The sequence below is a fragment of the Streptomyces sp. NBC_00207 genome, assembly GCF_045160965.1.
In the GTDB taxonomy this organism is placed as follows: domain Bacteria; phylum Actinomycetota; class Actinomycetes; order Streptomycetales; family Streptomycetaceae; genus Streptomyces.
The window spans coordinates 839557-895800 of the sequence record NZ_CP130715.1; the positions used below are offsets into that span (position 1 = coordinate 839557).

A 56244-nucleotide genomic window follows, 5' to 3' on the forward strand; every position below is an offset into this window, starting at 1 on the left:
GCCGGCGTGGTGCTGGACTGTTCCGCCCGGACGCTCGAATCGCTCCTGGAGTGGGCGCTCACCCGGGCTCGGCTCGGCGCGCCGAGGCTGAACCGCAACGGCAAGGAAGCCGATCCGCTGCTCGTGCTCACCGCTGGCGCAGCCGTTCGGTTCGGTCTCCCGGCGCGCCCGGAGGGCGAGTGGTCCTCCGGCTCCCTGCGCCTGCCGGACGACCACGAGGTCCTCAAGCAGCTGCGGCAGGCAGACTGGCAGCCGACCGGACACGGCTTCGGCCCGTGGGCCAGGCTTTACCGCCCCATCCGCGACGGCCGGCGCCAGTGCGTGCAGCTGTGCCTCCTGCCCTGGGGTGCGTTGGACCCCCATCACTGGGGCCCGACCGCGCAGTTGCCGCCGGCCGAGGTCGTCCGGCTGCTCGGTACGTACGCGGAGCGCATCATCACCCCGCACGGCTCCGCCGCCGCCACGGGGCTGTCGCTGATGACCGCGCTGAGGCCGCCGACCCGCGCCGTCAGGGACGAGCGGACCGGGGGCTGGGTGTCCGCGCCGAATCCCGGGGCCCTCACGGGGGCGGTGGACTGTGCGCCCTGTGAGGCCCCGGACGGGCACCCGATGCTCGCCGGCCTGCACCCCCCGTCGCACCGGCGCACCCCGGACCAGGTCCTGCGGGAGGACGCACACCGCTGGTCGCGTCCGCTGACCGGTGCCGAACGCCTCAAGGCGTACGTGGTCGCCATCAGGGTAACCCTGCCGCTCACCGCGGCGGCGAGCCGGCTCCGGGTGGGCCTGGACGCGCCCGTGCACGTCGCGCGGCCCGCCTTCGACAAGTCGCTGCCCGGCAGTTGGCTGGTGGACCTGTCTGCCGTCGCCCTCGACGAGCGCCTGCCCTCCCCGTTCACACCCGACGGCCGGCCGCCGACCGGCGCGGCCTGGTACACGACCCCGACCCTCGCCTACGCCCTGGAACTGGGCTTCCCCGTTCGGCCCGTCGAGGCGTACGTCCGGGCCGCGGGCGGCGCCTACCTGGAGCCCTGGCACAAGCGGATACGAGACGGCTACCTGGCCACCATGGCCGAGCTGGGCGTCAGCGCCGGTCTCGGCGGCCGGGAGCTCCTGGACGCCCTGGCCGTCCACCGGCAGGGCGATCCCGGGCTGGCCGGCGTGCTCGACGCGATCGCGGCCACCGCCGAGGGCGGCGTGGCCAAGCTCGGTGAGGGCCCGCCCGAGGCGGGCCGCGGGCCCCGGCGGCCCTGGTCGGCCCCGCAGCGCGCGACCTGGCGGCCCGACATCCGCGCCGCCGTCACCGCGGCCGCCCGGGTCAACGCGCACCGCAAGATGGTCAGGCTGGCGCAGGAGACGGGCCTGTTCCCGGTGGCGGTCTCGGCCGACCGCGTCGTGTACGCCTCCGACGGCCCCTCGCCGTTGGACCTCCTCCCCCACACGGCCGAGGGCAAGCCGCTCCCGGGGACCTTCCGGCTGGGCATCTCGCCGGGGTTGGCCACCCACGCAGGTACGCGGACGGTGGCGTGGGCCGAGCGGATGCGCGAGGAACACGGACCGGACGTCAACATCGCGGACCACATCGGAGGCGACACACCCACCGCCGACGCCCACGCCGACGCCGACGGTGACGGCGGCTAGGCCGGGCCGGGGGCCGCGCTGCGGAACGAGCGGCGGTAGCTGTCGGGCGGGACCCCGACGATCCGTTTGAACTGGCGCCGCAGTGTCGTGGCGGTCCCCATGCCGGTGGCGAGGGCCACCGCCTCGATGGTCTCGTCGGTGGCCTCCAGCAGTTCCTGGGCGCGGCGTACGCGCTGGGTCAGGAGCCACTGGAGCGGCGTCTGGCCGATCACCGACCGGAACTGCCTTCCGAGGTTGCGCGGGCTCGTGTTCGCCTTCCGGGCCAGGTCGGTCACCGTCAGCGGCTGGTCCAGCCGCTGTTGGACCCAGGCGAGCAGGTGGGCGAGTGCGTGGTCGCCCCCGGCCTGCACCGGCGTGGCCACGAACTGGGCCTGGCCGCCCGGCCGGTGGGGCGGCATGACCAGGCGCCGGGCGACGGAGTTGGCGATGGTGGCGCCGTGGTCGAGGTGGATCAGGTGGAGGCAGAGGTCCACCGCGGCGGCCTTGCCCGCAGCCGTGAGGACGCTTCCGTTGTCCGTGTAGAGGACGTCCGGGTCGACGACGGCCAGCGGATGACGCGCGCTCAACTCCGCGGCATGAGCCCAGTGGGTGGTGGCCCGCCGGCCGTCCAGCAGGCCGGCGGCGCCGAGTACGAACGCTCCGGTGCACAGGGAGGCGACCCGGGCCCCCGCCGCGTGGGCCGCGCGCACGGCTTCGATCAGCTCCGCCGGCGGCGGATCGTCGATGTCGGCGCACGCGGGCACGATCACCGTGTCGGCGCCGGCCACGCGCTCCAGCCCGTGGTCGGGCTCGACCATGAACGGGCCGACCCGGACCGGACCGGGCCCGCAGAGCAGTACGTCGTACCAGCCCTTCGCGGCCTCGCGCGGAGGATTGCCGAAGATCTCGTAGGCCACCGCCAGTTCGAAGTGCAGCAGGTGACCGGCGGCCAGCAGTGCGACAGTGGGCATGTCCGAAAGTGTACGCATGATGTCGTTCCAGACCATCACCGCCGGACGCCGCCCGCACCGAGACTGAATCCACCAGGACATCGAGAGCGGGGAACGATGAGCACGAAAGCTGCAGTGGTGGTGTACGGGGCGACCGGGCACACGGGTCGGTTCGTCGTCGCCGAACTGCGAAGGCGTGGTTTCGCCACCGTCATCTCCGGCCGCGACGCGGACCGGTTGGCGGCGCTGGCCGCCGAGTGGGGAGACGTGGAGGTACAGCCGGCCGCCGTGGACGACGCGGGCTCGCTGGACCGGGCCCTCGCCGGCGCGGCGGCTGTCGTCAACTGCGCGGGACCCTTCGCGCTGACGGCGGGCCCGGTCGTGGAAGCGGCCCTGCGCGCGGGGATCCCGTACGTCGACGTCGCGGCGGAGATCGAGGCGAACGTCTCGATGTTCGCCGACCATGCGGAAGCAGCCCGGAAGGCGGACACGCCCGTGGTGCCTGCGATGGCGTTCTACGGCGGACTGGGCGACCTGTTGGTGACCGCGGCGATGGGGGAATGGACCGCCGCGGACGCGGTGCACGTCGCGTACGGGCTGAACGGCTGGCACCCCACGCCCGGCACCCGGGTGGCGGGCCGGGTGTCCCACGAGCGCCGCGCCGGCCGTCGGGTGCGATTCGCGGAGGGCGCGCTGCAGTACCACGACGACAAGCCGTGGGAACAGGACTGGATCTTCCCCGAGCCGGTGGGCCGTCGGGCGGTGATCGCGGAGTTCACGATGGCCGATGTCGTCACCGTTCCCAGCCACGTGACGGTGCCCGAGGTGCGCACGTACATGACGGTCGAGGCCGCGAAGGACCTCACCGAGGAGGACACGCCCGCGCCGGAGCCGGTCGACGCCCTCGGGCGGTCGAACCAGACCTTCGTCGTCGACGTCGTGGTGAGTGCGGGCGGCGTCGAACGTCGCGCCTCGGCCCGCGGCCAGGACATCTACGCGGTCACCGCACCGCTGGCGGTGGAGGCCGTCGAGCGCATCCTGGCCGGGCACACGCGGACGACGGGCGTGGCCTCGGCCGGCGCGATGTTCGACGCGGCGGAGTTCCTCCGGGCACTGTCCCCGTACGTGTCGGTCGAGCTGCCGCACTGACCGGCGGGCGCGGCGTCACGCCGGCGCCCCGGGTGGGTCCCGGCCCTCCAGGCGGAGGATGACGAGGGCCGCGTCGTCGGTGACGCCGACGGACGGAATGAGGTCGGCCAGCAGGGCGTCGGCGAGGGCGTCGGGGTCGGCGGTGCGGTGCCGGGCGAGCGCGTCGGCGAGCCGTCGGAGACCGACGTCGATGTCCTCGCGGCGGCGTTCGATGAGGCCGTCGGTGTAGAGGGCGAGGACGGAGCCGTCGGTGAAGGCGGTCCGGGCCTGCGGGCGGCGGGTGTGTTCGGGCCGGGCGCCGAGCGGGGGGTCGGTCGCCTCGTCGAGGAAACTGACGGTGCCGTCGGGATGGCAGAGTGCGGGCGGGGGGTGACCGGCGCTGCTGTAGGTGAGGGTGCGGTCGTTCCAGTCGATGAAGACCGACACCACGGTGGTGGATTCGGCGCCCTCGATGGCGCGGGCGTACAGCCCGAGGACTTCGAGGGCCTGGGCGGGGCCGACGACGACGCGGGAGGCGGCCGACAGGGCGCTGCGGAGCTGGCCCATGACGCCGGCCGCCCGGAGTCCGTGGCCGACGACGTCCCCGACGGCGACCGCGGTGCGCTCGGGCATGTCGACGAGGTCGTACCAGTCGCCGCACACGTTCAGGGCGGCGGTGGCGGGCCGGTAGCGGACGGCTGCCTCGTGGTGGTCCAGGGGGCGGGGCGCTGGCAGCATCGCCTCCTGGAGGTGGAGGGCCACCTCGCGTTCACGGGCATGGGCCTGTCGCAGGCGTGCGTTGACCTCCTGCAGTTCCCGGCCGCGGAGGTAGAGGTCGGACGCGAGCTCCCGGGCACGGACCGTATCGGTACGGGTGCCACCGCGGGCCCGGATGAGTTCGGTGACCTCTTCCACGCGGTGGAGGAGCAGCGCCACGCTGCCGTCGGAGGCGAGGACGGGGACGTTGACGGGGCTCCAGTACCGCTCTTCCCACACCCCCGGCCGACTGGCGTGCTCCACGTCGTAGCGCTGCAGGGCCATGGTGTCGCGCTCCCCGGTGGCGGCGACCCGCTCCAGGGAGTCGCGCAGGTTCCGCATGCCGGTGGCTTCCGGATCGCCGGGGTTGTCGGGGAAGACGTCGAAGAGGTAGCGGCCGATGAGCTGCTCGCGGGTGCGGCCGGAGGTGACCAGGAAGGCCTCGTTGGCGTCCACGTACACCAGGTCGGGGGTCAGCAGCGCGACGGCGCCCGGCAGGGCTTGGAAGACCGCCTCGTAGTCGATCCCGGATCCGTTCACGATCCACCTGTCCGCGCGCGTCCCTACCGTCATGGGTCTGCTCCCACGATAGGTGCGACCGGGGAGGTCGGGCCTGTCGCGGACCTCCGCCCTTGGGCCGTTCGGCCCCCGGGCGGGAGGTGGCCCGGCAGGCGGCGGCCGGGTGCTGCGCCCACCTGACGGTCTCGCCCGGAAGTGTCGTCCGGCAGCCGGGCGGCGAGGACCGCCTGCCACCGGTTTCCGGGTGGAATCCCGGGCGCCGCTAAGGCGTCCGGGCGACCTCCGCGGCCTGCGCGGGCCGCAGGGCGGGAAGGTGCTGGGCGGCCTCGGCGGCGGTGTAGGCGGAGGCGAAGGTGAACGCGCGGGGGGACGCCCCGTGCGCCCGCAGATCCGCCAGCCGCTCCAGGGCCTCGCCGACGGTCGGGACGTGTCCGACGGGGACCCACCAGAGCACCAGGTGCGCCTCGACGTGCCGTTGGAACCATTCGCGGCGGCGCCGCATCGCCTCCAGGTGCCCGCTGCGGTAGGCGAAGTCCCACAGGGCCTCGCGGGTCTCCCACACCGACAGGTTGACGATGACGTCCTCGCCCGCCGGGCGGAGGCCGGTGGCGTCGGCCTCCCCGTCCTCCACGAGCCGCCACACGAAGCCGGGCGAGCCGTCGGCGGCGGCGTTGACCGGATCGAGCATCTCGACGAACGGAGCCATCCGCGGGTCGTCGAAGGGGTGGCTGAGCGTGGCGACGTTGAGCTGGGCGAGGTGGGCGGCATGCGTGGATGCGGTCATGGCCTCATCCCAGCACGACCTCTGTTTCTATGTCAATCATGATTGTTTTTAGAAGCCTCGACCACCACGCAGCACTCCCCCGGCCGGGCGTCCATCCGGGCGCGGACGGGGCCTTCGGCCCCCAGCAGGCCCTCCAGCAGGGCGAGGTTCATGCCGCAGACGAGCGGAGGGAAGCGTTCGGCGACTGCGTGGAAGGGGCAGTTGCGCATACGGACGACGCGCGCGGCCGCCCCGGCCACCCCCTGGGCGCCCTCCTCACCCTGGGCGCCCTCGGCGCTCTCGGCACTCTCGGCGGCTTCCAGGTGCGGTTCGTAGCCGCGGGCAGCGAGCATCTCCACGGCCTCTTCGAGGCCGCCACAGGGCCCCGCCGAGCCGCGCAGGGCCTCTCCCCTGCGGCGCGCGGCCGCGCACAGCCCGGCGTCCAGTCCGGCCTGCTCGGCGGCCTCGGCAAGCAGCTCGGCGGCGGTGCGGTAGTCACGCGCGGGCAGCGACACCGACCGCTCGACCCGCGCCCGCGTGTAGACCTTGGCGGGACGGCCCGCCCCCGGCCCCGAGCGTCCCGTCAGGCGGCGGCTGCCGCTCTCCAGCAGCCCGGCCTCGGTCAGCCGGTCCAGATGGTGCGCAGCGAGCGTGCGCGCCACCCCGACCGCCTCCGCGGCCTCGTTGCGGCCGACCTCGCGGCCCTGCGCCACCACGTATTCGTACAGGCGGCGGCGCACCGGATCCTGCAGCACGGCAATCGCGTCGATGTCCTTCATCCGGACATTCTAGAAACAACAAGGATTGGAGATAGAAAAGCGCGGGTGGGACGGGTGTGACAGGTGGGACAGATGGGACGCGTCACGGGAACCGGAAGCGAACCGGAACCGGAACGGTGGTCACGTCCCCCTGACCGCGCCGGACGGAGGCAGGGCCGTGAAGGGGTCCTCGGCGAGGTGGGCGACGCGCGTAAGCGCTTCCTCGTAGGCGGGGCGCGGGAAGACGTAGGGCCCCATCGCGAGCTCGCCCCAGGCCGGGCGGTGGGGTTGGTGGAAGGCGGACCAGGTGACGGTCTCGGGGGTGGCGGTGATGGCGGTGAACAGCGGCCAGCAATCCCAGATGCTGCAGGAGCAGCCCAGCACCGCCGTCGCGCCCGTCGGCGCATGCCGGAGGTCGTCATCGGCTTCGCCGAGGAAGTGGCGTACGGGGTCGCGAAGGTCGGACTCCGTCAATCCGGCGTACTGACGGAACAGGAAGTTCTCCGTGTCTTCCGGCGTCCTCTCGTAGGAGCGCTTCTCCAGCAGCCACAGAGGACGCGTGGCCTCTGCGGCATGGACACGCAGGTCGGACCCGTCGAGGCGGATACCCCACAGGCGGGCCGACGAGTAGGTGAAGAACTCGATGTGCATGGGGATCATCCTGCGGGGTCCTGCCGGCAGCCTGCGCCCGGGGTGGGCCGCGGGGAGCGCCCCAGCACGCCCCGAGAGGCCCGAGAGGCCCGAGAGGCCCGATGGTAATTTGCGCGAAATTCGTGGAGGGGTGGGCAACCAGGTGGACAGTGCCCTGCGGCATGCATCGGTACGAGCGCTCACCGAGCTCGGGCGGAGCGACGACTACCGCGACCGGGCGGACGCAGGTCGCGGCCTGGCGGGCTTCGCAGAGATGCCGGAGGCCGCCGGCCCGCTGCTGGAACTCGTGCTCGACAAGGGTGACACCTACGTCACACGCGTGACCGCGCAAGCCCTGCTCCGGCGAAAGGACAGGGCCGGACTGGCGATCGTCGCCTCCGCACTGGCAGCCGCCGACCCGAACCGTCACGACTGGATCTGCACCGCAATCATCGATGCACTCAGCATCTTCTCCTCCGACCGGGACGAAGCGGCAGAGGTCTCGGAAGAGTTGGCGCGGGACACCGATGAGCACGTTTCCCTGGGAGCTGGCCAACTGCTCCAGATCCTCGGTGAGATCGACCCTGTCCTCCGTCCCGTAGAGCGCGGGGCGGCTCCCGGTCCGGCGTGATTCCCACGGTTCGCGAGAAGGGGAACACCACGGGCGGGGCCGGCACGCACTGACGGACTGGGTTCCGGAGGGAGCCGAGGTCCGCGGCAGCGCGCCCGCTCGTCCTACGGGGGCTCGGCCCCGAGTGATCGGCTTCGGCAGGCATTGACGACGGGTACCCGGCGCGCTCTGGACCTGGAGGAGGCCTGGCTCGAGATAGGGGACGACCGCGGCAAGCCTCTCACCGGCCGACTGCTGCGGCCCACGGTCCGCACGCGGCGCCCGCCCTCCCGCGGAACGGATCTGATCGATCCGGAACTCGACGGAGACCTCGTGCCCGTACCGGGATACGCCCGGCCCGGCCGGGGGCAGTGGCTCGCCGGACCGCCGGCCGGCCCCGGCGCCTGGGCCGGCCTCGACGCCCGCCGGCGCGATGCCCGGCTCGAGCTCGTCCGCGACCGGGGCTGCCGGCTCGAGCACGAGGACCGAGCGGCCGGCCACGCGTACGAGCTCGACGGGCGGCACATCACTGACGAACCGGGGCTCCATCTGGCACTCGGCGAGGCCGTCAACGGGCCGGCGGCTATTTCGGCATCTGCCTGGACGACCTGGCGGACTGCCTGCGCGGCACCTTCGGATACACCGCCCCTGCCACCCTGCTCTGGCGGGATGCCGCGACCGCCCGCGAGCACCTGTCCGGGGTGCTGGCGTCGGACGGCGAGTCGTACGACCTGGTCGCCACCGCGCTCGGAGTCCTCACCGAGGGCGGCATGCACGTCACCTTCACGTGAGCCGGCCCGCCGCGCCGCCGCCCACCGCGCCCGCACTGCCGCTCGGTTCGAGCAAGGCGACCAGGACTCCAGTGACCCAGGTCACATCACCCGGAGCGATGACTTCGCCGGTTGCCGCCGGTCATATCAGCGACAACACCGATGCGAGGAAGGCCCGGTCATGCCCCACACACTCAGCACACCCCATCGCGTCACCCCTGCCGCGCCGGCATCACGCCTTGGGGCAACGGCTCTGGTCGGCGCCATGGCGGCGGGCCCGCTGTTCCTCGGCGCCGCCGTCGTCCAGGGCCTCGCGCGGGACGGCTTCGACTTCACCCGCAACGCGTTCAGCCAGCTGGCCCTCGGGGAGTCCGGCTGGGTCCAGACGGTGAACTTCCTTCTCGCCGGCGCCCTGTTGACCGCGGGGGCGGCCGGTCTGCGCCGGATGCTGGGTGGTGACGCGGGCGGTACGTGGGGCCCGGTCCTGATCGGGGTCTTCGGCGTCTCCTTCTGGGCCGCCGCAGCCTTCCCGGCCGACGTCGGGGCAGGTTTTCCCGCCGGAGCCCCGGACTCGACCGTGCTGAGCGGGCACGGTGCCGCCCACATGGCCGCCGGGATGATCGGGTACCTCGCACTGTGTGCCGCGTTCGTCGTCCTGTCCCGCCCGCTCGCCGCCCGCGGGCACCGCGGCTGGGCCATGGCCTCCCGCCTCGTACCGGTCGCGGTCCTCGCCGGATTCATGGCCTCGGCCGCATCCGTCCTCGCCTTCACCGCGGGCGCGGGACTCGGCCTCCTCTCGCTGACCGCGGTGACGGCCCGCCTGACGATGACACCGACGCCCCCACACACCACCTGAGGGCGGCGGCAAGGCCCTGGGTGGCGCAATCAACGGGTGGGGAACGGCCAACTGCCCCCGGCAGTCGTCACCGTGCCGCCGACGACCAGCCAGTTGTCGTCGTAGCGGGCGGTTACCCCGGACCGAGGCGAACCGACAGCGCAGCGGACGAAGCTCGACACTCCTTGCGTCGTCACTCAAGAACATGCCGCAGGATCCACGCCGCCGTCGCCACGAGCGCAGGGCCGGGCCCCCCCGGCGCCGGTTCCTTCGCCGTGTTGTTCGCGGTGATGGGCACGGTGGGTATGAACTGGGCCTGCCGGTACGGGTGGCCAACGCCGACGGAACGATCATCCGCCAGGCCTTCGACGAACGCGGCAACCGCACCTCGCTCACCACCTCGACGGGTGCCGTCACCACCTTCGGCTACGCCGAACGCGGCCACGTCGTCACAGTGACCAACCCGCTGGGCGCCGTCACCCGCTTCACCACCAACGCGGCCGGCCTGCCGGTCACGATCACGGACCCACTCGGCGCTACATCCCGGTTTGAACGCGATGCCTTCGGGCGCCCAGTGCGCGTGACCGACCCGCTCGGCGGGGTGACGACCGTGGAGTGGACCCCGGAGAGCCGTCCCGCCCGCCGGGTGGACCCGGACGGCGCCGAGTCGGTGTGGACGTACGACGGCGAGGGCAACTGCACCGCCTTCACCGATCCGGCAGGCGGGGTGACCCGCTTCGAGTACACCCATTTCGACCTGCTCGCGGCCCGGACCGGGCCCGACGGCGTACGGTACGAGTACACCTACGACGCGTTGCTGCGGGTGACGGGCGTACGCAACCCACAGGGCCTGACCTGGGAGTACGTGTATGACGCGGCGGGGCGGCTGACCTCGGAGACCGACTTCGACGGCCTGACGCTGACCTACTCCTACGACCCGGCCGGGCGCCTGCGCTCGCGCGTGAACGGGCTGGGCGAGGAGATCGCGTACGAGCGGGACGTGCTCGGCCGGATCGTCCGCAAGACCTCCCCCACCGGTACGGCGACGTTCGAGTTCGACGTCTTCGACCTGCCGGCGGCGGCGGTCTCCTCCGATGGCACTCAGCTGCTCCGTATCCGTGACCGGCACGGGCGCCTGGTCGAGGAGCAGGTCGACGGCCGTACGGTCCGCTACGCGTACGACGGGCTGAGCCAGCCGGTCGGCATGACCACCCCCACCGGGGCGGAGACCCGCTGGACGTACGACGCGGGCGGCCACTGCAGCGAGCTCACCGCCTCGGGCCGGACCCTGACCTTCGAGCGGGACACGGCCGGGCGTGAACTGACTCGCCGCATCGGCGACAGCCCGGCGCTGCACCACACCTTCGACGTGGTGGGCCGACTCACCACCCGGCACGTCACCGGCTCGGACCAGCGCACCCTGCTGCGCCGCCGCTACAGCTACCGTGCCGACGGCAATCTGCTGGCGATCGACGACGAGGCGACGGGGCCGCGGACCTTCACTCTGGACTCGGCCTCCCGGGTCACGGCCGTGGACGCCGCCTCTTGGTCGGAGCGTTACGCCTACGACGAGGCGGGCAACCAGACCTCGGCCGCCCGGCCGGAGCAGCTGGGCGCGGAGGCCACCGGTGAACGCGCCCACACCGGGACGCGGATCACCCGCGCAGGCCGTGTCCGCTACGAGCACGACGCCCAAGGCCGCGTGATCCTGCGGCAGAAGACCCGGCTCTCCCGTAAGCCGGACACATGGCACTACACATGGGACGCGGACGATCGGCTCACGGAGGTGACCACCCCGAACGGGACGCGTTGGCGCAATCGCTACGACGCGCTGGGCTGCCGTGCCGCGAAGCAGCGGCTCGCGTCGACGGACGCTTCACGTGAAACGTCGGCGAAGCCGGACGAGGTCGTGGAGGAAACCGTCTTCACGTGGGACGGCCCCACCCTCATCGAGCAAACAACGCGCTCTGCGGGCAACCCGCACGAGGTCACACTCAGCTGGACGCACTCCGGCCTGCACCCGCTCACCCAGGTGGAGTCCATACGCGGGGCTTCACAGGCCTCGCAGGAGGAGATCGACAGCCGGTTCTTCGCCATCGTCACCGACCTGGTCGGCACGCCGACCGAGCTGATCGACGAGCAGGGCGAGGAATTCAACATGGTGATCCCGCAAGGCCAGACCCGGCCGGGCGGGTTCGGTGACGTCTCGCTCCTGCAGCGCTTCCGCATCTCGGGCGGTGACCCGATTCTCGTCCAGGAGAGCATCATCGGACCCCAGATGGACCCGAAGCCGGGCCATCTGCCCGGCGGCGGGACTCAAATGGAGATCATGGAATTCGGAGACCGAGCCCGGCTGATCCCAGTCGGCCCACCCACGGAGATCCCCAAGTGACAGAAGCAGATCCCGACGTCGTGGTCGCCTGGCCCCGAGGTGCCACCACCGTTCGGTGGAGCGGCCCCGCGGGGAACGTCGAGAAGCAGTACGAGCTGCCACCACAGGACGTCCTGGCGTGGCGGGAGTACGGCGAGACGCTGGTGCTGGTGGTGGAAGCCATCAACAGCGCACCCTTTACCCCGTCGGACAACGCAGTGGTCTACCGTTGCCGACGGCTCGGAACGGTTCCGGCTGCACCCGCCGCGCGGCCTGCTGCCGAACCCGGACGATGTTCATGGCTTCTACACCGCCTTCCCGCAGGACGGTCGGCCGCTCGTGATCATGGTCACGCGCAACGCGGGCGATTTCCAGGGCCGTATCGACCTGGAGACCGGCGAGATCGCGGACACCAACACCTGGCGCTGAACCGGAGGAAAACGGGCGGAGATCGTGCGGGACGGCACGGACCAGAAGGGAAAGCCCCTGTACAGCGGCACGTATGAGCGGCCCCTCTGACCGCCCGGCCAGGCCCTGGTCGGCGGTCCACGACAACGGCCGCATCCCGGTCGGCTTCCGGCTGCACCTGACGGCCACGCCCCGAATCCTGGCCGCGGCCTGGCCGCAGAAGTGCAAGGACGGACGCGAGCTGGAGATCGCCTCCATGCCGTCCGACCCGGCCTGCCCGCCCTGCGAGTGGATCTACCACCTCGAGCCGCAGCCCAAGCCGTGGGTCGTCTCCGCGGTCTTCCGCAACGACTCCGGCACCTGGCACGAAATCCTGCACCGCACAACCAGCACGCGAAGCCGGCGGACAGGAACTCCTGACCGCCCGCCGCCCTATCGCGCGGGCAGGTGCAACGCAGGCCGGTCACGCCAGCGTCAGGCGCAGGCCTCCTGACCCCGATCGAAACCTGTCCATCGCGCGCGCCTCGCCGAGCACGGCCAGGGGCGGCTTCCCGGGCGCGGCCAGGTGCTTGACGGTGAGTCCGAACGTGCCCGCGGACAGGGCCGCGAGAGTGTCAGCCTCCGCATCGGTGGACTGGTGCGGTCCGGCCGAACGCGCCGTCAGGCCCACTGCCGCGTTTTGGCCAGCTGTCCGGATATCGCATGATACGTGAGTTGTACAAGGAGTCGCCCTTACGGGGGATTCGCCCCGCCCGCCGATGCAACACGGTGGGCAGGCACGCACTCTCCGAAAAGAATTGGGGACACCGCACGTATGAAGCGCCTCGCACCGCTGTTAGCGACCGCCGGACTCATCGCAACCACCCTGTCCCAGCTGGCCGTTCCCCAGGCATCCGCTGCCCAGTCCACCCCCGAGTACATGAACCAGAAGCCCGCCTGGCACCGCTGCAGCGCAGACAAACCGGCGACCTACGAGTGCGCCACCCTCAAGGTGCCGCTCGACTACCAGCGTCCCGAAGGGCGCACCCTGAACCTCGCCATATCCCGGATGAAGAGCGAGAACCCCGCCAAGCGGCGTGGCGTCCTCCTCCTCAACCCCGGCGGCCCCGGGACGCCGGGTCTCTACCGGCCGATACGGACGAATGCCGATATGCCCAAGGACGTCCGCGACCGCTACGACCTCGTCGGCTTCGACCCGCGCGGCCTCGGCATGAGCAGCCCGATCAGCTGTGGTGATCTGAGCGAAGCGGAGGTGGGCGCCGGCGGGGCGTACCGGCCCGAGACCTTCGCCTCGGACGTGTCCTGGGCGCGCGGAATCGCCGACAAGTGCCGTGAGAAGTCGGGCGATGTGATTCCTTACATCACCACCCGCAACACGGCGCGCGACATGGACGTCATCCGCGCCGCACTGGGCGAGCGGACGATCTCGTACCTGGGCTACTCGTACGGGACGTACCTCGGCGCGGTGTACTCCCAGATGTTCCCGGAGCGCACCGACCGTTTCGTCCTGGACAGCGGCGTGGACCCGGGGCGCGTCTGGCGCGGCATGATCCAGGCGTGGGGGACCGAAGTCGAGCCCGCGTTCGAACGGTGGACGCGGTGGGCGGCGGAGCGCTCGGACACCTATGGGCTCGGCGCCACGCCCGAGGCGGTCTCGGCCACCTTCTGGGCGCTGGTGGCACGGGCCGACCGGGAGCCGTTCATCCACTACGGGGAGAAGGTGACGGGTGACTACATCAGGGCCGAACCGTCGCTCTTCTTCGATCCCCACGCTGCCTCGGTCGTCATCAAGTCCATCAAGGCATCGGCCGACAAGGTGCCCCAGCCGCCGGGTGCCACCGATCCGGGCGGCACGGTTCCGGGCGCGGGCGGGAAGGGCGCCGACAGGAAGGGGCCCGGCGCGCAGTCACCGCTCGGCGGCGTCCGGGCCGCCGGCCCGGACGTCGACGCGGGAGCGGCGTCGGAAGATCCGGACGCCACTCCCGCCGGCAACGCCACCGCCGTGTACTGGTCCGTGGTGTGCGGGGACACGGACAGCTGGCCCCGCGATCCGGAGCAGTACGCGCGGGACGCGGCGCGGGACAAGGTGAAGCACCCGTTGTACGGGGACTTCGCGTCGAACATCAAACCGTGCGCCTTCTGGCAGCGGCCGCTGGAGCCCGCCACGCCCATGAAGACCCGGGCCCATGTCCTTACCGTGCAGAACGAGTGGGATCCGATGACCCCGCTCGGCACCGGCCAGGGGCTGCACCAAGCGCTCAAGGGGTCGCGGATGGTGCTGGCGCTGGGGGGTCAGGGGCATGGCGTGTATCTCTCCAACCCCACGGCCTGCGCCAACATACCCGTCAACACGTACCTGTCGACGGGACGGCTGCCCGCGAAGGACGTGACCTGCCACAACCCGCCGCCCACCCCGGATCCGGAGGGTGCCGGAACCCGCTGACGACAGGGCCCGGCCGCCCGGCCCCGCTGCAATCGGCTGAACCCGGTCAAGCGGTCAGCCGCGAACCCTGTCCACAAGATGCCCTCCACGCCCGACACGTCCGTCCAGGGCTCCGGCCACTCCCGTGCCTTGGCCAGGTCCGTCATCATCGGGCAGAGGCAGAGCATCTACGGCGCGGTCAGGGCCTGCTCGGAGAACAGGTTCTCCAGCAATGCGCGCCGCTCGGCGTACGGGCGCGTGGAGGGCTCCTGGCCGTCCTGCTGCAAGAGGTCGAAGGCGACGAAGCAGGCCGGCCACCGGGCGGCCAGGGCCAGGGCGCTACGGGCACGGGTGGCGGCCCGGCGCTACAACGCTTCAAAGGACAACCGGCCGGCCTCGGCGTCCCAGACGACCAGTTCACCGTCGAGGACCAGGCCGGGCGGCAACTACGCCTCGGCGGCCGCCGCCAGGTCCGGCCATCGGTCCTTTACCAGCGCCCCGCGACGGGTCTGCACCAGGACCGTGCCGCCGGGGCCGGCCGCGGTGAACAGCAGCGCCCGGTGACCGTCCAGCTTCTGCTCGTACGCCGCCCCCGCGCAGCTGCTGCTCCGCGACGGACGGGGCCCAGGGGCGGGCGTGCCATGCGTGCCGCAGGTAGGCCCGGAGAGCCCGGCTCGGCCGATCTTGCTCGTCGTCGGCGGGCTGGCCGAGGTAGGCGCTGATCACCTGGTCCAGCTCGCCGTAGCGGCGGTCGAAGTCGATGGGCTTCATGGACATCGGGGACGGTCTCTACAGGCAGATCGGGACGGTGGCGTGCACGACGAAACCGTGGGGCGCGGCGGGCTCGCGCCGGAGCACGACCCGTGCGGCCCGTACGTCCACCGCCCGCGCCCGGCGAAGGCCATGGCCTGGAGCAGGACGCGGCCGACCGGATCGGGGTGGGAGGGCCAGGGGTGAGCATGGGTTCCCCGGTTCGGTGGGTCTGATCAGGTGGGGTCGAAGTGCCAGATCATCGCGACTTCGGTGTCGTTGACCGCAATCAGACCGGCGTCCCAGCCGTAGCGGCTGAACGGATCCGTCAGGCGGACGGGCTGCTCGTAGAAGTCCGGGTTCGCGCCCTTCCAGCCGACATTGGAGTAGAAGCGCGTGCCTTCGGGGAAGCGCGAAAGGATCAGGCGAGCCCGGCGTTCCATCTCCGGCCGATGGTGGTCGAACTCTGCGGCATTGGCCACGTCCAGGCCGGGAATGCCGAGCAGGACCAACAATGACCGGACCGACTCCCGGGGCAGCTCGGTCACTCGCGGTCGGAAGCGCACCGCGTCTGCCGGCGTCGTAGGGGCTTCCACGAAGGGGAACAGTGGGTCGTCCAGACGTTCGAACTCGTCCTCGTCCGGATCGAGCGACAGCCATCCGCGAGGGTCGGACGTCTGACCGTGCATGATCGCGGCAACGTCCATCCACCACTCCTCGTGCTCACGCCGGGCGACCGAGACGGCGGTATAGCTGTACTGGTACAGCTCAAGAACGTCCGACCATGCCTCCGCAGTGAGTTCAGTCATTGGCGGTTTCCCGGTGGGTAGGCGGCGGTTCGGGTGAGCAAGGACTTCCCCCGTCAGGTCGGAAGGTCAGAAGGATTCGAAAGTCCAGATCAGAGCGACTTCGGTGTCGTTGACCGCGATCAGCCCTGCGTCCCAACGGCTTCGACTGAACGGACTGGTCCCGTTGACCGGCTGTTCGTAGAAGTTCGGATGCTCGCCCTTCCAATCGACGTTGGAGTAGAAGCAGGTGCCATCGGGGAAGCGCGAAAGCAACACCCGGGCACGGCGCTCCATTTCCGGCCGGCGATCCTCGAAGTCACGGGATTTCGACACATTCATGCCTACGACTGCGAGAAGGACCATGAGTGATTGAACCGAGGACCGGGGAAGTTCTTCGACGGAGGAATTGAAGCGTTGCACGTCCGCTGTACTGGTGGGAGGCTCGATCCAGGCGAACGCCTCGACCTCGCGGTCGACATCCTCCTCGTACGGGTCGAGTGAAGCCCACCCTCGCGGATCGGCGGTCTCACCGCGCATGACCGCCGCGACGTCGAACCACCACTCCACGTGGTCACGTGGGGCCACAGCCGTGAATGCCCAGCGGTCCTCGTACAGTGCCAGTCCGTCTGCCCAGGCGTCCGCCGTGAGATCGTCCATTGTTCGCTCCCCTATTCAGGCATCGACGTGAGGACGACGAAGGGCGGGTTGAGGTTCGGATCGTACTTGAGGCGAGTGCTCACCCCATGGGCGTCATGGACAGGTCCGGCCTGGGACGGGCCCACTTTCTCCGAGGTCCGGCCTGTCAGGATGAACGCTGCCGCCGGATCCGGTGAATCGGGACTCCGGCGCTGTATTCGCTGCATGCTCCACCCCGAAGAGCCCGAACCGTGGGACGGCCCCTGGGCCTTCTCGCTTTGAGCGACCGGCCTTGGCCCCGTTCGTGCATCGAAGTTGTCCACTGGGGCCAAGTACGGTGCTCGGTCAACGTTGTAGTTGGCCCGCGGCGTGACGACGCCGGCCGCTGATCTGCTGTCGCTCAGTGCCGGCGGGCGCCCCGGATTCGACCGACGATGGCCGAGGCCTGCTCCGGGTGCACCTCCAGCCACGTTCCGAGGTGTTGCTGGACGGCTTGTCCCACGCAGGTCCGTACTGGTGGGTTGCCCAGCACGCCGTGGGTGGAGCCTTCGAACTCGGGATGGTCCAGCTTCACCGACACGACGGCGGTCAGGCCCTCGCCGATCCGATCGACCGCAAGCCCGGGGTCCGCTTCTGTCAGCAGCAGCCGCGCCCGCGCGTACTTATTGACCGCGGCCGTCACCCCGTCGCGGAAGCCCAGCTCGTGCGTGCCTCCGATGGTGGGCCGGCTGTTGGCGAAGCTACGGACCCGCTCCTCATGGGAACCAGACCAACGGAAAGCCACCTCCACCGTTCCCGCCATCCGCGGGTCCTCAAGCTCGAAGGCGATGGCCTCCGTGAGGACGGGCGCCGCCGTCTCGGCGTCGAGGAAGGCGACGAAGTCCCGGGCCCCGGCCGGGAACCGGAACCGAGCCGACCGGGACTCGCCCGGCTGACGCCGGTCGATGAGCGAGATGTCCAAGGCCCGGTTCAGAAAGGCCAGCTCCCTGAAGCGCTCCGCCAGTGCGTCGAATGAGAACTCTGCAGTTCCGAAGATGTCTGCGTCGGGCCAGAAGGCGATGGTTGTCCCGCTGCCGGTCGCTGTTCCCGCCGCACTCAGCGGGGTGACGGCCACGCCGCGCGCGTACTCCTGGACCCAGCGGATTCCATCGCGCCGCACCTCGGCCGTCATCCGGCGCGACAAGGCGTTGACGACGAAGGGCCCGACACCGCAGAAGCCGAGCGTCACGTCGTGGCGGCCGCCGGGTCCCGCTCCTGCTTGCATGCTGGTGAGCAGGGCTTCGAGCCCTCGACCACCAGTGCCGCCCGCCTCATCGATGGGCACTCCCGGCCCGTCGTCAGTGACACGCACGCCGCCGTCGGGCGTAAGAGCAACCTCGACGGAGCCGGCTCGGCCCGCCAGCAGCTCGTTCACCGCCCGGTCGGCGACCTCAAACACCATAGTGTGCAGCCCGCGCTCACCTGACGAGCCGATGTACATCCCGGGCCGCTTCCGGACGGCCCTCCACCCCTCCAGCACCTGGATGTGGCTGGCGTCGTATCCGGTGGTTTCCTCGCTCACGATGTCCCCTCCCACTGGTGCCCCGCAGAACCTCCCAGCCTAGGCGAATCCCAGGAAAGTGCCAGGTCAGAGCCATTCTGTCGAGAGGTCAGCCGGACGACTGAGCGTCTGCCCGGGAGTGGCTGGCCCACGGGGTGCGGACTGTGGCCAGAGCCCCGCCGACAGGTCGCCGGGGCCGCATACGCCCCCATCCTCGTCGGCCGCCAAGCACCCAGTTCCACTACAGCTCGCGCCACGCGCAACGCCCATCCGCCTCCTTGATCCGGCCCGTGTGGCGGCCACCCCGCCGTGCGCACGCTCGTTGTGAGTTTGGCCTGCTTAGAGGTCCTAACAAAGACGTTGGGCGTGGCGGTGGGTGATGAGGCAGGTGGCGAGGCCGAGGATGGCTTCGTGGATGTCGTCGCGTCGTTCCCACCAAACTCGGAGCCGGCGGAAGCCGTGGAGCCGAGCGATGTTCCGTTCCACGACCCACCGGTAGACGAGACCCCGAGGCCGGAGCCGTGTGGGACGCGCGGCGGGCGATCCCGGGGTTGACCCCGGTCGCCCAGACCAGCCGACGGTACTTGTCGTGGCCCGAGACCAGTCCAGCGACGTGACGTCCCTGGCGCAGGGGGTCCCGGGCCCGGTCGCGTTGAAGTCGAAAGTGTCGATTGTGAGCCCCTGGGGCAGGGATCGGTGAACGCCATCCCGGCGAAGGTCGTCGCGTCACCGTCATTCCTGCACGGGTCGGTCGTGGTGTTCGCCCCGAACGCCTACCTGATGGACCGCGAGGCTCCCAGCTCATGCGGCCGAACTTGCCGTTCGGCCGCACGATTTGGGGGCTACTTGTCGCAGGCGATGCCGTCGCCGTCCTTGTCGAGGGCGGACCGGTAGCCTGGCTGGCCCTTGCGGATGGGCGCCGCACCGGCCGCCTTGGCGGCGTCGCAGTTCTTGTAGTAAGCGCTCCCGCCCCCGCCGGTACCGGAGGTCCCGTCAGCGTCCTTCTGGGTTGGGGCCGGGCTCTGCGTCACCTCGGCGTGGAGCCGGGTACCGGTGGCTGCCGGGCACGTTCTGCCGGGCGCGATGAGGTGGAGGGTGGCGTCGGCGGGCGCCGCTCCGGCTTCGGGGCTCTGGAAGCAGACGACCCAGTTGGGGTGATACGAGGCGAGGGGCACATCGGTGTAGACGCTCTGGGCCGTGACCTTGGCCACCCCGGCGCCCTTGAGGGCCTTCTCGGCCTGATCGAACGGCATCGAGACCACGTTGGGCAGCGCAGGAGCCGCGCTCGGGGACGCGGCCTTGCCCGGAGCAGCGGCGGAGGAACCAGGCGAAGCTGTCGCAGCGGCGGCCGCCCCAGCCTTGGCGTCGTCCGCGGCCTTGTCGTTGCCGCCGGAGAACAGCACGATCAGGAACCAGAGGCCCGAGAGCACGGTGGCAACGATCTTCTTGCCCTGCGTCCACCCCGTCATCCAAGCCAGCGCTATCCCGAGCGGGGGCAGCAGCACAAGCGCGGTGATGATCACAGCCGGGCGCTGCCACCAGCGCTGGGCGGGCTGCTGGGGATAGGGGGCGTGCTGAGCAGGCGGCGAGTACGCGGTTCTCCTGGTGACGGTGTGACAGATGTTCATACCGCAACCATTTTTGATCAAGATGTCTACACATGCCACAGAAATGACCCATTCCGGATCTAAGGGCGCCTGTGGGTCGGACTTGTCCTCAGGAACGACGTCATGGGCGCGGTGACGGGATCCGTGCCTCTCTGTCCCATCGCGGACCTACTACGACAAGAAGATCGCCCAGGGCGAGCACCACACGCAGGCCCTGCTCTGCCTCGCCAGACGCCGGGCCGACGCCCTCTTCGCGATGCTCCGGGACGGAACCTCCTACGAACCGCAGCCTGTTCGAGCGGCCGCTCCGCAGACCTAGACCATGGTCAGGAGGTGATCCGTGGGGCCGTAGCGGATCTCCCAGTCGATATAGACACCGCAGAATCCGTCCGCTATGCACCGAAGGCCGACTGTCACCCAGCGGACCGATCCGTCCCCGCCGAGGGAGAAGGCGACTGCGGCCTCGAACTTGTCCTTTCCGCACGGACAGTAGGCCGGGCCGGACCTCTCGGTCTCCCAGGAGTCCTCCTCCCAGTAATCCTCACTGTCTGCGATGAACGCACGGCTGCCGCAGCCAGAGCACTCCCGCTCTGCTCCACAGTCGTTCACCAGCACGAAGAACACCCGGCCGCCGCAACCTCCACAGATGGAAGAAGCGATTCTCACCGGGCGGTCATCGACAGCGCCCCGGAGAAACACCGCGAGCTCAGCAGGGACGCCCTCGCCAACCTGATCATCAGCATGCACAAGCACATCGTCCCAGACGCCTTGAAAACCCTCCGACCACCTTGACCAAAGACATAGGGGCACCCCCCGAGGCAGCGCAGAGAAGGTACGAAATCCGACGCATTACGCCGGCATCGACGCCGCCCTCATCGGCGGCCGAGGGCTCGGGAGCTGAAACGACATCACGTCGCACCTGTCCCGGCGATATACCGTGTGGCCATGTCAGCGTTCATACAACAACTCCCCGCCCTGATCGGCGTGGTGATCGGCGCCCTCGGGTCGTACTTGGCGACCACGCGCGGCGATCAGGCCCGCTTCCGTCGCGAGCAGGCGGCCCAGTGGGATGAGCGGCGGCTGACGGCCTACGCCGACTACGCCAGGTCGCTGAAGAAGAGCGTCACCCTGGCCTACCGGATCGCGGCGCACCTCGGCAACGACCCTCACCCGCATCCCTTGTCGCCCGAGGAAGCGGCGCCGCACCTGGCCGATGCCACCGATGCCCGGGATCCGGCCGGGGAGGCACTGTTGATGCTCGGCACTCCGGACGTGGTGGACAAGGCCCGCGCGTGGGTCGTCGTGGTGATGGAGATGGAAGGATTCCTGCGCGACCGGACGCATGGCCCGGAGGCCTGGTCAACCCTGCTCAAGCGCCAACGCGCCGCACGCGAGGGGTACTACACCGCCGTCCGGCGTGACCTGGCGCTCCCGCCCGGCCACTCCGGGGAATGGCAGCTTGCCCCGCCCCGCACCCCCTGACCTGACCTGACCTGTCCTGTCGGCTCCTGTCCTGTCTCAGGCGAGTCCGACCAGTTCGGCGATCGTCCCGCCGAGCACCCGGTCGCGTACCTCGCCCGGGCCGGTGACCCGCTCCACCATCGCCCGGGTGAGGACCGGGTCGCCGTACGGGGCGTCCGAGCCGAACAGGGTGCGGTCCGGGATCTCCCTGATGGCCAGCCGTACCGCGAAGACGATGTTGGCCGTGGACAGTTCCAGGTACATGTTGGGGGTGTCCCGGACCAGCTCGACAGCCTCCATCCAGTTCAACCCTCCGAGTTGGCTGACCACCAGCGGCACCCTCGGGTACCGGCCGGCGAGCGCCGACAGCTTCCTAAGATCGGCCGCCGTGGTCGGTGCGGATCCGTGTACGACGACGGGCAGCCGGCCGTGATCGGCCGCCGCCCGGAGCACCGGTTCGATCATCCCGGCCCGGCCCGGCGGCGGCGTCAGCTCGCCGATCCCGTGCAGCCCACGCCCGACGACCTCGCGTTCCACGGTCGCGGCGATCTGTTCCGGCTCCAGGTCCAGCGGTACGGACAGGAAGCCGATGAACCGGTCCGGCCGTGCGGCAAGCGCCGCGTCCCATTCCCGCCGAGCACGGCGATGTCCTTCGGCCGTGCCCGCCCGACCCCCGATGGCCTCTTCCAGGATCGCCATCTCCCGGCGCAGCGAGGCCAGGTCGCCGGCCCGCTCCGGGTGTGGGCGGGTGGCGAACAGCACGGCGCGGTCCACACCGGCCTCGTCGAGCAGCCCCACATGTGCGTCGACCGGGTCGTGTACGTGGCTGTGCGCATCGATGATCATGTTTTGCCCTCTCCTTGACGGTCGGCGGGCCGGAATGCGGCCGACCAGTGCACTGTTGCTCCCTGACACGGTGGGAAGGTCAAGCTGGAGGGAGCTGGTCGGTGCTGATCGGGGAGCTGGCGCGTCGTACCGGCGTCGGCGAGCGCCTGCTGCGCTACTACGAGCGGATGGGGCTGATCCACTCGGAGCGCCGCGCCAACGGCTATCGCGAGTACGACGACCAGACGGTGGAGACGGTGCGACGCATCCGCGCCCTGCTCGCCGCCGGCCTGCCGACCCGCATCATCCGCCAGGTCCTGCCGTGCACCTTCGACGAGGCGGCGCTGCGCCCCTGCCCTGGCGTGCTCACCAGCCTCCGCGACCGGCTGAACGTCCTCGACCTGCGTGCCGCCGAGCTGGAGACCGCGCGCCGCCTGCTGCGCCAGACGATCACCGCCACCGAGAACGCAGCGGACTAGGACCGCATCCGGATGGCGGGCGGTCGAGCCCGCGCACCACCGCGCAGAGGCCTCGACGGGGAGGGTGACGACCGGATGCCCGAGGCGAAGACCTCGCTGCTGCCGATGACCGGAATCCGGATCAGACCCTCAGAGGGTGGTGTCCGGGTGCCTGTGGTCGATCGCAACGAGTTCGACTTCGAAGCCGTCCTCGTTCTCCAGGTACGCGGCATAGTGCTGCGCACCGCCTGCGTGCGGATGCCGGTCGGGGAACAGCAGATGCCAGCCGTGCCCGGTCGCTTCACGGGCCAGCCTGTCGGCCTCGGTGTCGTCCTCGACGTGGAAGGCCAGGTGGTTCAGCCCCGGCCGGCAGCGGTCGTGCCGGTCTGCGGTGAGGGCCGGGGACTGTTCGAGGACCAGGTAGGTCGTCCCGAGCCGCCAGCTGCGCCCGTTGCCCCAGTGCTGGAAGAGGGCGTACCCCAGTTCCTCCAGGAGCCAGCCGAACGAGGCGACCGCGCGGTCGAGGTCCGGGACCCACAGCTCGACGTGGTGCAACGTCCCGTGGGTGGGCCGGTTCAGAGGGCCACCGCCTCGGGTCGTACGAGGGGACGGCCGCCTTCGCAGCGGGCTCCGCCGCACTGGACGGGGGCGAGGTGGTGGCGTGGGTTCACAGGCTGATCACCTGTCGAACCTACCCCTCCGGGTGCCGCGCAACCGATCGAGTGACGTCCGAAGGCAAGGGCATGTCGGCCGTGCGTGCCCGGCTCCCACGGTTGAGGCTGGAGGCACTGTCCGGACCGGAACCCGATGTGAGCACACCACCCATGAGCACATCATCCATGCCCCACACCCAGTTGGACGAGCGCTACAGCGACAAGGACGCGGCGGCCGTCCCGTGGCCGACCGCCGTGTCGCAGCTGACCGAGGCCGAGCTGTACTGGCTGACGACCGTACGTCCCGACGCCCGCCCGCACGTCACGCCGCTGATCGGGGTCTGGGCCGACGGCGCGCTGCACTTCTGCACGGGTCCGGACGAGCGCAAGGCCGAGAACCTCCGCGCCAATCCGAACGTCGTGCTCACGACCGGCACCAACTCCCTCCACCGGGGTCTCGACCTGGTCGTCGAGGGCGAGGCGACGCGCGTGACCGACTCCGGGCGGTTGCGCACGCTCGCCACGGCGTGGGAGACGAAGTACGGCGCGCAATGGCACTTCGACGTCGGCGACGGCGTCTTCGTCAACCCCGAGGCCGGGGAAGCCGCGGTCTTCGCGGTCTCCCCGCGCACGGTCTTCGGCTTCGGCAAGGCCCCGTACAGCCAGACCCGCTGGCGCTTCGCCTGAGGTTCGGCGCCGAGCGGGGCAGAGCGGGCGGGGCAGGGCAGGGCAGGGCAGGGCACCTAGAGGCTGAGGGCGTCCTCCGCGTTGTCCACCCAGGCCGTCACGGAGTTCTTGTCCGGCGAGACGTAGAGGCCGGGAGTCGACGCCTTGAGCGGGGTCTGCTCCAGATCCGACTCCGTGTTCATGGTCATCCCGATCGAGTCGACGGTCTTCCCCTTGCCGTCGTTGGCGCCGCCCATCAGCCCGGCGTACGCCGACTTCCCCGGGTCGAGCCTGATCGCGTCCTCGATACCGGGAGCCGTGCCGCGCTCCGTGGCCTGGCCGTCCAGGCCGCCGAAGGTCACGATCGGATGCCCCAGTACCCTGCACGCCTTGGCGCCCTTGTTGGTGATCTTCAGCAGGTAGCTGCTGGTCGTCGGCTCCGCCAGGGTCGCGGTGAACGTCACGTCGAAGGTGCTGCACGGGAAGACGTCGAAGTCGGGGTCGGTCGACGGCTTCGACGGCTTCGACGGCTTGGCCGACTTGGCCGGCTTCGGAGTCGTCGACGGCTTGGACGGCGCGGACGGCGCGGCAGGCGCGGTCGGCGTCGCGGACTTCGTCGGGCTCGCGGACGGCCCGCCGGCCCCGCTGCCCGCCTCGTCATCGGTGGGCCCACAGGCAGTCAGGGCCAGTGCGGATACGGCGGCGAGGACGACTGCGGCTCTGCGTACGGTGCTCATGGCGTTGGGTCCCCCAATGAGAAGCGCGAGGTGCGCCGGGCTGGGCTGAGCTGAGTGGGATCGAGCTGGGGCTGTCCCGGGGTGAACCGGGGTGAGCCGGGGTCGTGCTGAGCACCAGCGTCCCGCAGAACCTTCACAGCTTGGTGACGGTGTCTTGCCGAGTCCACTACGAAGGACTCGGCGCGCCGCCCGTCCGACGCGGTCGGCGACGGGAGCCCTCGGCGGCGAGGGCGGTGCGGGCTAGCATCTGCGTCCATGGTGATGAGACCCGAGGAGAACGGCCGTAACCCAGGGACGGCTTCCGCCTGGCGCGTCACCGTGCTGAAGCAGGGGCGGCGCAAGGCCGGCCCGCCGCCGTACGAGCCTTCGCACCGCCGGGGTCAGCCGCTCGCCCGGCGGGACGACCTCCGGGTCCACGGCACCGCCGGGAAGATCAGCTGCATCGACTCCTCCGGCCACACCCTCTGGACCGCGCCCTGTTCCGGCAAGCCCAACGCCGCCCACATCTCCCGCGGCCGGGTCCTCGTCACCACGGACTCCCTCGCGTACACCGCCTGGGGCAACCTCGGCCCCGCCCTGCTCCTCGACCTGACGGACGGCACCCTGATCACCGAACTGCGCGGGGAACGCGGTGCGGCCTTGGGCGGCGGCCGTTTCCTCCTCGGGCTGGAGGGCTACGACGCCTTCGACACCTGGGAGTACGACCGCGACGGCACCCTGGTCGACTCCTGGCGCAGCTACGGCCACTACGTCATCGGCACGGGCATCCGCGTCGTCGAGACCGACCGCAACCTCCCCACCCGCAGCCGGGTGGTACGGCTGCTTCCCGGCGGCGCCATCGAACGCGGACCGCTGCTCACCGACCCGCAGGCCCCGCGGCCGCTCGTCCTGGCGGACGGCACCCTCCTCGTTCTCGACGCCGGAGTGCTACGGGCCGTCAGCCGCCGGCTGGAGGACGCCGTCCTCGCCGAGCTGCTTCCCGTGGACCCCGGCGAGGCCTGGCGCTACCACGGCCACCTCCACCGCGCCGGTGACAAGGTCACGGTCTCCCTCGCCGAGCAACACCCCGACCACCCCGCCAAGCACACCCTCCACACCTGGACCCTCGCCCTCCATCCGGCCCGGTGACCGCCCCCGGCCCGCGGGGCGGCCCCCAGGACGCGGGGCAGGCGGGGCTCAGCGGCAGAGGGCCGTGTCCACGAGGCTCTCGAGGTGCTTCGTGGCGGCCCCGCCGGTTGGGATGCTGGTCACCGCGATGCTGGCGGCGCGGCCGTCGTCGGTGACCCCGCCCCGGGTCTCGTACCCCGTGATGTCTCCGCCGTGGCCCCAGTAGACACCGCCGCACGACAGCGGCCTGCTCATGAGCCCCAGTCCGTAGCCGGCGCCGGTGTCCCCGATGGGGACGGTGGTGCGCATCTGGGCGAGCTGGGCGTCCGGGAGGAGGAGGCCGTCCAGGAGCGCGGCGTAGAACCGGTTGAGGTCGGAGTTGGTGGAGATCATCTGGCCTGCCGCCCAGGCCGCGGAGGGGTCGATTTCCGTGACGTCGCGCAGTGGAGCACCTGCCGAATCCCGGTGGTACCCCTGGGGATGGGCTTCTCGGACGGCCATGTCGCCGGCGGCGGGGAAGTAGGTGTGGCGCAGCCCGATGGGCTTGATGACGCGCCGGTCCACCTCCTCGGCGAGGGGCCGGCCGGTGACCTTCTGGATGATCAGGCCGGCCACCACGTAGTTCGTGTTGCTGTACCCCCAGCCCTTCCCGGGGTCGAAGACGGCCTTGCGCCGGAAGGCGATGTCGAGGAGGTCGCGGGGTTCGAAGTACCGGTGCCGAAGGATGTCGTCCTCGACGAGGTCTTCGTATTCGGGAAGTCCGCTGGTGTGCTGGAGGAGCTGACGGACGGTGATCTGACGCCCGTCGAACCCTTCCCCGCGGACGAGCCCCGGAAGGTAGGCGTCGACCTTCGCGTCGAGATCGATCTTCCCTTCACCGACGAGTTGCAGCGCGACCACGGCGGTGAACGTCTTGGTACTGCTGCCGATCCGCACCTGACCGTCCCTGGGCACCTTCGAACCGGTGGCCAGGTCGCCCACCCCTGCGGTGTAGGTACGAGTGCGGCCTTCACCGTCCTTGACGCTGGCCAGCGCTGCGGGCAGGCCGTCGGAGTGCACCAGCGCGTTCAGGCCCTGCTGGACGGTGTCCGGCCGGGTCGAGGCGGACGCCGCCGGTGGCGCCAGCCCGCCCATCGCCATCACGCCCACGGCCGCGACGGCGACGGCGACGGCGCCCGGCACGGCTCTGCGCCGGCCGCTCCGCTGTCGCCGGGACGAACCAGACCTGCGCCATGTCTGCTGCTCGCGCACGAGTCAACTCCTACGGAATCATCGGGAAACCAGCGGTGAGTGCCGGTCCCACCTTGTCCGCATTCGGCCGCGCGCAACGAGCCTGCTACCCGCCGGGCCCCAGGTGGGGCTAACCCCCGGTGCGCTCAGCCGGAGGAACGGGGCGCGCGTCACCCGGCCGGGGTTTCGAACTCCCGGATCTTGTCGGCGGCGGAGAACACCTGTTGCCCGCCCGAGTCGAAAGCCATCAGGTCCCCTGCGGTCCCGGGCTTCAACGCGTAGGCGAAGAATGCCTTTCCCTGGTGTGCGGTGATATCGACGGCCTGCGATGTGCCGGACGCGGATCGCGCCACAAGGCGGGCGACGCTGGAATCCGCCGCTCCATAAATCAGGAGCACATTGGGATCCAGCCCGTCCAGCGCAATGTTCACCGGAATTTCTTTCGAAACCGGGGGTTCGCATCCGCTGCCCGCCGGCTTTCCGCCGACGGTGGCCTGCGTGCAGAGTTTCCCGTCCGCGGAGACGAGGTCCACCCGCCAGGTGGTGCCCTCCATGGCGCCTTGGCCGATCACCGCGACATGCGTCTGCCCCGGGTCGGCACGGGCAGGGGGCGGCTCGTGCGCCGAACCCGCCTCCGTGCACCCCGCAAGAGCCGACAGGAGACAGAGCAAGCCGGCAAGGCGGCACCTCCGCGAAGTCACTGCTTTCCCTCCCGCATGCGTGGAGCACGGCCGGCCCCGGTCCCGGGGCCGGCCTGCTGCCCGACTGGCCTGGTCAGGCAGTGTGCGCCGAGGCGCAGGGGGCGGAGGCGTCGCTGCCGCTGTTGTTCTTGCCGTACCACCGCAGGTAGTAGGACGTGCTGGTGCTCACCCCGATGCCGCGGGGGTCGGTCTGGTACTGCCCGTCCGCCGCGTAGCTGTAGCTGGAGAACACCTTCGAGCTTCCGCTGGTCTTGACGAGCTGGGTGTAGAAGCTGCGGGCGGCGCCGCCCGAGCAGCCGCTGCCACCGATCCGGATACTGCCGGAGGAGGGTACGAAATCCCCGCTGGCGTGATAGGAACCCGATCCCCACGACTGCGAGAACGCACTCGCGGGCGATGACGCGAAGACGAACATGCCGACGGCCGCTGCAGCGACAGCGGCGACGCGTGTAGTGCTACGCAGAATTGTCATGCAAAGGATTCTCCAGGTGTTACTTGGCACCGCCAAGCGGTTGACCCGCCAATGGCCCGATCACGCCTTGTTGACACCGGCACCCGTCCTGCTGGCAAAGGGGAACCGGTTGGGGGGCAGAACTCGTTGGCGCGTTCCGGCTCGCCACTTCCGAGACAGGGGCCTGGCATTCCGGCCACACCACGGCCGGACCGTGGAGCAGGTTTCGGATCCGGCACGCATTCCGACCCGGACTGCTGCCCGCGCGATCAGCCGCATTCGAAGCAGTGCGAGTGGCCGATCACGGAGAAGCCCCGGCGCTCGTACCAGTGGCGCGGCCAGTCCGTCGCATCGGCGGTCAGGAAGCGGGTACCGCAGCCCTGGGCGGCTGCCAGGCGCAGGGCGGTGCTCAGGACGGCGTCGGCGTAACCGTGCCTGAGGTGGGCCTCCGAGGTCATCAGGTCCTCGATCTGGGCGGTGCCGGTCGTCGGGTCCAGGTAGAGGTCGGCCCATGAGGCGACCTCGCCTTCCGCCGTGCGGGCACCGATGAAGTGGACGCCGTCGGCCCCGCGGCGGCGAACCTCGCGCCGGTCGACGAGGTGACGCAGGACCTCGTCCTCGACGGTCGGGAGGAGACCCTGCCAGCGCCGGGTGAGCGGGGCGCGCAGGGCGTCGAGGTCCACTTCCTCCGCGGTTCCGCCGCCGGCCGGCACCGGGCCGGTGTGCAGCATGACCAGGTAGGTGGAGTGCGTGTATCCGGCGCGGATCAGCGGCTCCGCACACACCGTGCCGGCTTCGTCGTCCAGGACGGAGATCAGCCGGTGCGGCAGGTGCCCCAGTGCCTCCTCCGCGAGTGCGGGCACCGCCCCGGGGTCGATGTCGACGGCGGGCGCGTCGATGACGACCTGGTTGTTCGCACGGGAGTGCGCGAAGGAGTCGTCGTACGCGGCGAACCCGCCGGGCAGGTCGACGGTGCGCGCGGCCTGGCGGCGGGCGAAGGCCGACAGGAAGGTGTTGATCCGCTGGAGTTCCGATCCGGGCATGGGCGGAGCCTATGCGTCCGCGGGCCGGGGCAGCCTCCGAATTACGCGCCGTACGGCGGGCGCGCGTGCGACTCCTGCGAGCGCTGCCGGGACGGCCCCGGGCAGTGTCCGGTCATCCCGCCGTGCTGCCGCGGTTGTCCTCCACGTGGACGACGTGGAGTTCGGTTCCGTCCCGGTGGCGCTTGGATCGTCCGTGGAGACCGACCGCGATGTCGGAGCGGTCCTCCGGCTCGTCCGGGCCGACGTAGGTGAGGACGTCGTGGTGGTGGCCGGTGACGACCCAGCCTTCGGCCTGGTTGAGGTCGATCACCGCGAAGTCGGCGGCCGGGGATCCGACGTGTACGGGGCCGAATTCCTGCAGGATCGCGGTGGCCTGCTCGGCGAGCGCTCCCTCCGGGGCGGTCAGCACGACGCACGTGCCCTGCTCGAACAGCACCCACGAGTTGCGGGGGTTTATGAGGATCCGCCGCCAGACGTCTATGAGCATCTCGTTGTCCATGGCCGTCATCCTGCCGCAGAGCACCGACACGGGCCGGCGATCCGCCGAGAGCCCCGTGGCATGAGCGGTCCGCTCCGGTCCGGTCCGGTCGGTTGCACAGCGGCGGCCCGTGTGATCATGACCGTCGGCACATCCGCACCTCATGGGGGGACCATGCGCACCCGCACCACCACGGCCGCGACCGGCTTCGTTGCCGCGCTCGCGGCGCTGCTCGTCCTGGCCGGCTGCACCACGTCGAAGGGGAGCCCGAGCGCCGCGGTGAGTTCCGTGGCCAGCGTGCCCCCGCAGAGCGGCGGGCCCGGCACCGGGGCCGGGTTCGAGGGGCCTCGGCCGCAGGATCAGAACCTCTTGGCGTGGACCGGCGACCCCAACGACGCGGGTCACGTCACCGCCCAGTCGGCCGCCGGGGTCGGTGGGCGGGTCACGCTGGTACGGATCGTCCTGCGCGAGCAGATCACCTGGTCGAACATCTGGCTGGGCCTGGCCGGCATCGACCCGAACGCCCAGCTCGCCAACTGCTACCTCGGGGTGTACGACGCCACCGGCAAGCTGGTCGCGGCCACGCCGGACGTCTCGCCCCAGCTGATGACCGACGCGATCGCCAAGCCGCTGGCCCTCGGCAAGCCGTTCACCGCCACCCCCGGGACCTACTTCATCGCTCTCCTCCTCAACGGGAACTGGGCCACCAACGCCCTCACCCTGAAGTCCACGGGCGCCGGCATCTCGGTCAACGCAGGTCTGACACCGCCCAATCTCCGGTACAGCACGATCCTGACCGGCCAGACCTCGCTGCCGGCCTCCGTGAACCTCGCCGAGCAGTCCACGAGCACCATCAACACCGGATGGGCCAGCCAGTGGTACGCGATCTCCTGAGCCCGAGTCCCGGCACCACCGGATCGCGACAGCCTGACAGCCGGTCCCCCACGTGGCGCCCGTGACCGGCTCGTCGCCGTGGTCGCCCGACTCGTCAGTCAGGGCCTGCGTGGCCATGTTCCCCGCCGCCCACGTCACGACGCCTTCCCTCGGCGATATATGCCGGTGAGTGACTTACCATGTCGGCATGAGTGATCGCGCGATGCAGGAACCGACCCTCCTCCTCCTGACCGCGCTCGCGGACGAGCCCCGCCACGGGTACGCGATCGCGCGCGAGGTGGAGTTGATCTCGGGCGGCCGCGTCAAGATGCGGACGGGCACTCTGTACGGGGCCCTGGAGCGGCTCCTCGGCCAAGGACTGATCGAGGTCCACGAGGAGCAGATCGTCGACAGCCGGCTCCGGCGTACCTACGGCCTCACCGCCGCCGGACGGGAGAGTCTGGCCGCCGAGGCGCAGCGGATCGCCGCCACCGCGCGCGAAGCCGCCCGCCGACTGGGCGTCTCCGGCGAGACGGCCACGGCGTGAGCCGTCGCCTGCTGCGCCTGTATCCCGCCGGTTTCCGCCGCGCCTTCGGCGACGAGATGGCCGAGGCCTACCGGGAGGCGACCGAGGGCGCAGGCCCGTTCACCCGCCTGCGGGAGGCCTGCGACATCGTGGCCCACGCGCTGCGGCTTCGCCTGCGGGTGGGGTCCGCACAGCGCGGCGGGCGGCTTTTCGCGGCCGCGGTGCCCTTCGCACTGGCGGCGACGGGCGCGCACGCCGCGTTCCGGCTCGCCTCGACCCTCAACAGTGCCTACGTCACCGGGCGCCCCGACTTCGAGGACCCGATCGGGTACGCGATCAACGGCTGCTACCTGCTGACCCTCGTCGGCGCGGTCGGCGCGCTGAGCGGCCGCTTCGCATCCGGGGCGCGGTGGATGTTCGCCGGTGCGGCCGGAACCGTGGCCTGCCTGCTGGTCGCGGTGCTGCCGGGCGCCCTGGACATGCCGCTGGAGCACGCGGCGTACCTGGCACCGCCCTTGCTGGTCGCCGCCCTTCCGCTCCTCTGCCCTCCGGACCTTCGGCCGCCCCGCCGGATCAGGAGCGCCGCGGGCCTCATGGCCCTGATGATCTGGGCCCCGCTGACCGTGGTGATCCTCGCCCTGCTGGATGCGAGCGGCCTCGGCATGATCGTGCCGTGGCGCTTCGCCGTGCTCGTGTCCGCCGCGCTGGTCCTGGCGGGGCGCCCGGCCCTTTCGGGAGTGCGCACCGGCGGCCAGTTCGCCCTGGCCGCCGCGCCCTTCCTCGTCACTGGCCACTTCACCGGGGTGGTGGGCGAGGAGACCGCGCTCCCCTGGCTCGCGCTGCTCGCGGTCACAGGCCTGGCCGTGCGCCTGTGGCGCCGTAGGACCCCGGGCACGACCGGCCGCGCCTGAGCCATAGCGGGTCTGAGCAGTACCAGGTCTGAGCCGTACCGGGTCGGCGGCCCGCGGCCCGCGACGGTCAGGTGTGGCGGTCGCTCACGCTGACGCGGATCTTGGACTGACCGTGGCCGAGTTCCTCCCAGTCATCCATGAAGCGTGCCGCCAGCCCGTGCCGGGCGGCGAGGTCGACGAGGGTCTGGGTCCGGTAGTAGAAGTCCTCGCGCAGCACCTGGTGTTCGGTGCCGGTGGTGCGGTCGAAGGTGAAGTCGAAGTGACCCCCGGGCGCCAGGACGCGGCCCACGTGGGCGAGGCACTCGTCGATGACGTCGATCGGTGAGTGCGAGAACACGCTGTGGGCGTGGACGACGTCGAAGTGCCCCTCGGGCAGGAAGTCCAGCGTGAGGTTCTTGGTGATCGTCAGGTGCGGGAGCTTGGCCTGCAGCCCGCGTTCCGTCAGGGTGCCCTTCGCCGCGATGAGGATGTCCGGCGAGATGTCGATGCCGTAGTAGTGGCCTGCGTCGAGGTAGTCGATGAAGTGCCAGCCGGCACGGAGGTTTCCGCAGCCGATGTCCAGCATGCGCGATCCGGGCTTCAGGCCGTGCCCGAGCAGGTAGTCGAACTGCATCCGCCCGAGCGCGAGCCAGCGTTCGTGGGTCTGGCTGCCGACGGCCGCCTCCGGGTTGCGGCGCGTGTCCGAGGCCATGACGGCCCGGTAGTAGCTCACGTGGTCGGGGTGCTTGAAGGCCAGCCACCGGTCGCGGGCCGCCCGCTTCAGGTACGGCGCGATGCGGTGCGGACGGCTCGCGGCGTAGCGGACCTTGTGGACGAGGGATTCCCGGTTGGCGGTGAGGTTCTTCCTGGTGGCCATGAGCACTCCGTCTCCGTCGCAAGGCGAACTCCCGGCGGTGGGCAGGAACAGCCCGCCGCCGGAAGGATCTTCAGGTGCAGGCCCCACCATACGTCGGTCACCGACATATACAAATCACTTGACTGATCTGCGTGGCGCGGTCAGGGCGACAGGATCGCCGAGGCCGTGGTCCTCCACCCGGCGACCGTCCTGGCCACGAGGTAGAGCACGCGCAGGCGCTGGAACTCACGTCCGCCGCTGTCGTTGCGCACCCAGGTCACCTCGACGAGGACCGACCGCCCGTTCAGGGCACGGACTTGGAGGTCTAGCGCCGCACTGCCTCCGTAGTCGGCGTCCCGCAGGGTCTGCAGCTCGTTGGCGAGTCCGGCCGTGAGCGCGTCGGTGGAGGCGAGCACCATGTGGGCGGCGTCGGTGGTCATGGTGATCGGTACGTCGAAGTAGTCGAGCAGTGGCGCCGGGTCGGTGCGGCCGGCGGCGGCCAGGCCGATGAAGGTGCTCACGTACTGGTCGAACCAGGTTCTGACGTCCGCTTCGACTGCGGAGAGATCCGTGTGCGGCATGAGCTTCCTTGCTCTCGTGCAGACCGGGTACGGGGCGGCCGGCCGGCTGTCGACCCGTCACGGCGGCCACCGGCCGGGCCGTCGGGCCCGCACCTGCAGGTCTCCGAGGCGTGGGGATTATTACGGTATCGACCAGATTGCCACCCTATTCCCCACCGGCCTACGCAACGCGCCCACCGACCGGGCCGCCCCGACCCACCCGTCCCGCGCCACCCGCCACCCGCCACCCGCCACCCGCCAGGGGCGTGATCCGTCGTCAGTTGCCGTTCTGGCAGGATGATGAGATGACTCATGGACGTCAGACCGTCGGCTCGGGGTCGCCTCTGGAGCCGGAGATCGGCTTCTCCCGCGCGGTGCGGGCGGGAGCGTACGTCGCCGTCGCCGGGACGGCTCCCATCGGGGAGGACGGCTCCACCGTCGGACCCGGCGATGTCCACGCCCAGACCGTACGGTGCCTGGACATCGCCGAGAGGGCGCTGCGGGAGGCGGGAGCGTCCCTCGCGGATGTCGTGCGGACCCGCATCATGCTCACCGATGTGACGCAGTGGAAGGAGGCCGCACGCGCACACGGCGAGCGGTTCGTCTCGATCAGGCCCGCCACCACCTTCGTGGAGGTGTCCCGTTTCATCGATCCCGAGTGGCTCGTCGAGGTGGAAATGGATGCGGTGACGACTGCTCAAGAACCGCAGTGAGCCGTGGTGTTGCCGGAGACCGGCGCCCGGCCGCCGAGGGGCGGTACGGATCGCCCTGTTAGCGTGGCCCCTGGCGGAGGGGGAGTACGCGCATGGCATGGAGCACGTTTCGGATCGGTGGGGACCTGGAGGTGCGCAGGCTCGGTTTCGGGGCCATGCGGCTGCCGACGGGGCCCGGCACCGGCACCCGCCAAGCCTCCCTCGCGGTGGCACGGCGCGCGGTCGAGCTCGGCGTCACACTGATCGACACCGCCCACCTGTACGGCTGGGGAGCCAACGAGGAACTTCTCGCCGAGGCTCTGTACCCCTACCCGGACGGGCTGCTCATCACCACCAAGGTCGGCGTCGCCCGATCGGCGTCCACCGGTGAATGGGGCCTCGACGGGCGGCCGGACGTCCTGCGGGGGCAGGTCGAGCAGGCCCTGCGCCGGCTGCGGGTGGAGCGGATCGAGCTGCTGCAGTTGCACCGCATCGATCCGGAGGTCCCTCTCGCCGATCAGCTCGGTGCGCTGCGGGAGCTCCAGATCCAGGGCAAGGTCGGCCGGATCGGACTGTCGGAGGTGTCCGTCGCGGAGCTCGAACAGGCCCGCGGCCTCATCGACGTGGCGAGCGTGCAGAACCGGTACAGCCTGCTCCACCGCGAGCACGAACCGGTGCTCGCGGCCTGCGAGGCGGCGGGGATCGCGTTCCTGCCCTGGCAGCCCGTCGCCGGAGCGGTGTCGGCGACGAGGGCCACGTCGGGCGCAGCTGCGACGACGGCCGAGACCGCCGCGGCAGCTGCGGCAGCTGCCGCAGCTGCGGCAGCCGCAGTCACGGCCGCCCTGGCCTCCGTCGCCGCCGAACTCGAAGCCACCCCGGCGCAGGTCGCGCTCGCGTGGCTGCTCGGCCGCTCGCCGGTCATCCTCCCGATCCCGGGCACCGCACGGGTCGACCACCTGGAGGAGAACGTCGCCGCGGCGCAGCTCCGCCTCTCCCCCGCCCACCAAGACCGCCTCGACCGCCTGTCCCCGCCGTAGGGCCGAACCGTTTGCGTCAGGCCGTGGGGGCGGGCCGCCCGTCGAGCAGGCGGGTGCGGAACAGGTCGAGGACGGTGTCGAGCGCCTGCCGTGTGGGCTGTCCCGGCTCGTCGACGAGATGTTCCGTCAGGACGGAGTGCGGCGAGAGGGCGCTCGCGGGGTTCGCCGCACTGTCGTCGAGTTCGACGGCGACGAAGGACTCACCGAGCTCGCGCCGCAGGTACGCGAACCGGTCGCCGGGGACCAGCCGGTCGCCCCGGAACCGCAGTCCCAGCACCTGGAGCCCGTCGCGCTCGCAGCGTCCGCGGACGACCGCGAGCTCCTCGGGGCTGATGTCGATGGCGCCGGCACGGCTCGCGGTGCACGCGAGCGGGAGCGACGGCTGGGACAGCACCGGTGCGACGAGGCGTTCGTCGGTGGCCATGGCCAGGGCGAACCCGCCGGTCAGACACATGCCGACGGCGCCGACCCCCGGGCCGCCGCAACGCTCGTGCTCGGCGGCGGCCAGGGCGCGCAGCCACCGTACGACGCGCGAACTGCGCCCCGTGGCCAGCAGGGTGAACTCACGGCTCACGCACACCTGCCACAGCGACGAGGCCATGGTGCGGCCGGTTCTCGCCCATCCGACGACACCGGGACTCGCCTCGCGGCCGGGCACACCGAACAGGACGGGGAGTACGGCGGTGCAGCCGATCGCCGCCACGTGTTCGGCGAATTCGATGACCTTGGGGGTGATGCCCGGGATCTCCGCCATGATGATCACAGCGGGACCCGTGCCCTGGTGGAGCACGGAGCGGGTGGCGCCGTCGTGGGTGAACGTGGTCTGCGTGAAGCCGTTCAGGTCGTGGTCCGGCACGCGCCTGCTCCTTCGGTCGACTCTCGTGGGGACCTAGAAATTACCGATAAGTAGGCGCCGGCCGTCAACCGATGGAGATGACGTTTGTGCAGCGCCGGGCGCGCCGGCTCCTCCCTCGGGCGGGGCGCCAACGGCTGGATCAGGTCGATCAGTTCGTGATCTTTCACGCCCACGTTCACTCGATCGACGGCGGATATTGATCGTTAGGCATAGTCCAGGACGGCCAGGAGCGTTCAAACCATCTGTGCGGGTGAAGCTGACACCTTGCAGCCAAGAGCGGAGATGTCCTGATATGCACTGTGGGGTGCACCGGTGGGACTAGAACTGTGCGCATGCCCCCCACGGTGCCGAAATCGACCATTCGAGTCGATGCCTGATCCTTCCGTGCCTGAGGCGACGCCGTTCCGGTGCGCCCTGAGTACGGTCCTGCACGCCGAAGGGGCCGGGACGTGCCGGGGACATCCCGGCAGACAGCACGTGCCGCCCGGCGCATGCCCGGTCGGCGATTTCGAGAGGACGGCTTCGTGAGCCACCCGCAGGACGACAACACGATCAGCGCGGTCACCGCGGCACAGTTGAGCCGGATCGCCGGTCAGGGCATCTACAGCTCGGCCACCGCCATCGACCCGGCCGCCGCCAACGTCGCCAAGGCGCTGGTCGCCACGCTGGACGGCTCGGCAAAGAAGGCGGTGCTCACCCCTGACCTCCAGAAGCTGACGGAGCAGGTGCGGCAGAAGGCGACCATCGGCTTCCCCCGGATCACCGCAAACGACGGGGTGAAGCTTTCGGCGCACACGATCAAGCTCAACACCTCGGAGCCCCGACCCCTGGTGATCGTGCCGGCGGGCTGGACCCCCTTCGGCTGGGTCCTGTTCGAGTACACGTATCTTCAGCTGGCGCTGCGCGGCTACCACGTGCTGGCCTACACCCCTCGCGGCATCGGTCTCACGGTGCCCGTACCCGGCGGCGGGTACGTCGACGCCCCGTTCACCTCCGGGGGCACGATCGACGTGGCAGGTCCCAAGGACCGGTCCGACGGCTCCACCGTCATCGACTACGCCCAGGAGCACTTCAACCCGAGCAGGATCGCGTTCCTCGGCGAGTCCTACGGGTCGGGCATCAGCCAGCTGGTCGCGGCGCACGACCCGGCGGCCCGCGTGGACGCCGTGGTTGCCCTGAGCACGTGGGGCGACCTGGCCGACAGCCTCTACCAGAACGACACCCGGCACCTGGCGGCCGTGCAGGCCCTGATCGCCTTCACCGGCGGCCCGATCGAGCGGAAGTTCGACGACGCCACCCGGCGGATGCTGGAGGACTTCCTGGCCGGCCGGAACCTCGATCTGGTGGTGGCGTGGGGCAAGCAGCGGTCGCCGTCCTCGTGCGCCGACCAGACCAACGACCGTGGCATTCCCACGTTCTTCTCGAACACGTGGCACGAGACGCTGTTCCCGGTCAACCAGGCCATCGCGCACTTCGAGCGGCTGACCGTGCCCAAGCGGCTCAACCTCTGGATCGGCGACCACGCCGCACCCGAGGGCGCCGGCCTCACCATGCCCTTCAGCGGGCCGAACGTGCCCGTCGAGGAGGCGCTCGCCTGGCTCGACCACCATGTGCTCGGCGCCGACAACGGCGTTGGCGGATGGCCTGCGGTCAACAGCCAGATCATGTTCACGTACCAGACCCGGACCGACCCGGAGACCGGACAGAACGTCATCACCGAACCCGCCGTACGCGAGGCCAGGCCGTCCTGGGCGGACGTCACCACCTCCACCGAACGCTGGTACCTCACCGCCTCCGCGGCCGACCGGCAGGACGGCGGCCTCGCCACCGCACCGGACACGGGCTGGAAGCGCGAGTTCGCCGCCGGAGAGCTCACCGAAGCCACCGCGGTGGACGAGATCATCACGACCGGCCAGGCGGAGTGGAAGGGCAACCCGAAGGCCTACCCCACCGACGCCTTCGACCGCCGGCACCTCGCCGTGTGGACCAGCGGCCCGCTCCAGGCGGCCCGCCGCATCCGCGGCGTCCCCGAGCTCACGCTGACCCTCCGCAGCTCCGCGGCCGCCACGACCCTGGTGGCCTACCTGTTCGACGTCAGCCCTGACAACACCGCCCGCATCATCACGCACGAACCCCTCACCCTGTCGGAGTTGTCCACCGGCGAGGACCGCAACGTCACCTGGCAGCTCCAGGCCGCCGGCTACGACCTCGTCCCGAACCACCGGCTCATGCTGGTCGTGAACAGCAAGGACAAGCTCTACTCCGACGCACACACGGGCAGCAGCACCACCACGATCACCTCCACCGACGACATCGCCGCTCACCTGGTACTGCCCCTCGGCTGACCCGGCACAGACCGGCACCGCACCTCGCGCCCCCGGTCCGACAGCCGGCGAGCGGGCCCCATGGCCGCTCGCCGGCTGTCCGTCAGATCACCGGGGGTGCTGAACGGCGCTTCGGCAGCGGCGGAGTCGGGCGGAGGTTGACCTCAACCAACCTTGAGCTCCTAGGTTCGTTCCAGAACCGCGGGAACCGACCGGCGGTCCTTTGCGAGGAGTTCGCCATGACCGAGCGCGCCGATGCCGTCGAGATCCCCGTCCGCTACCACCACGCGGTGATCCCGCACATCATGGTCGACGACGCCGGCGCCGCGATCGACTTCTACCGGCGGGCCTTCGACGCCCGCGAGGACTTCAGGATCGACGCTCCGGACGGCGGCGTCCTGCACGCCGAGATCACCATAGGACGCTCGGTCCTGATGCTGGGCGACGCGAGCGTGGAGGAGGCGCAGGCCGGCTCGTTCGCCGCGCCGGCCGCGCTCGGCGGTGGCACCTCCGTCACCCTCCACGTCTTCGTGTCCGACGTCGACGCTCTGGCGGAGCGTGCGGAGACAGCCGGCGCGGAGATCCTCCAGCCGCCGACGAACATGTTCCACGGCGACCGCACCGTCATCCTCAAGGACCCTTCCGGTCACATGTGGGTCTTCCTGACCCACATGGAGGACGTCTCGGACGAGGAACTCCGCCGTCGGCTGGCCGCCGGGTGACCGGCGCTCCATCCGTCGCGCCCGGTCAGGCGAGGGTGCGGGTCCACAGGGTGAGGTCGCTGCTCGTCGCGACGGCGAGGGTCCGCCCCGACGGGGAGAAGCCGACTGCCCGCAGCTCCGAGTAGTACGAGTGGAAGACGTGCCACCACTGCTCGCCGTGCGGGCCGGAGTGCGGAACCCCGCCATCGACGGAGAGCAGTACGCGGTCACGCGGCCAGGCGGGACTCACGACCTCCAGCGTCCAGCCGTCGTCAGTGGTCGTGTGCAGGCCGCCACCGTACAGCCCGGCGATGCGTACCCGGCTTCCGGCGACCGGACCCAGGCCCGGGCAGGAGAGATCGGGTACCGCATCCGGCGTGCTGTCGTCGGGATCGGGGTCCCGGTCGCGCGCGATCTTCTCCCCGGTGACCGAATCGAAGAGGCCGTGGCCGTCGTTCGAGACGACCATCACCAGGTCGTCTCCGGTGTCGGGGTGGGTCGCGAAACCTATGCCCAGCAGCCCGCCCACCGGGACGAGGGGATCGAAGACCGGCCGCCAGGGAACGGGGGCCGGGACCACGGGGGCGGCGAGCATCTGCTCCCGCAGCTCCTCCTGGTACGGGGACAGCCCCGCCGACCCGCTCCTGCTCGTTTTCATCACCGGACCATGATGCGGCCCCTCCCGGTCCGTCCCCTACGGAGGGCGGCATCCGACGGGCACTCCCGGGAGAGCGGCGGAGGGCGGTGGAGGGGGCGGGGGCCGCGCCAACGGCCCCCGCCTGCGCGTGTTCCGGACCGTGGCGCCCGCGCGAGCGGTGGCGAATCTTCAGGGATCCGCCGCGGAAGCAGTATGCGCCGCGCGGTGGTTGTTCAGGGCGGCCGGTTCTTCGTGAACGACTCCGGCCGTGCGGGTGGCCGTGAGCTGGGGGGATCCGTGGGCACGGGAATTGTTCACGGCAGGGGGGCCGGGTCCGGGAAAAGTTCAGCAGGGCGGACATCCCCGGAATAGCGGGCATGTCCGCTTATCAACAAGTGGTGTTGCCGGCAGCCGGGCTCGGGCATGGTTGAGGAGCGCCCGCGGCCTTCCGGGCCGGGAGCGGACCGCCCGCAGCGCCAACTGCGGGCCCGCGCAGGCGCAATGCACTCCCTCCGGACCGTTGCTTTCGAAGGAGTTGTCCTCGTGGTCATTTCACCGGCTTCCTTTCCGCGCCTGTGCGGGCTCCCCTCCCTACTCGGTGTGAAGATCGTCGTGGTCGTGGTGGTGGCCGTGGTGACGGCCGTCATGGGCGGGCTCGGGTACTCCCCCGGTACGGCGCTCGGCGTGATCGTCATGGTGACGACCACCGCTCTCGAACTGGGCCGCCGGATCACCGCCGACGGCGGCGACGGCGGCGCCCGGCCCGACCGGATCGGCCGGTAGCGCCGTGGGCACGGGGCGGCGGGGGCGGCCGCAGCGGCCGCTCGACACGACGGTCCCGGCCCTGGCGGAGCTCGCGCAGGAACTGCGCGAGCTCCGTGCCGCGGCCGGGCTGACCCTGGACAACCTCTACGCCGTCACCCATTGGAGCAAGGGCGCACTCAGCGCGGCCACCACCGGTCGGGACCTGCCGCGCTGGGACCTCGTCAAGGCGTGGGTGACCGCCTGCGATCCGGAGGCCAACCTGGACCTCTGGCAGGCCCGGCACCGCCGTGCCCGCGCACAGTACGAGCGGACCCGCCTCGTCCTGCCCGCGGGCCGCCCGCCGGCCGGCCGTACGCACCCCGCGCCGCGCGTGCCGGACACCCCGGCCGGGCCCCGGCCCAGCTCACTGGAACGGGACGCCTGGCGGACCCTCGCCCCCGACCGACGGCCGTGGGGGGTAGCCGCCCATCCGGCCCCGATCCCGTTGCGCTTCACCACCGTCGGGCCCGACTTCACCGACACCGGATCCGACGCCGCCGACCTCACCGGCCACTACGACCAGATCGGGGAGATCTTCGCCCTCACCGGAACGCGGCGCCTGCTGGTGCTCGGCGACCGCGGCAGCGGCAAGACCCAGCTGGCCCGCCATCTCGGCACCCGGCTGCTGACGGCGGACGGTGGCGGCTCCGTGCCCGTGGTGCCCGTACTGGTGTCGCTGCGCGGATGGCGCCCCGAGCGCGGCCCGGACAGCCTGCTCGCCTGGATCGCCGACGCACTCACCGGCTGCACCACCGAGGACGTCCGGACCCTCCTCGGACGGCACCGGCTGCTGCCCATCCTCGACGACTTCGACAGCCTGACCCTGCGTCAGCGCGGCCGGGCACTGTACACCTTCAACCAGCTGCCGCAGCAGGCCCCGTTCGTCCTCGTCAGCGGGTGGGCCGAGTTCACCCGGACCGTCGAGCAGACCGACACCGTCATCGCCGGGAGCGCCGGCGTCCGGCTGCTCCCCGTGGGCGTCGACGACCTCGACGGCTGGATCCAGCGCAGCTCCCGCTCCCGTAAGAAGGAGCAGGACTGGGCACCGGTCCTGGCGGCGCTCGCCGGCCGGCCGGACCTGCCGGCCGCCACCGTCCTCGCCGACCCGACGCTGGCCGGCGCGGCCAGACTGCTCTACACGGACGGCCGGGCCGTGCCCGCCGAGCTGGTGGCCGAGGGTGCCACCGTCGAGGCCCTCGAAACCCGGCTGGTCCAGCACCTCTTCGGCTCCTTCCCGCCCTACCGCCAGCACGGCGGGATGGGCGGGCACCAGCTCCAGGAACAGCACCGCCTCCAGGCGCTGCACCTGCTGGCCCGGCGGGAGCAGGAGGAGGAAGCACCCGTGGGCGACCTGCGGGTGCTGTACCGGGGGCGCCGTCCCTCCCGCAGCCGGGCCGGCGTCCAGGCTGCCCTGCTGTGTCTGCTGTCGTGGGTGTTCCTCGGCCTGGTGCAGGTCGGCGACAGCGCGAGCCGGTACACCGCTTCCGGTTCCGCCTCCCCCGTCGAGGCGGCCACGCTCATCCCCGGAGTGATCATCGGGGCCGGCTGGTACGTGTACCTGCGGAACCGGCTCGACTGCAGGGCAGCGCGGCCGGACCCCCTCTGCCGGGTGCGGTCGTGGCTGCTGCGGAGCATCCCGGCCGGGGTCGCCCTGATCCTCGCGACGGCGGTCGGCCCCCGTGCGGATACCGAACGGTTGTCCCTGGTCGTGGCCGCGGCGCTGCTGGCGGGTGCGGTGTGGCTGGCCGAGCAGGCCTCGCGCCGGCCGGAGCCGCACTGGTTCCTGGCCGAGCTGGCCCTCGTACCCGTGCTGATGTTCGTGGTGCTGCCGGGGGACACCGTGGCGGCCCTGCCGGTGCTGCTGCCCGTCCTGCTGGGCGTCACGGTGACCGGGCACTGGCTGCGGGCGGTCCTCACCTCGCGCTTCGGGCTGTGGGGCCTGTACCCGGGGGTCGTGCTCGGCCTGCTCGCCGATGCGACGGACCCGGACGTCCTGCGGGCCGGGCGGGACGGCTGGTCCTTCACGCATCCTGCCGTGGCGCGCTGGTACCGGAAGGCCGCCGTCGGCTCGCCCGACGCGGAGAACACCGCGGAACCGGCTCCGGTTCACCGTGGAGCATGGCCGGGACCTCCGGGACCCGTGCCGCAAGGACCCGTGCCCCCGCCACCCCTGTCGCCGCCCCCGCTCCCGCCCGCCGGAGGACCGGCGGGATGAACGGGCCCCCCGCTCGTGCGGGGCGGCGGGCCCGGTCCCGTGGCTAGGCCGTCGGGGAGAGGACGGTGTCCTCCGGTTGGCGTGCCGTGGACTGGGTGCTGCCGGCGACGATCAGGGCGAGTAAGACCGCGGCCGCCTCGCTCTGCAGGATCCGGGCGGCCTGCTTCAGCCGGCCGGGATCGGGGACCGGGATGGAGAGGGCCACGCATTCCGCGTTCGGGCCCGCGGTGATCGGCACTGCCGCGCACACCGTGCCGAGCGCGTACTCCTGCAGGTCGAGAAGGGGGGCGTTGGGCGGGCGGGTGTCGAGCTGGTGGAAGAGGGCCTGCTGGCTGGTGAGGGTGTGGACGGTGAAACGGGTGAGCCGGTGGCGGGCCAGGTGGTCCTTCCTGTCGTCGTAGTCGAGCTGTGTGAGCAGCGCCTTGCCCACCGCGGAGGCGTGGGCGGCGGCGCGGAAGTCGACCCACTCCTCGACCACGGGGGTGGCGGGGCCGTCGGCGTACTGGGTGATGGAGACCTCTCCATCGGTGTAACGGGCGACGTAGACGGCGGCGCCGACCGCGTCCCGCACCCATGCGAGGGTCTCGCGCAGGTGTCCGCGGCCCTCTCCGTAGTCGGCCAGGAGGAGGGCGTGGCCGGCGAGGTAGGCGTCCGGTCCGATCGGGATGGCCAGGCCGGCGCGGATCAGCTGTTCCACGGCCCGCGCGAGGACGAGCTGCGGCAGCTTCGTCTCGCGGGCGATCTGCGTCAGGTTGACCCCGCCCGAGTAGCGGTTGATCACTTCCAGGACGCGCAGCGCCTGGTGGACGGACTCCAGTGCTGCGGGCGCCGGGCGTCCTTCGGGGGTCTTACGGGCCGCGTGGGTCAGGTGTGGCTGTTTCAGTGCTTCGAGGGCCCATGCGTTCGCCTCCTCCGTCAGGTGCAGGGGGTTGAGCCGGGCGTTCTGCGCGACGGCGACCGCGACCTGCGGGCCGGGGGTGAAGACCTCCCCCAGGTCGGGGTGCTCCTCGTGCGGCCGGGCCGTGAGGGCCTGGCGCAGCCGCGCGGGGAGCCGCAGCGGAGGCCGTCCGGCCCGGCCGGGTCCGGCGGAGAGGGCGGTGAGGTCCTGGGTGGTGATGGGCGGCGAGGTCCAGATGACGGAGGCTCCGAGGGCCTCTTCGAGGTGTTCCGGGGATGGCGGCAGGGTCGGCAGGTGCTCATCGGGGGGCAGGGTCTGGGCCTGGTGCTTCCAGTAGCGGGCGGTCGCGACCTCGGCGCGGGCGAGGTGGTGGAGGTAGAGGCAGCGGGCTGCGGTCTGGGAGCCCGCACCGGCCGCGTACTGGAACCAGAACTGCGCGCCGTCCGTGCGGTCGGCCAGGTGCAGCAGGCAGCCGAAGAGCAGCGCCGAGTGCGCGCCGTGCGGCCAGGAGTCTGCATCCAGGGCGAGTTCGGCGAAGTCCCGGCTCTCCACGAGGGACCACGTGAGGTCGTCCAGGCCGCGGGCGGCCCGTACGTGGCAGGCGGCGTCCAGGACGAGGTCGTCGGTGGCGGCCGATGCCGGCTGCCTCCGGGCGGGCAGGGATCCACCGGTGGTGGTTCCGGTCGCCGAGCGGGCGCGGTCGGCGACGATCCGGCGGGCGATCCGGCGCCTCGCGGCCCCTTCGTCGTATCCGGCGTACTCCTCCGCAAGTACCGTCGCGTCCTCCAGGGCCGCGTCCAGTTCGCACAGCGGCATGTCACGGTTGCAGGGCATGTCGCTCACTGATCCTTCTCCTCTCCGGGGATCCAGTCGACCCCGAGCTTGCGGGACAGGGTTCGGCGCGCGCCGCGGATGTGCGAGCGGACCGTCGCGGGGGTGATCCCCATCATCCGGGCGACGGTGTCGGAGTCGTTGCCGAGGAGGAAGGCCAACAGCACCACGTCGTACTGTCGTTCGGACAGGCCTGCGATCGCCGCGTACAGTCCGAGCTTCGACTCCAGCAGTTCCAGCCGTTCTCTCGAGGACCGGCGCAGCGCGGCGAACCACGCCGTCTCCACCATCGCCACCTGCCGTCCCAGGACCGCCAGCCTCCTCTCGACGTGCTCCCGCAGCACCGCCCAGGCGAAACCGTGGAGGCTCGCCTCCTTCAGCGCCTGGCGCCACACCTTCAGCAGGAAGGTGAACACGTCGTCGACGACTTCCTCGGCGTCCTTGGGGTTCCCGAGCTGGAGGTGGGCGTAGCGCAGATAGGCGCGGTGCTGCTGGGAGTGGAACGCGGTGAACTCCACCGGAAGGACCCCGGCCAGCTCGCTGGAGACCGCCTGGTCCCCCGATGGATCGAATTCGCCTTCGCTCATACGCTCCCCCACAGCTGTTCAGCGCTCCCCGCCGGGGCGGCGGAAAACTCACGGTGACGGACGGGGGGTACGGCGAGGCGGCGAAGGACGGTCGGCCCACCCGCCCCCGTCCGTACCCCCACGCCCGGCAGGCGCACGCGCGCCCTGAACCCATCGGCCACGTCGACCGCTTCGGCCATGTCGGCCATTTGGACCACGAAAAAATCGACTACGAGACATACGAGAGGGACGAGAGGGACGAGACAACGGACCGCGGTGGCGGTTAACAGCGCGAGGGCGACCGTCTCGGCAACATTCACTTCGGCGCGGAACCTTCCAAGTGGACCATGTGTAATCGGCGTGCCTGCCCCCGGACCGGCAGCCGCGGAGCGCCAGGCGCGCTCCTCATCACCACCCCATCGGAAATCGAGCCGGATCGTGCAAGCCGGTCCGGGAAAATCTTCAGAAGGAAGCGCATCCGCCTCCCCGCGCGCCCTGGTCCGCCCGCGCACGCCCCCGGCACACCGCCCCGCGCGGCCGGTCGCCGACGTGCGCCCACACGGGCCGGCACAGGCACGCCACCGCTGTTTCTTTCACACGATCGGATGTCGCTACGGCCCCATCCGGTGGGACACGTCCCGACTCCGCCGTCCCCGGCAGCGGATACCTGCATGGTGGGTCCAGCTTTCGGCGCCCCGGCACTCCGCGCGCGCCCGTCGAAGAGGAAGGGCCTGTATCCGAATGGCGTTCGCGAGGAGTCTGCTGCCCGCCGTGCTCTCCCTGGCCCTGACCGGTGTGCCCGCCGCGCTCCCGGACGCCGCGGCCGCAGCGGCCGCCGTGATCTACGACGGCCAGGTCCGCCACGAGACCGCACTGTTCAGCGTGAAGTCCACCAACAACGCGGCGGCCCAGGAGTTCGCGGTGACCGGCACCCGGCTCTCCCGGGTGAGCGTCTGGCTGGCGAGCGGGGCGGCGACGGGCACCGTGACCGCGCAGATCCGCCGGGTGCGCTCGGACGCGGGGTCGGCCATCGCCTCGAGGACACTGAACCTCGCCGCCCTCGGCGGCGCCGGGGCCGGCTGGGTCGAATTCCCGGTCGACGCCGCCGTCACCCCGGGCACCACCTACTACCTGTTCCTGCAGGCGACGACCACGGAGAACAAGCCGATCGCCTGGTACGGCACCACACGGTCCGTGCCCGGCTCACTGACCAGTTGGAACTACGACCGGGCGTACTGGGGCGGCTGGCACGCCTACGCCTCCCGGCTGGCCTTCTACGTCAATCCCACCGGCAGCGAGCGCTGCGGGGAGACCGAGCCCTGCTACGTACCGGCCTCCGCGCTCGCGGCCCGTACGTCGGGCCTGCTGACCAACCGGGTGGCCACCGAGGCCGTGCTGCCCTCCTTCGCCGTGGGCGCCTCCTACGTCGACGGGAGCAACGTGCTGCGCCTGCCCTCCGGCCGGTGGCGGTACCTGCCCGACGGGGCCTCGGCGTCGGCCGTCGTCGAGGCGGACGACCCGCGCGCCCTGGCGCAGGTCGCCGAGAGCCGCGCGTGGCTGGCCGCGGGCAGGGTGCCGGGTACCACCGCCGTCCAGCGGGCCGCGGCGCAGCGCGCTCTGCTGTCGATGCGGGCGCTGCTGAAGCCCAACGGCGCGTTCGCAGCGGCGTGGTCGCCGCCCTGGGAGTACTCGTGGCCGAGGGACGGCGCCTTCGCCTCGGCCGCGTTCGCCGCCACCGGGCACGACGAGGAGGCGTACCGGATCCTGGACTACGACGCGCTGACCCAGCGGGCCGACGGGACCTGGGAGGCCCGGACCAAGCTGGACGGCAGCGGCCCCCCGGACGCGCGGAAGTGGCAGCTGGACGGCAACGGGTGGGTGCCCTGGGCGACCTGGCAGTGGTACCAGGCGGCGCCGCCCGGCAGCCGGGACGAACGGCTGGGCCGGCTCTACCCGATGGTGCGGAAGGCGGCCGACTACGCGGCGCGGTCCCTCGGGCCGGACGGGCTGCCTCCGGCGTCCCCGGACTACTGGGAGCTGGACACGACGACCGCCAACATCGGTACGGCCGCTCCCCTGCTGGCCGGCCTCAACGCCGCCGCCGACCTGGCCGACCGGCAGGGCATGAGCGGGGACGCGGAGCGCTGGGCGGACGCGGCCCGGCGGCTGTCCGCCGCGATCGCCACGCACTTCGCTCCACTGGGGTACCAGCGGACCGTCGACGGCAAGCACGGCCGGGACAGCGCGGTGGCCTTCATGGCACCCCCGTTCAACGCCGCCCCGCCCGGTCTCGGCGGGGCGCTGGACTCCACCTACCGGGCGCTGCTGCTGCCCAACGGCGGCGTCTCGCCCGGCAACGACCCCTCCTTCAGCTGGGGTTCGTACGCGTGGACGGCCAGCACCTCCTTCTTCGCGCTCGCCTGGTCCGGTACGGGCGAGCAGGCGAGGGCCGGCCGGGTGCTCGACTGGGTGCTGTCCAAGCGCAACGGGCTGGGCGAGCTCCCCGAAACGGTGAACGGGGCCGGACTGCCGTCCTCGGTCGCGCCCCTGGGCTGGACGGACTCGCTGCTCGTGCTCACCGCGCTGGCCCTGCAGGGCTCCCCGCAGCCGACCCCGCCTGCGCGGGCGGTCACGGGCGGCCGCGGGCTTGGCGGGAATCCGACGCCCGCACGCGGCGGGTCCGCCGCGGATTCAGTAACGTGATCCGCCTCTGAACGCGGGTCACGTGCACGGTGCTTCGTCGGGAGGCGGTCATGCGGGGCGGATCGATTGCGGTGGTCGGCGGAAGCATCGCGGGCTGCGCCGTCGCCACGGCGGCGGCGCGGGCCGGTGCCGGCGAGGTCGTGGTGCTGGAGCGCACGCGCGGACGGCTCGAGGACCGGGGCGTGGGCCTCTGCATCCACAACGAGCGGGCCGTCGAGCTCGGCGCGAGCGGGGCACTGCCCGCGGGGATCGCGGCGCACCGGCTGGAGCGGCGCCGCTGGGTGGTGCGCGACGACGCCTCCGGGCCGGGCGGCCGCGTGGTGTGGGAGCAGCCGTTCCCCTTCCACTCCTACCACTGGGGACTGCTGTGGCGCGGGCTCCGGGAGTCGGTCCCGGACTCGGTGGTCTACCGGCAGGGGGAGACGGTGACGGGCGTCGGGGCGGCCGGGAGCGCGGGCGCCGAGGTGCGGCTCGCGGGCGGCTCCGTCGAACGGTTCGACCTGGTCGTCGGCGCCGACGGGTACCGGTCGGTGGTGCGCGAGGCGCTCTGCCCCCGGTCCCGGCCGCACTACGCCGGGTACGTGTGCTGGCGCGGGAACTTCGACGCGGCGCTGCTGGCGGGGCCGGGCGGTGACGCGGACTCGGTGCCGGAGGCGGTGACCACCGTCTGCTTCGCGGGCGGCACCTGCGTGGTCTACCGCATCCCCGGACCGGACGGGCCGCGGGTGAACTGGGTGCTCTACGCCCCTCCGCCGCGCGGCGGCGGGCTGCGCTTCGACGACCCGACGAGCTTCCCGCCGGGCGGGCTGACCCCCGAACTGGCGGGACACCTGCGTGCGTTGCTCGACCGGGAGTTTCCGCCGTACTGGGGACGGGCGCTCGCGCTGACGGCTCCGGCGGACACCTTCGTCCAGCCCATCTACGATCTGGAGACCGCCCCCACCGCCGCGGGCCGGCTGCTGCTCGCGGGCGACGCGGCCACCGTCGTACGACCGCACAACACGAGCGGGGCCGCCAAGGCCCTGCAGGACGCCACCGCCCTCGCCGACGGGTGGCGGCGCGCCGGGTCGTTCGAGGAACTGCTGCACGGCTACGAGGAGTCCCGCGGGGCGGCCGGACGGGAGCTGGTCGCGCTGGCCCGCCGACTGGGGCGGGCCCAGGTCGAGGAGACCCCGTCCTGGGCGGCCATGAACGGCGGCGAGATGGCGGCGTGGTGGCAGGGCCAGCTCGCCGGGGCCCCCGGCATCGGGGGCCAGGCGATGGCCCCGTAGGCCCGGCCCTGCCACCGACCGCCGACCGCCGGCCATCGCTCGCGAACCACCAGCCGCCGTCGGCTACCGGCTACCGGCTACCGGCTACCGGCTACCGATGACGGTGTTGCTGGTGATCGTGCCGTCCGCGCCGGAGACCGTGACCGCGTGGCGGACGCCGTCCGGTCCGAGGACCACGGCCAGCCAGGCGCTGCCTCCGCCGTCCTGCGCGATCACGCGCAGGCCCTCGACCTTCCCGCCCGTCACGGCCGCGGCGGCCTTGTCGGCCGCCTCGCCGATGGCCAGGGAGGGCAGGGGCGCCGGGGCGGCCTTGTGCAGTCCGCCCTTCCCGCCGGGAGCACCGGGCACTCCGGGGGCGTTCGGCGCACCGGGTCCGCCGAGCTCGCGCCGCTCGGACACCTCCGGACCGCCGCGGCCGCCCTTGAACACGTGCGGCGGCGCGCCCTCCGGCCCGCCCCTGAACCCGCCCTTCTCGCCGGGCTCGGCCCGGACGATGCGCGGGCCCCGGTCCCCGTGGTGGTGATGGTCGGCCACGGCGGCCGCCGCCACTCCCCCGCCGACGACCACCACGGCCGCGCCCGCCGCCACCCAGCGGGCGGTCTTGGTACGCGGCACCAGGCGGCCCAGGGCCGCCCCCTTGCGGACTCCGGCCTCCGGCGCGTTCTCGGGCTGCTCGGACGGCGGGACAGAATCAGACATACAGGCGCTCCTCAGGACAACCGGGCACTGCGCCCGGCTCGTCCCCGAGCATGCTGAGCGGATGCTGAAGCCCCGCTGAAGCCACCTGAAGACCTCTTCAGCCAGGAGCGGGCGGGGCCTGAGATCCTGTCCGGCATGCGCGTACTGGTGGTGGAGGACGAACGACGGCTGGCCGTGGCCCTGCAGCGGGGGCTCCAGTCGGAGGGGTTCTCGGTGGACGTGGCCCACGACGGGTCCCAGGGCCTGTGGATGGCCACCGAGCACGACTACGACCTGATCGTGCTCGACATCATGCTGCCCGGGCTGAACGGCTACCGGGTCTGCTCGAAGCTGCGCGCCGCCGGCAACGAGTCGGGGATCCTGATGCTCACGGCGAAGGACGGGGAGTACGACGAGGCGGAGGCCCTGGACACCGGCGCCGACGACTTCCTGTCCAAGCCGTTCTCCTACCTCGTCCTGGTCGCCCGGCTGCGCGCGCTCGGGCGGCGTACGGGCCGCAGGCGCCCTCAGGTGATGCGCTTCGGCGACCTGGTGCTCGACCCGGCCCGCCACTCCTGTTCCCGTGGCGGCACGGAGATCCGGCTGACCGCACGGGAGTTCGCGGTGCTGGAGTACCTGGCCCGGCGCTCCGGCGAGGTGGTGCCCAAGCGGGACATACTGGAACAGGTGTGGGACAGCGCCTTCGACGGCGACCCCAACGTCGTCGAGGTCCACGTCAGCGCCGTACGCCGCAAGATCGACGCTCCGTTCGGCCGCGCCGCGCTGGAGACCGTACGGGGCGCCGGGTACCGGCTGGCGGTCGACGGTGGCTGAGCGACCCGGCGCGCACCCCCGTCCGCTTCCCGGCCTCCGCCGCCGGGTCGGCGCCGCCCTGCGCGCGGTCGCGGGCGCGGTCCTGGGCCGGTGGCCCGCGCTGCGGAGGCTGTGGCCCACCACCGTGCGGGCCCGGGCCACCGTGGGGGCCAGCGTGGTGGTGGCCGCGGCTCTGTCGCTCGCCTCGTTCGCCCTGCTCGGGCTGCTCGAGGACAACCTGATGCGCAACGCCGAGAACGACGCCCGGCGGCAGGCCGAGACGGTGGCCCAGCTCGCCGCCACCGGGAAGCTGGGGCGCCTGCGCGCGCCCGCCCGCGGCGTCGAGTTCGTCCAGGTGGTGAGCGCCGACGGGCGGGTGCTGTTCGCCAGCCCGAACCTGCTGGACGTTCCCCCGCTGCCGCCGGCCACCCCCGGACCGCCGGGGCCCCGCGTCCACACGTGGAAGGTCCGCCCGTTCGGCGGCGAACACCGGCAGCGGGTCGTCCAGGTCATCACGGACACCCCCGACGGTCCGGCCACCGTCTACGCCGGCGCCTCGCTGCGGGACGCGGACGCGGCCGACGACACCACGACCGCCGCCCTCGTCATCGGCATGCCCCTGCTGCTGGCCACCGTCGCCCTGGTGACCTGGCGGGTCACCGGTCATGCGCTGAGGCCGGTGGAGGAGATCCGCGCCGAGGTCGCCGCGATCTCCGACCGGGACCTGCACCGCAGGGTGCCGGTCCCGGCCACCCGCGACGAGGTCGCCCGCCTGGCGGAGACGATGAACGCCACCCTGGACCGGCTGGAGGCCTCCGGCATCCGCCAGCGGCAGTTCATCGCCGACGCCTCCCACGAACTGCGCAGTCCCATCACCGTCCTGCGCACGCAGCTGGAGGTGGCCCTGGCCGTCCGGGACCCGGAGCTGTGGCCCGAGCTGATCGGCGGGGCCCTGGAGGACATCGAACGCCTCCAGCACCTCGCGGCCGATCTGCTGCTGCTCGCGCGCATCGACGCGGCCCAGCCCGTCGCGGCCGTCCCGCTGGACCTGACCGCCCTCGTACGCGAGGTGGTGGAGGGCCGGCTCGGCGACCGGGTCCCCGTACGGGCGGACCTCGAAGCGGACGTCGAGGTCACCGCGAGCGCACTGTGGCTCGGCCGGGTCGTCACCAACCTCGTCGACAACGCGCAGCGCTACGCCGAGCGGAGCGTGGACGTCACCCTGCGCACCACCGCACGCGGCGTGGTGCTGGAGGTCGTCGACGACGGTCCCGGCATCCCCGCCTCGGACCGGGAGCGGATCTTCGAGCGCTTCACCCGGCTCGACGACTCGCGCAGCCGCGACCACGGCGGAGCGGGGCTGGGCCTGGCGATCGCCCGCGATCTGAGCACCCATCACGGTGGCACGCTGACGGCCGAGGACTCGGCGCGGGGCGCGCGGCTGGTGCTGCGGCTGCCGGCGACGCGTCAGCTCTGAAGGACCTGTTCCAGCGCCCCGGGCAGGGGGCATCGGGTGCGGGGATCGCCCCCGTGGGCGGGTGGTCTCAGTCCGTGAACAGCTGCCGCATCTTCAGCACCAGTTCGTACATCCCGTACGCGAAGGGCGCACCGACCCAGAGCCAGGCGACGAGGAAGAGGGCGCGGCGGCGGCCGGTCACGGGGTCGCTCCTTCCTGCGGGACGGGCACGGCCGCGGGACCGGCGGCCGGCGGCTGGTGGTGCCGGGGGTCCACGGGACGTACGAGCTCGTTGGCGACGAAGCCGACGGCGAGGAGGCCGATCATGACGAGGAAGGACGGGCCGTAGAGCGCGGGCCCGGTACGCCCGGCGGCCTTGCCGGCGTCCGCCACGGTGTTGACGATCAGCGGGCCGAGGATTCCGGCCAGGGACCAGGCGGTCAGCAGCCGGCCGTGGATCGCGCCGACCTGGAAGACGCCGAAGAGGTCCTTCAGGTAGGCCGGGATCGTGGCGAAGCCCCCTCCGTAGAAGGACAGGATGACGGCGGCGCATCCGATGAAAAGGAACGTGGAGGAGCTTCCGGAGAGCGCGACGAGGAGGTACATCAGCGCGCCGCCGCCCAAGTACACCCGGTAGATCCGTTTGCGGCCGATGAGGTCGGAGGCGGACGACCACAGGAGGCGGCCCAGCATGTTGGCGAGCGAGAGCAGCCCGACGAAGCCCGTGGCGGCGCCCGCGGCGACCGGTGCCGTTGTCCCGGCGAAGAAGTCCACGATCATCGGGGCGGCCCTTTCCAGGATGCCGATGCCCGCCGTGACGTTCGCGCACAGGACCACCCACAGGCACCAGAACTGCGGGGTGCGCAGGGCGTCGCGGGCGGAGACCCGGGCACCGGTCACCGGGGGACGGCGGCCGGCCGCGGCGGGGGCGGGCTCCGGCCGCTCCGGGGGCGCCCAGTCCGGCGGCGGCAGCCGTACCAGGAGCACGCCGAGGGTCATGAAGACGCCGTACCCGACTCCCATGACCAGGAAGGTCTTCGAGAGGCCGGTGGTGTCCGTCCCGAAGGCGTCCAGCAGGTACGCCGACCAGGGTGCGGCAATCAGCGCGCCGCCGCCGAAGCCCATGATGGCGATGCCGGTGGCCATGCCCGGACGATCGGGGAACCACTTGATCAGCGTGGAGACCGGGGAGATGTAGCCGATGCCGAGGCCCGTGCCGCCGATGACGCCGTAGCCGAGCACCACGAGCCAGTACGCGTGGGTGGCGGCGCCGAGCGAGGCGACCAGGAATCCGGACGCGAAGCAGGCTGCCGACACGGTCATCGCCCAGCGCGGCCCGTTGCGTTCCACGAGGGTGCCGCCGAAGGCCGCCGACAGTCCGAGCATGACGATGGCCAGTTGGAACGGGACGGCGGACGCGGTGCCGGAGAGTCCGAGGGAGGTCTCCAGGGGCGGCTTGAAGACGCTCCAGGCGTAGGTCTGGCCGATGGCGAGATGGATGGACAGGGCGGCGGGCGGAACGAGCCAGCGGCTCCATCCCCGGGGTGCGGGGGTACGCAGTCCGGCGAGCATGCCGCGGACCGTACCGCATCCCGCCCCAACAGCGTTGGGGCGAGCGGAAAATGCGGTGCCCCGGGCAGGGAGGCGATCTAGACTCGCCGTGCGCGCTGCCGAGAGGGCACCGCGCGTCTCATACCGAGTGAAGAGAAGGGGAGCCCGGCCATGCGCACGCACCGCACCGCCGTTTTCGCTCCCCCGTCCCGGTACGACGTGATCCCGGTGTCTCGCAGCGCGCGGTGCCGGCTGCGCGGCCGTCACCGTATGCCCGTGACGCACTTCTAGATCCCTTCACGTTCCGTCCGCTTCAGCTTTCCGCTCCTCGTACGCCCCCGCCTGCCCGGGCCTCTTCCGGGCGCGGGGCGGCGACGGCGCTGTGGCTGTGTGCGGGGGCCGGGGATCGCGTCCGGGAATCGCGCCGCCGCTTTCTCTTCTCACTCGAAAGGCCTGGGCCATGCGCGCCAACGGGCGACCCCTCACCACCGCTTCCCCCTCCGCCGTCCGCAATCTGGGCATCCTCGCCCACGTCGACGCCGGCAAGACCACGATCACCGAGCGCATCCTGTTCGCGACCGGTGCCACCCACAAACGGGGCGAGGTCCATGCCGGAACGACCGTCACCGACTACGACCCCCAGGAGCGCGACCGCGGCATCACGATCTTCGCCGCGGCCGTGAGCTGCACCTGGGACGGACACCGGATCAACCTGATCGACACCCCGGGGCACGTCGACTTCTCCGACGAGGTCGAGCGTTCCCTGCGGGTGCTGGACGGGGCCGTCGCGGTGTTCGACGCGGTCGCAGGAGTCGAGCCGCAGAGCGAGTCGGTGTGGCGGCAGGCCGACCGGCACGGTGTGCCGCGGATCGCGTTCGTCAACAAGCTCGACCGGGCCGGCGCCGACCTCGACACGGCGGTCGCGTCGATCCGCCGGCGGCTGGGCACCGTACCCCTCGTGGTGCAGCTGCCCATCGGCCGGGAGGACGCGTTCACCGGTGTCGTCGACCTGCTGGGGATGCGCGCGCTGCACTGGCACGCCGGCTCCGACACCTACGAGACGGGACCGGTTCCCGAGCCGCTGCGCGAGGAGGCGGACCGGCGGCGCCGGCTCCTGGAGGAAACGGTGGCGGAGCTGCACGCCGAGGCGCTGGAGGAGTTCTGTGCCACCTCGGCGCTGACCGGGCCGACGCTGGCCCGCGCCCTGCGGGAGCTGACCCTGCGCGGGGACGGCGTGGTCGTGCTGTGCGGCTCGGCGTACCGCAACCGCGGGGTCGAACCGCTGCTGGACGCGGTCCTGGCGTACCTGCCCTCGCCCGCCGACATGCCGCCCGTACGGGGGATGGCGGACGGCGCGGAGCAGGAGCGCGCGCCCGATCCGGCGGGGCCGTTCACGGCCCTCGCCTTCAAGGTGACGGCGACCCCGACCGGTCGGCTCACCTATCTGCGGGTGTACGCGGGCACCTTGCGCAAGGGCGCGACCGTACTGGACGCGGCCACCGGCCGCACGGAGCGGGTCGGCCGGATCCTGCGGGTCCAGGCGGACCGGCACGAGGAACGGGAGGAGGCGGTCGCCGGTGACATCGTCGCCGTGATCGGGCTGAAGGCCGCCCGGGCGGGCACGACGCTGTGTGCGCCGGGGGCTCCGCTGGTCCTCGAACCGCCCTCGGTGGCTGCGCCGGTGGTGTCGGTCGCGGTCGAGGCCCGTCGCAGCATCGACACCGGGCGGCTCTCGGCGGCCTTGGCGCGGCTCGCCGAGGAGGACCCTTCGCTGGTGGTGCGGTCCGACGCGGAGACCGGGCAGACCGTGCTGTCGGGGATGGGTGAACTGCACCTGGAGGTCGCGGTGGAGAAGATCCGCAGCGGTCACGGGGTGGAGGTCGTCGTCGGCCGGCCGCAGGTCTCCTACCGGGAGACCGTTGTGCGCGGGGTGACGGGCCTGGTCTACCGGCACGTCAAACAGGACGGTGGTGCGGGCCAGTTCGCACACGTCGTCCTCGATGTCGAGCCGTTGGAGGAGGAGGCCTTCGAGTTCCGGTCGGCGGTCGTGGGCGGGCGCGTGCCGCAGGAGTACGCGCGCGCCGTGGAGGCCGGCTGCCGGGACGCCCTCGCCGAGGGCCCGCTCGGCGGGCATCCGGTGACGGGGCTGCGGGTCACGCTCACCGACGGGGCGACCCACTCCAAGGACTCCTCGGAGATGGCGTTCCGGGCGGCGGGCCGGTTCGCGCTGCGCGAGGCGCTGCGCCTGAGCGCGGTGGAACTGCTGGAGCCGGTCGTCGAGGTGACGGTGACCGTTCCCGAGGACGGGGTGGGGGGCGTGCTGGGTGATCTGGCGGCCCGGCGCGGCCGGGTCTCGGGGTCCACGGCGCAGTCCGGGACCGCGGTGATCACGGCGTCCGTGCCGCTGGCCGAGCTCTTCGGCTACGCGTCGCGGCTGCGCGGTCGCACCCAGGGCCGGGGCACCTTCACCACCCGGCCGGCCGGTCTCGCGCCGGTACCGGCCTCGGTCGCGGCAGGTCTGCCGGCCCGCTGACCGCGCGGCGCGCGCCGCGCTGTTGCGAGTCGGCCGCTGCGGCCGGTTCCGGTCCTGCCCCGCCCCCGTGCCGCGGGGGCGGGGCGGGCCGGTGCGGTCGCGCTAGTCTGCGGGGACCCCTCGGGTCCCCGCAGACAGACAAGGTGAACATGTTCGAGCCGGTGCAGGAAAACCCCTATCCCGACAGCCACGTCCTGGGCGAGGGCCCCGAGCCGCACCCGCTGCTGCGGCCCGTGCTGCCCCTGCTGGGACGCTGGCACGGCCGGGGCCAGGGCGAATACCCGACCCTGGAGAAGGACTTCCGC

At 71.7% G+C, this 56244-nt stretch carries 53 protein-coding genes and 4 pseudogenes (2 of these 57 cut by a window edge); 28 read left to right on the forward strand and 29 right to left on the reverse strand.

Annotation, left to right across the window (positions count from 1 at the left end; all coding sequences use genetic code 11):
* Positions 1–1638, forward strand: the 3' portion of a protein-coding gene (gene tap / locus OG472_RS04350; RefSeq protein WP_405940925.1) for a telomere-associated protein Tap. 1095 nt of this gene lie to the left of the window's left edge; the window shows 1638 of its 2733 coding nt (coding positions 1096–2733); its start codon lies off the left edge, out of view; it ends in the stop codon at positions 1636–1638.
* Here tap and OG472_RS04355 read toward each other — a convergent pair.
* Positions 1635–2588: a helix-turn-helix domain-containing protein gene (locus OG472_RS04355; RefSeq protein ID WP_401602853.1), complete on the reverse strand. Its 954-nt coding sequence runs from the start codon at positions 2586–2588 to the stop codon at positions 1635–1637. The genes tap and OG472_RS04355 overlap by 4 nt on opposite strands.
* Before the next feature lie 96 nt (positions 2589–2684).
* Here OG472_RS04355 and OG472_RS04360 point away from each other — a divergent pair, with 96 nt between their 5' ends.
* The gene (locus OG472_RS04360) at positions 2685–3716 is read left to right on the forward strand and encodes a saccharopine dehydrogenase NADP-binding domain-containing protein (protein WP_405940926.1); all 1032 of its coding nucleotides are present in this window, start codon (positions 2685–2687) and stop codon (positions 3714–3716) included.
* A 15-nt stretch (positions 3717–3731) separates the two neighbouring features.
* Here OG472_RS04360 and OG472_RS04365 read toward each other — a convergent pair whose 3' ends face one another.
* The 4 genes from OG472_RS04365 to OG472_RS04380 form a co-directional block, all read right to left on the reverse strand.
* The gene (locus tag OG472_RS04365; RefSeq protein ID WP_405940927.1) at positions 3732–5024 is read right to left on the reverse strand and encodes a PP2C family protein-serine/threonine phosphatase; all 1293 of its coding nucleotides are present in this window, start codon (positions 5022–5024) and stop codon (positions 3732–3734) included.
* A gap of 208 nt (positions 5025–5232) precedes the next feature.
* Entirely contained in the window at positions 5233–5754 is a 522-nt protein-coding gene (locus OG472_RS04370) for a DUF3291 domain-containing protein (RefSeq protein WP_401602858.1), read from the reverse strand.
* A gap of 32 nt (positions 5755–5786) precedes the next feature.
* The gene (locus OG472_RS04375; protein WP_405940928.1) at positions 5787–6512 is read right to left on the reverse strand and encodes a helix-turn-helix transcriptional regulator; all 726 of its coding nucleotides are present in this window, start codon (positions 6510–6512) and stop codon (positions 5787–5789) included.
* A gap of 120 nt (positions 6513–6632) precedes the next feature.
* Complete coding sequence (locus OG472_RS04380) at positions 6633–7142, reverse strand: hypothetical protein (protein ID WP_405940929.1); 510 nt, start codon at positions 7140–7142, stop codon at positions 6633–6635.
* Between the two features lie 130 nt (positions 7143–7272).
* Between OG472_RS04380 and OG472_RS04385 the strand changes: the two genes are divergently transcribed.
* The 6 genes and pseudogenes from OG472_RS04385 to OG472_RS04410 all read left to right on the forward strand — a co-directional run bounded on the left by OG472_RS04385 (position 7273) and on the right by OG472_RS04410 (position 14558).
* Positions 7273–7752 (forward strand): hypothetical protein, encoded by a 480-nt coding sequence (locus tag OG472_RS04385; protein ID WP_405940930.1) that lies wholly within the window; start codon positions 7273–7275, stop codon positions 7750–7752.
* An 89-nt stretch (positions 7753–7841) separates the two neighbouring features.
* Positions 7842–8522, forward strand: a pseudogene (locus OG472_RS04390) (barstar family protein); the annotation flags it as partial.
* A 160-nt stretch (positions 8523–8682) separates the two neighbouring features.
* Positions 8683–9357, forward strand: coding sequence for a DUF998 domain-containing protein (locus OG472_RS04395; RefSeq protein WP_405940931.1), 675 nt, complete (start codon positions 8683–8685; stop codon positions 9355–9357).
* Positions 9358–9664: 307 nt separating this feature from the next.
* Positions 9665–11728, forward strand: a complete 2064-nt coding sequence (locus OG472_RS04400; protein ID WP_405940932.1) for a hypothetical protein — start codon at positions 9665–9667, stop codon at positions 11726–11728.
* Positions 11729–12209: 481 nt separating this feature from the next.
* Positions 12210–12608: a hypothetical protein gene (locus OG472_RS04405; protein WP_405940933.1), complete on the forward strand. Its 399-nt coding sequence runs from the start codon at positions 12210–12212 to the stop codon at positions 12606–12608.
* A gap of 321 nt (positions 12609–12929) precedes the next feature.
* Positions 12930–14558, forward strand: a complete 1629-nt coding sequence (locus OG472_RS04410; protein WP_405940934.1) for an alpha/beta fold hydrolase — start codon at positions 12930–12932, stop codon at positions 14556–14558.
* Positions 14559–14725: 167 nt separating this feature from the next.
* On the opposite strand, the gene OG472_RS04415 is transcribed toward OG472_RS04410, so the two are convergent.
* The 7 genes and pseudogenes from OG472_RS04415 to OG472_RS04445 all read right to left on the reverse strand — a co-directional run bounded on the left by OG472_RS04415 (position 14726) and on the right by OG472_RS04445 (position 19879).
* Complete coding sequence (locus OG472_RS04415) at positions 14726–14872, reverse strand: hypothetical protein (protein WP_405834767.1); 147 nt, start codon at positions 14870–14872, stop codon at positions 14726–14728.
* A 259-nt stretch (positions 14873–15131) separates the two neighbouring features.
* Positions 15132–15314: pseudogene (locus OG472_RS04420) on the reverse strand (hypothetical protein); the annotation flags it as partial.
* Between the two features lie 209 nt (positions 15315–15523).
* The gene (locus tag OG472_RS04425) at positions 15524–16096 is read right to left on the reverse strand and encodes a hypothetical protein (protein ID WP_405940935.1); all 573 of its coding nucleotides are present in this window, start codon (positions 16094–16096) and stop codon (positions 15524–15526) included.
* Positions 16097–16162: 66 nt separating this feature from the next.
* On the reverse strand, positions 16163–16732 hold the full coding sequence (locus OG472_RS04430; protein ID WP_405940936.1) for a hypothetical protein: 570 nt from the start codon (positions 16730–16732) through the stop codon (positions 16163–16165).
* 379 nt (positions 16733–17111) lie between these two features.
* Positions 17112–18191: an ATP-binding protein gene (locus tag OG472_RS04435; protein ID WP_405940937.1), complete on the reverse strand. Its 1080-nt coding sequence runs from the start codon at positions 18189–18191 to the stop codon at positions 17112–17114.
* A gap of 408 nt (positions 18192–18599) precedes the next feature.
* Positions 18600–18843: pseudogene (locus tag OG472_RS04440) on the reverse strand (transposase); the annotation flags it as partial.
* A gap of 250 nt (positions 18844–19093) precedes the next feature.
* The gene (locus OG472_RS04445; protein WP_405940938.1) at positions 19094–19879 is read right to left on the reverse strand and encodes an excalibur calcium-binding domain-containing protein; all 786 of its coding nucleotides are present in this window, start codon (positions 19877–19879) and stop codon (positions 19094–19096) included.
* A 139-nt stretch (positions 19880–20018) separates the two neighbouring features.
* Here OG472_RS04445 and OG472_RS04450 point away from each other — a divergent pair.
* Positions 20019–20177 (forward strand): annotated as a pseudogene (locus tag OG472_RS04450) (IS110 family transposase); the annotation flags it as partial.
* Here the strand turns inward: OG472_RS04450 and OG472_RS04455 are convergent.
* The gene (locus OG472_RS04455) at positions 20174–20605 is read right to left on the reverse strand and encodes a hypothetical protein (RefSeq protein WP_405940939.1); all 432 of its coding nucleotides are present in this window, start codon (positions 20603–20605) and stop codon (positions 20174–20176) included. The pseudogene OG472_RS04450 and the gene OG472_RS04455 overlap by 4 nt on opposite strands.
* Before the next feature lie 198 nt (positions 20606–20803).
* Here OG472_RS04455 and OG472_RS04460 point away from each other — a divergent pair, with 198 nt between their 5' ends.
* A complete protein-coding gene (locus OG472_RS04460; RefSeq protein WP_401602879.1) occupies positions 20804–21340 on the forward strand; it encodes a hypothetical protein in 537 nt (178 codons plus the stop codon).
* Between the two features lie 36 nt (positions 21341–21376).
* Here the strand turns inward: OG472_RS04460 and OG472_RS04465 are convergent, their stop codons facing one another.
* Complete coding sequence (locus tag OG472_RS04465) at positions 21377–22165, reverse strand: amidohydrolase family protein (RefSeq protein ID WP_401602881.1); 789 nt, start codon at positions 22163–22165, stop codon at positions 21377–21379.
* A 101-nt stretch (positions 22166–22266) separates the two neighbouring features.
* On the opposite strand from OG472_RS04465, the gene OG472_RS04470 reads away from it, so the two are divergent.
* A complete protein-coding gene (locus tag OG472_RS04470; protein WP_405940940.1) occupies positions 22267–22623 on the forward strand; it encodes a MerR family transcriptional regulator in 357 nt (118 codons plus the stop codon).
* A gap of 129 nt (positions 22624–22752) precedes the next feature.
* Here the strand turns inward: OG472_RS04470 and OG472_RS04475 are convergent, their stop codons facing one another.
* Positions 22753–23181, reverse strand: coding sequence for a VOC family protein (locus OG472_RS04475; protein ID WP_405943139.1), 429 nt, complete (start codon positions 23179–23181; stop codon positions 22753–22755).
* A gap of 245 nt (positions 23182–23426) precedes the next feature.
* On the opposite strand from OG472_RS04475, the gene OG472_RS04480 reads away from it, so the two are divergent.
* The gene (locus tag OG472_RS04480; protein WP_405940941.1) at positions 23427–23942 is read left to right on the forward strand and encodes a pyridoxamine 5'-phosphate oxidase family protein; all 516 of its coding nucleotides are present in this window, start codon (positions 23427–23429) and stop codon (positions 23940–23942) included.
* A gap of 56 nt (positions 23943–23998) precedes the next feature.
* Here the strand turns inward: OG472_RS04480 and OG472_RS04485 are convergent, their stop codons facing one another.
* Positions 23999–24658 carry a DUF4232 domain-containing protein gene (locus OG472_RS04485; protein ID WP_405940942.1) on the reverse strand — a complete coding sequence of 220 codons (660 nt, stop codon included), beginning with the start codon at positions 24656–24658 and terminating at the stop codon, positions 23999–24001.
* A gap of 255 nt (positions 24659–24913) precedes the next feature.
* Between OG472_RS04485 and OG472_RS04490 the strand changes: the two genes are divergently transcribed.
* Positions 24914–25786, forward strand: coding sequence for a hypothetical protein (locus OG472_RS04490; RefSeq protein WP_401602888.1), 873 nt, complete (start codon positions 24914–24916; stop codon positions 25784–25786).
* Positions 25787–25834: 48 nt separating this feature from the next.
* Here the strand turns inward: OG472_RS04490 and OG472_RS04495 are convergent, their stop codons facing one another.
* The 5 genes from OG472_RS04495 to OG472_RS04515 form a co-directional block, all read right to left on the reverse strand.
* The gene (locus OG472_RS04495) at positions 25835–26905 is read right to left on the reverse strand and encodes a serine hydrolase domain-containing protein (protein WP_401604472.1); all 1071 of its coding nucleotides are present in this window, start codon (positions 26903–26905) and stop codon (positions 25835–25837) included.
* Positions 26906–27165: 260 nt separating this feature from the next.
* Positions 27166–27549, reverse strand: coding sequence for a hypothetical protein (locus OG472_RS04500; protein ID WP_405827907.1), 384 nt, complete (start codon positions 27547–27549; stop codon positions 27166–27168).
* Positions 27550–27769: 220 nt separating this feature from the next.
* Positions 27770–28168 carry a hypothetical protein gene (locus OG472_RS04505; protein ID WP_401602892.1) on the reverse strand — a complete coding sequence of 133 codons (399 nt, stop codon included), beginning with the start codon at positions 28166–28168 and terminating at the stop codon, positions 27770–27772.
* Positions 28169–28416: 248 nt separating this feature from the next.
* Entirely contained in the window at positions 28417–29190 is a 774-nt protein-coding gene (locus OG472_RS04510; protein ID WP_405940943.1) for a GNAT family N-acetyltransferase, read from the reverse strand.
* A gap of 112 nt (positions 29191–29302) precedes the next feature.
* Positions 29303–29698 (reverse strand): hypothetical protein, encoded by a 396-nt coding sequence (locus OG472_RS04515; RefSeq protein WP_401602896.1) that lies wholly within the window; start codon positions 29696–29698, stop codon positions 29303–29305.
* A 144-nt stretch (positions 29699–29842) separates the two neighbouring features.
* Between OG472_RS04515 and OG472_RS04520 the strand changes: the two genes are divergently transcribed.
* The 3 genes from OG472_RS04520 (at position 29843) to OG472_RS04530 (ending at position 31978) form a co-directional block, all read left to right on the forward strand.
* Positions 29843–30562, forward strand: a complete 720-nt coding sequence (locus OG472_RS04520; RefSeq protein WP_401602897.1) for a hypothetical protein — start codon at positions 29843–29845, stop codon at positions 30560–30562.
* A 187-nt stretch (positions 30563–30749) separates the two neighbouring features.
* Positions 30750–31088, forward strand: a complete 339-nt coding sequence (locus OG472_RS04525) for a PadR family transcriptional regulator (RefSeq protein ID WP_401602899.1) — start codon at positions 30750–30752, stop codon at positions 31086–31088.
* The gene (locus OG472_RS04530; protein WP_405940944.1) at positions 31085–31978 is read left to right on the forward strand and encodes a hypothetical protein; all 894 of its coding nucleotides are present in this window, start codon (positions 31085–31087) and stop codon (positions 31976–31978) included. The genes OG472_RS04525 and OG472_RS04530 overlap by 4 nt, the downstream gene beginning before the upstream one ends.
* A gap of 67 nt (positions 31979–32045) precedes the next feature.
* Here the strand turns inward: OG472_RS04530 and OG472_RS04535 are convergent, their stop codons facing one another.
* Together OG472_RS04535 and OG472_RS04540 are read right to left on the reverse strand one after the other, a co-directional pair.
* Positions 32046–32834, reverse strand: coding sequence for a class I SAM-dependent methyltransferase (locus tag OG472_RS04535; RefSeq protein WP_401602901.1), 789 nt, complete (start codon positions 32832–32834; stop codon positions 32046–32048).
* 140 nt (positions 32835–32974) lie between these two features.
* Positions 32975–33394 (reverse strand): hypothetical protein, encoded by a 420-nt coding sequence (locus OG472_RS04540; protein ID WP_405940945.1) that lies wholly within the window; start codon positions 33392–33394, stop codon positions 32975–32977.
* 284 nt (positions 33395–33678) lie between these two features.
* Here OG472_RS04540 and OG472_RS04545 point away from each other — a divergent pair, with 284 nt between their 5' ends.
* Together OG472_RS04545 and OG472_RS04550 are read left to right on the forward strand one after the other, a co-directional pair.
* On the forward strand, positions 33679–34086 hold the full coding sequence (locus OG472_RS04545) for a RidA family protein (protein WP_405940946.1): 408 nt from the start codon (positions 33679–33681) through the stop codon (positions 34084–34086).
* A gap of 92 nt (positions 34087–34178) precedes the next feature.
* Positions 34179–35102: an aldo/keto reductase gene (locus tag OG472_RS04550; protein ID WP_405940947.1), complete on the forward strand. Its 924-nt coding sequence runs from the start codon at positions 34179–34181 to the stop codon at positions 35100–35102.
* 16 nt (positions 35103–35118) lie between these two features.
* Here OG472_RS04550 and OG472_RS04555 read toward each other — a convergent pair whose 3' ends face one another.
* Positions 35119–35958, reverse strand: a complete 840-nt coding sequence (locus OG472_RS04555; protein WP_405827920.1) for a dienelactone hydrolase family protein — start codon at positions 35956–35958, stop codon at positions 35119–35121.
* A gap of 524 nt (positions 35959–36482) precedes the next feature.
* On the opposite strand from OG472_RS04555, the gene OG472_RS04560 reads away from it, so the two are divergent.
* Both OG472_RS04560 and OG472_RS04565 read left to right on the forward strand, forming a co-directional pair.
* Complete coding sequence (locus tag OG472_RS04560; protein WP_405940948.1) at positions 36483–38303, forward strand: CocE/NonD family hydrolase; 1821 nt, start codon at positions 36483–36485, stop codon at positions 38301–38303.
* Between the two features lie 218 nt (positions 38304–38521).
* The gene (locus tag OG472_RS04565; protein ID WP_405827924.1) at positions 38522–39004 is read left to right on the forward strand and encodes a VOC family protein; all 483 of its coding nucleotides are present in this window, start codon (positions 38522–38524) and stop codon (positions 39002–39004) included.
* Between the two features lie 25 nt (positions 39005–39029).
* On the opposite strand, the gene OG472_RS04570 is transcribed toward OG472_RS04565, so the two are convergent.
* On the reverse strand, positions 39030–39641 hold the full coding sequence (locus OG472_RS04570) for a hypothetical protein (protein WP_405940949.1): 612 nt from the start codon (positions 39639–39641) through the stop codon (positions 39030–39032).
* 579 nt (positions 39642–40220) lie between these two features.
* Between OG472_RS04570 and OG472_RS04575 the strand changes: the two genes are divergently transcribed.
* Complete coding sequence (locus tag OG472_RS04575) at positions 40221–40403, forward strand: hypothetical protein (protein ID WP_405940950.1); 183 nt, start codon at positions 40221–40223, stop codon at positions 40401–40403.
* A 4-nt stretch (positions 40404–40407) separates the two neighbouring features.
* Positions 40408–42639 carry a helix-turn-helix domain-containing protein gene (locus OG472_RS04580; protein ID WP_405940951.1) on the forward strand — a complete coding sequence of 744 codons (2232 nt, stop codon included), beginning with the start codon at positions 40408–40410 and terminating at the stop codon, positions 42637–42639.
* A 43-nt stretch (positions 42640–42682) separates the two neighbouring features.
* On the opposite strand, the gene OG472_RS04585 is transcribed toward OG472_RS04580, so the two are convergent.
* Together OG472_RS04585 and OG472_RS04590 are read right to left on the reverse strand one after the other, a co-directional pair.
* Positions 42683–43507 (reverse strand): IclR family transcriptional regulator C-terminal domain-containing protein, encoded by an 825-nt coding sequence (locus OG472_RS04585; protein ID WP_401604474.1) that lies wholly within the window; start codon positions 43505–43507, stop codon positions 42683–42685.
* Positions 43508–44376: 869 nt separating this feature from the next.
* A complete protein-coding gene (locus tag OG472_RS04590) occupies positions 44377–44955 on the reverse strand; it encodes a sigma-70 family RNA polymerase sigma factor (protein ID WP_319732568.1) in 579 nt (192 codons plus the stop codon).
* A 720-nt stretch (positions 44956–45675) separates the two neighbouring features.
* Here OG472_RS04590 and OG472_RS04595 point away from each other — a divergent pair.
* Positions 45676–47637, forward strand: coding sequence for a hypothetical protein (locus OG472_RS04595; protein ID WP_405940952.1), 1962 nt, complete (start codon positions 45676–45678; stop codon positions 47635–47637).
* A gap of 50 nt (positions 47638–47687) precedes the next feature.
* Positions 47688–48908: an FAD-dependent monooxygenase gene (locus OG472_RS04600; protein WP_405940953.1), complete on the forward strand. Its 1221-nt coding sequence runs from the start codon at positions 47688–47690 to the stop codon at positions 48906–48908.
* 84 nt (positions 48909–48992) lie between these two features.
* Here OG472_RS04600 and OG472_RS04605 read toward each other — a convergent pair whose 3' ends face one another.
* Complete coding sequence (locus OG472_RS04605) at positions 48993–49607, reverse strand: hypothetical protein (protein ID WP_405827933.1); 615 nt, start codon at positions 49605–49607, stop codon at positions 48993–48995.
* Between the two features lie 135 nt (positions 49608–49742).
* On the opposite strand from OG472_RS04605, the gene OG472_RS04610 reads away from it, so the two are divergent.
* The gene (locus OG472_RS04610; protein WP_401602921.1) at positions 49743–50420 is read left to right on the forward strand and encodes a response regulator transcription factor; all 678 of its coding nucleotides are present in this window, start codon (positions 49743–49745) and stop codon (positions 50418–50420) included.
* A 100-nt stretch (positions 50421–50520) separates the two neighbouring features.
* Positions 50521–51876 (forward strand): sensor histidine kinase, encoded by a 1356-nt coding sequence (locus OG472_RS04615; protein ID WP_405834770.1) that lies wholly within the window; start codon positions 50521–50523, stop codon positions 51874–51876.
* A 177-nt stretch (positions 51877–52053) separates the two neighbouring features.
* Here the strand turns inward: OG472_RS04615 and OG472_RS04620 are convergent, their stop codons facing one another.
* Positions 52054–53427 (reverse strand): OFA family MFS transporter, encoded by a 1374-nt coding sequence (locus OG472_RS04620; protein ID WP_401602923.1) that lies wholly within the window; start codon positions 53425–53427, stop codon positions 52054–52056.
* 439 nt (positions 53428–53866) lie between these two features.
* On the opposite strand from OG472_RS04620, the gene fusA reads away from it, so the two are divergent.
* Positions 53867–55939, forward strand: coding sequence for an elongation factor G (gene fusA / locus OG472_RS04625; protein ID WP_405940954.1), 2073 nt, complete (start codon positions 53867–53869; stop codon positions 55937–55939).
* Positions 55940–56088: 149 nt separating this feature from the next.
* Positions 56089–56244, forward strand: the beginning of a protein-coding gene (locus OG472_RS04630) for an FABP family protein (protein WP_405940955.1). 387 nt of this gene lie beyond the right edge of the window; the window shows 156 of its 543 coding nt (coding positions 1–156); it begins with the start codon at positions 56089–56091; its stop codon lies off the right edge, out of view.

Excerpts from the sequence above, each read along its gene's own strand:
- OG472_RS04465 (WP_401602881.1), bottom strand. The coding sequence starts at position 22,165 with ATGATCATCGATGCGCACAGCCACGTACACGACCCGGTCGACGCACAT.
- OG472_RS04500 (WP_405827907.1), bottom strand. The coding sequence starts at position 27,549 with ATGGAGGGCACCACCTGGCGGGTGGACCTCGTCTCCGCGGACGGGAAA.
- OG472_RS04430 (WP_405940936.1), bottom strand. The coding sequence starts at position 16,732 with ATGGACGATCTCACGGCGGACGCCTGGGCAGACGGACTGGCACTGTAC.
- OG472_RS04485 (WP_405940942.1), bottom strand. The coding sequence starts at position 24,658 with ATGAGCACCGTACGCAGAGCCGCAGTCGTCCTCGCCGCCGTATCCGCA.
- OG472_RS04445 (WP_405940938.1), bottom strand. The coding sequence starts at position 19,879 with ATGAACATCTGTCACACCGTCACCAGGAGAACCGCGTACTCGCCGCCT.
- OG472_RS04525 (WP_401602899.1), top strand. The coding sequence starts at position 30,750 with ATGAGTGATCGCGCGATGCAGGAACCGACCCTCCTCCTCCTGACCGCG.
- OG472_RS04425 (WP_405940935.1), bottom strand. The coding sequence starts at position 16,096 with ATGACTGAACTCACTGCGGAGGCATGGTCGGACGTTCTTGAGCTGTAC.
- OG472_RS04565 (WP_405827924.1), top strand. The coding sequence starts at position 38,522 with ATGACCGAGCGCGCCGATGCCGTCGAGATCCCCGTCCGCTACCACCAC.
- OG472_RS04545 (WP_405940946.1), top strand. The coding sequence starts at position 33,679 with ATGACTCATGGACGTCAGACCGTCGGCTCGGGGTCGCCTCTGGAGCCG.
- OG472_RS04480 (WP_405940941.1), top strand. The coding sequence starts at position 23,427 with ATGAGCACATCATCCATGCCCCACACCCAGTTGGACGAGCGCTACAGC.
- OG472_RS04610 (WP_401602921.1), top strand. The coding sequence starts at position 49,743 with ATGCGCGTACTGGTGGTGGAGGACGAACGACGGCTGGCCGTGGCCCTG.
- OG472_RS04375 (WP_405940928.1), bottom strand. The coding sequence starts at position 6,512 with ATGAAGGACATCGACGCGATTGCCGTGCTGCAGGATCCGGTGCGCCGC.
- OG472_RS04505 (WP_401602892.1), bottom strand. The coding sequence starts at position 28,168 with ATGACAATTCTGCGTAGCACTACACGCGTCGCCGCTGTCGCTGCAGCG.
- OG472_RS04365 (WP_405940927.1), bottom strand. The coding sequence starts at position 5,024 with ATGACGGTAGGGACGCGCGCGGACAGGTGGATCGTGAACGGATCCGGG.
- OG472_RS04405 (WP_405940933.1), top strand. The coding sequence starts at position 12,210 with ATGAGCGGCCCCTCTGACCGCCCGGCCAGGCCCTGGTCGGCGGTCCAC.
- OG472_RS04570 (WP_405940949.1), bottom strand. The coding sequence starts at position 39,641 with ATGAAAACGAGCAGGAGCGGGTCGGCGGGGCTGTCCCCGTACCAGGAG.
- OG472_RS04510 (WP_405940943.1), bottom strand. The coding sequence starts at position 29,190 with ATGCCCGGATCGGAACTCCAGCGGATCAACACCTTCCTGTCGGCCTTC.
- OG472_RS04620 (WP_401602923.1), bottom strand. The coding sequence starts at position 53,427 with ATGCTCGCCGGACTGCGTACCCCCGCACCCCGGGGATGGAGCCGCTGG.
- OG472_RS04495 (WP_401604472.1), bottom strand. The coding sequence starts at position 26,905 with ATGGCGATGGGCGGGCTGGCGCCACCGGCGGCGTCCGCCTCGACCCGG.
- OG472_RS04395 (WP_405940931.1), top strand. The coding sequence starts at position 8,683 with ATGCCCCACACACTCAGCACACCCCATCGCGTCACCCCTGCCGCGCCG.
- OG472_RS04410 (WP_405940934.1), top strand. The coding sequence starts at position 12,930 with ATGAAGCGCCTCGCACCGCTGTTAGCGACCGCCGGACTCATCGCAACC.
- OG472_RS04355 (WP_401602853.1), bottom strand. The coding sequence starts at position 2,588 with ATGCCCACTGTCGCACTGCTGGCCGCCGGTCACCTGCTGCACTTCGAA.
- OG472_RS04600 (WP_405940953.1), top strand. The coding sequence starts at position 47,688 with ATGCGGGGCGGATCGATTGCGGTGGTCGGCGGAAGCATCGCGGGCTGC.
- fusA (WP_405940954.1), top strand. The coding sequence starts at position 53,867 with ATGCGCGCCAACGGGCGACCCCTCACCACCGCTTCCCCCTCCGCCGTC.
- OG472_RS04590 (WP_319732568.1), bottom strand. The coding sequence starts at position 44,955 with ATGAGCGAAGGCGAATTCGATCCATCGGGGGACCAGGCGGTCTCCAGC.
- OG472_RS04460 (WP_401602879.1), top strand. The coding sequence starts at position 20,804 with ATGTCAGCGTTCATACAACAACTCCCCGCCCTGATCGGCGTGGTGATC.
- OG472_RS04370 (WP_401602858.1), bottom strand. The coding sequence starts at position 5,754 with ATGACCGCATCCACGCATGCCGCCCACCTCGCCCAGCTCAACGTCGCC.
- OG472_RS04360 (WP_405940926.1), top strand. The coding sequence starts at position 2,685 with ATGAGCACGAAAGCTGCAGTGGTGGTGTACGGGGCGACCGGGCACACG.
- OG472_RS04380 (WP_405940929.1), bottom strand. The coding sequence starts at position 7,142 with ATGCACATCGAGTTCTTCACCTACTCGTCGGCCCGCCTGTGGGGTATC.
- OG472_RS04605 (WP_405827933.1), bottom strand. The coding sequence starts at position 49,607 with ATGTCTGATTCTGTCCCGCCGTCCGAGCAGCCCGAGAACGCGCCGGAG.
- OG472_RS04540 (WP_405940945.1), bottom strand. The coding sequence starts at position 33,394 with ATGCCGCACACGGATCTCTCCGCAGTCGAAGCGGACGTCAGAACCTGG.
- OG472_RS04490 (WP_401602888.1), top strand. The coding sequence starts at position 24,914 with ATGGTGATGAGACCCGAGGAGAACGGCCGTAACCCAGGGACGGCTTCC.
- OG472_RS04535 (WP_401602901.1), bottom strand. The coding sequence starts at position 32,834 with ATGGCCACCAGGAAGAACCTCACCGCCAACCGGGAATCCCTCGTCCAC.
- OG472_RS04515 (WP_401602896.1), bottom strand. The coding sequence starts at position 29,698 with ATGACGGCCATGGACAACGAGATGCTCATAGACGTCTGGCGGCGGATC.
- OG472_RS04550 (WP_405940947.1), top strand. The coding sequence starts at position 34,179 with ATGGCATGGAGCACGTTTCGGATCGGTGGGGACCTGGAGGTGCGCAGG.
- OG472_RS04435 (WP_405940937.1), bottom strand. The coding sequence starts at position 18,191 with ATGTACATCGGCTCGTCAGGTGAGCGCGGGCTGCACACTATGGTGTTT.
- OG472_RS04520 (WP_401602897.1), top strand. The coding sequence starts at position 29,843 with ATGCGCACCCGCACCACCACGGCCGCGACCGGCTTCGTTGCCGCGCTC.
- OG472_RS04595 (WP_405940952.1), top strand. The coding sequence starts at position 45,676 with ATGGCGTTCGCGAGGAGTCTGCTGCCCGCCGTGCTCTCCCTGGCCCTG.